The organism is Halobacillus salinus (genome assembly GCF_004684905.1).
GTDB lineage: Bacteria > Bacillota > Bacilli > Bacillales > Halobacillaceae > Halobacillus > Halobacillus salinus.
In genome coordinates this window covers 57,672-114,015 of sequence record NZ_SRJC01000008.1, presented here as the reverse complement: position 1 = coordinate 114,015, position 56,344 = coordinate 57,672, and the positions used below count along the sequence as shown (strand labels likewise).

Annotated in this window: 64 protein-coding genes and 2 riboswitches (1 of these 66 running past the window's edge); of the genes, 23 read left to right on the top strand and 41 right to left on the bottom strand. The window is 44.0% G+C overall.

Annotated features, from left to right (window positions below; translation table 11 throughout):
- Window positions 1-85, top strand: partial view of a hypothetical protein gene (locus E4663_RS19875; protein ID WP_158290540.1) — the 3' portion only. Its footprint begins 74 nt before the window's first position; only the last 85 of its 159 coding nucleotides appear in the window; its start codon lies off the left edge, out of view; the stop codon is at window positions 83-85.
- A gap of 100 nt (window positions 86-185) precedes the next feature.
- On the opposite strand, the gene E4663_RS18375 is transcribed toward E4663_RS19875, so the two are convergent.
- On the bottom strand, window positions 186-1,052 hold the full coding sequence (locus E4663_RS18375; RefSeq protein WP_135328726.1) for a hypothetical protein: 867 nt from the start codon (window positions 1,050-1,052) through the stop codon (window positions 186-188).
- The gene (locus E4663_RS18370; RefSeq protein WP_135328725.1) at window positions 1,045-1,596 is read right to left on the bottom strand and encodes a sigma-70 family RNA polymerase sigma factor; all 552 of its coding nucleotides are present in this window, start codon (window positions 1,594-1,596) and stop codon (window positions 1,045-1,047) included. Before E4663_RS18370 ends, E4663_RS18375 begins: the two co-directional genes overlap by 8 nt.
- 228 nt (window positions 1,597-1,824) lie before the next feature.
- On the opposite strand from E4663_RS18370, the gene E4663_RS18365 reads away from it, so the two are divergent.
- The 5 genes from E4663_RS18365 to E4663_RS18345 all read left to right on the top strand — a co-directional run bounded on the left by E4663_RS18365 (window position 1,825) and on the right by E4663_RS18345 (window position 6,342).
- Window positions 1,825-2,370: an RNA polymerase sigma factor gene (locus E4663_RS18365; protein WP_135328724.1), complete on the top strand. Its 546-nt coding sequence runs from the start codon at window positions 1,825-1,827 to the stop codon at window positions 2,368-2,370.
- Between the two features lies 1 nt (window position 2,371).
- Entirely contained in the window at window positions 2,372-3,124 is a 753-nt protein-coding gene (locus E4663_RS18360; RefSeq protein ID WP_135328723.1) for a hypothetical protein, read from the top strand.
- Window positions 3,118-4,002 (top strand): ABC transporter ATP-binding protein, encoded by an 885-nt coding sequence (locus E4663_RS18355; RefSeq protein WP_135328722.1) that lies wholly within the window; start codon window positions 3,118-3,120, stop codon window positions 4,000-4,002. Before E4663_RS18360 ends, E4663_RS18355 begins: the two co-directional genes overlap by 7 nt.
- Before the next feature lie 97 nt (window positions 4,003-4,099).
- On the top strand, window positions 4,100-5,206 hold the full coding sequence (locus E4663_RS18350; protein WP_135328721.1) for an ABC transporter permease family protein: 1,107 nt from the start codon (window positions 4,100-4,102) through the stop codon (window positions 5,204-5,206).
- An 11-nt stretch (window positions 5,207-5,217) separates the two neighbouring features.
- The gene (locus E4663_RS18345; protein ID WP_135328720.1) at window positions 5,218-6,342 is read left to right on the top strand and encodes a YlbF family regulator; all 1,125 of its coding nucleotides are present in this window, start codon (window positions 5,218-5,220) and stop codon (window positions 6,340-6,342) included.
- A gap of 141 nt (window positions 6,343-6,483) precedes the next feature.
- Here the strand turns inward: E4663_RS18345 and E4663_RS18340 are convergent, their stop codons facing one another.
- The 4 genes from E4663_RS18340 to E4663_RS18325 all read right to left on the bottom strand — a co-directional run bounded on the left by E4663_RS18340 (window position 6,484) and on the right by E4663_RS18325 (window position 8,164).
- Window positions 6,484-6,633 carry a sporulation histidine kinase inhibitor Sda gene (locus E4663_RS18340; RefSeq protein ID WP_135328719.1) on the bottom strand — a complete coding sequence of 50 codons (150 nt, stop codon included), beginning with the start codon at window positions 6,631-6,633 and terminating at the stop codon, window positions 6,484-6,486.
- Between the two features lie 278 nt (window positions 6,634-6,911).
- Window positions 6,912-7,508 carry a hypothetical protein gene (locus tag E4663_RS18335; protein ID WP_135328718.1) on the bottom strand — a complete coding sequence of 199 codons (597 nt, stop codon included), beginning with the start codon at window positions 7,506-7,508 and terminating at the stop codon, window positions 6,912-6,914.
- A 14-nt stretch (window positions 7,509-7,522) separates the two neighbouring features.
- Window positions 7,523-7,780 (bottom strand): hypothetical protein, encoded by a 258-nt coding sequence (locus E4663_RS18330; protein ID WP_135328717.1) that lies wholly within the window; start codon window positions 7,778-7,780, stop codon window positions 7,523-7,525.
- A gap of 105 nt (window positions 7,781-7,885) precedes the next feature.
- The gene (locus E4663_RS18325) at window positions 7,886-8,164 is read right to left on the bottom strand and encodes a hypothetical protein (RefSeq protein ID WP_206663502.1); all 279 of its coding nucleotides are present in this window, start codon (window positions 8,162-8,164) and stop codon (window positions 7,886-7,888) included.
- Between the two features lie 238 nt (window positions 8,165-8,402).
- Between E4663_RS18325 and E4663_RS18320 the strand changes: the two genes are divergently transcribed.
- Both E4663_RS18320 and E4663_RS18315 read left to right on the top strand, forming a co-directional pair.
- Entirely contained in the window at window positions 8,403-9,314 is a 912-nt protein-coding gene (locus E4663_RS18320) for an ABC transporter ATP-binding protein (protein ID WP_135328715.1), read from the top strand.
- Window positions 9,311-10,093: an ABC transporter permease gene (locus E4663_RS18315; RefSeq protein WP_135328714.1), complete on the top strand. Its 783-nt coding sequence runs from the start codon at window positions 9,311-9,313 to the stop codon at window positions 10,091-10,093. The genes E4663_RS18320 and E4663_RS18315 overlap by 4 nt, the downstream gene beginning before the upstream one ends.
- Before the next feature lie 119 nt (window positions 10,094-10,212).
- Here the strand turns inward: E4663_RS18315 and E4663_RS18310 are convergent, their stop codons facing one another.
- The gene (locus E4663_RS18310) at window positions 10,213-11,175 is read right to left on the bottom strand and encodes a helix-turn-helix transcriptional regulator (protein ID WP_158290539.1); all 963 of its coding nucleotides are present in this window, start codon (window positions 11,173-11,175) and stop codon (window positions 10,213-10,215) included.
- An 89-nt stretch (window positions 11,176-11,264) separates the two neighbouring features.
- Between E4663_RS18310 and E4663_RS18305 the strand changes: the two genes are divergently transcribed.
- A complete protein-coding gene (locus tag E4663_RS18305) occupies window positions 11,265-12,131 on the top strand; it encodes an SDR family oxidoreductase (protein ID WP_135328712.1) in 867 nt (288 codons plus the stop codon).
- A 65-nt stretch (window positions 12,132-12,196) separates the two neighbouring features.
- On the opposite strand, the gene E4663_RS18300 is transcribed toward E4663_RS18305, so the two are convergent.
- Both E4663_RS18300 and E4663_RS18295 read right to left on the bottom strand, forming a co-directional pair.
- Window positions 12,197-13,135, bottom strand: coding sequence for a nucleoside hydrolase (locus tag E4663_RS18300; RefSeq protein WP_135328711.1), 939 nt, complete (start codon window positions 13,133-13,135; stop codon window positions 12,197-12,199).
- A 77-nt stretch (window positions 13,136-13,212) separates the two neighbouring features.
- A riboswitch (purine riboswitch) is annotated at window positions 13,213-13,314 on the bottom strand.
- Between the two features lie 42 nt (window positions 13,315-13,356).
- Window positions 13,357-13,788 (bottom strand): MarR family winged helix-turn-helix transcriptional regulator, encoded by a 432-nt coding sequence (locus E4663_RS18295; RefSeq protein WP_135328710.1) that lies wholly within the window; start codon window positions 13,786-13,788, stop codon window positions 13,357-13,359.
- 137 nt (window positions 13,789-13,925) lie between these two features.
- Between E4663_RS18295 and E4663_RS18290 the strand changes: the two genes are divergently transcribed.
- On the top strand, window positions 13,926-15,152 hold the full coding sequence (locus tag E4663_RS18290; RefSeq protein WP_135328709.1) for an MFS transporter: 1,227 nt from the start codon (window positions 13,926-13,928) through the stop codon (window positions 15,150-15,152).
- Between the two features lie 229 nt (window positions 15,153-15,381).
- Here the strand turns inward: E4663_RS18290 and E4663_RS19870 are convergent, their stop codons facing one another.
- From E4663_RS19870 to E4663_RS18275, 4 genes are read right to left on the bottom strand one after another with little or no spacing between them, the layout of a single operon-like run.
- Window positions 15,382-15,555 (bottom strand): hypothetical protein, encoded by a 174-nt coding sequence (locus tag E4663_RS19870; protein ID WP_158290538.1) that lies wholly within the window; start codon window positions 15,553-15,555, stop codon window positions 15,382-15,384.
- 23 nt (window positions 15,556-15,578) lie between these two features.
- On the bottom strand, window positions 15,579-15,890 hold the full coding sequence (locus E4663_RS18285; RefSeq protein ID WP_135328708.1) for a hypothetical protein: 312 nt from the start codon (window positions 15,888-15,890) through the stop codon (window positions 15,579-15,581).
- The gene (locus E4663_RS18280; protein ID WP_135328707.1) at window positions 15,878-16,969 is read right to left on the bottom strand and encodes an anti-sigma factor; all 1,092 of its coding nucleotides are present in this window, start codon (window positions 16,967-16,969) and stop codon (window positions 15,878-15,880) included. The genes E4663_RS18285 and E4663_RS18280 overlap by 13 nt, the downstream gene beginning before the upstream one ends.
- Window positions 16,962-17,459: a sigma-70 family RNA polymerase sigma factor gene (locus E4663_RS18275; RefSeq protein ID WP_135328706.1), complete on the bottom strand. Its 498-nt coding sequence runs from the start codon at window positions 17,457-17,459 to the stop codon at window positions 16,962-16,964. The genes E4663_RS18280 and E4663_RS18275 overlap by 8 nt, the downstream gene beginning before the upstream one ends.
- A gap of 260 nt (window positions 17,460-17,719) precedes the next feature.
- Here E4663_RS18275 and E4663_RS18270 point away from each other — a divergent pair, with 260 nt between their 5' ends.
- Together E4663_RS18270 and E4663_RS18265 are read left to right on the top strand one after the other, a co-directional pair.
- Window positions 17,720-17,956, top strand: coding sequence for a helix-turn-helix transcriptional regulator (locus tag E4663_RS18270; RefSeq protein ID WP_135328705.1), 237 nt, complete (start codon window positions 17,720-17,722; stop codon window positions 17,954-17,956).
- Window positions 17,949-18,299, top strand: coding sequence for a DUF2178 domain-containing protein (locus tag E4663_RS18265; protein WP_135328704.1), 351 nt, complete (start codon window positions 17,949-17,951; stop codon window positions 18,297-18,299). Before E4663_RS18270 ends, E4663_RS18265 begins: the two co-directional genes overlap by 8 nt.
- 66 nt (window positions 18,300-18,365) lie before the next feature.
- On the opposite strand, the gene E4663_RS18260 is transcribed toward E4663_RS18265, so the two are convergent.
- On the bottom strand, window positions 18,366-18,656 hold the full coding sequence (locus E4663_RS18260) for a hypothetical protein (protein WP_135328703.1): 291 nt from the start codon (window positions 18,654-18,656) through the stop codon (window positions 18,366-18,368).
- A gap of 145 nt (window positions 18,657-18,801) precedes the next feature.
- On the opposite strand from E4663_RS18260, the gene E4663_RS18255 reads away from it, so the two are divergent.
- On the top strand, window positions 18,802-19,146 hold the full coding sequence (locus tag E4663_RS18255; protein WP_135328702.1) for a hypothetical protein: 345 nt from the start codon (window positions 18,802-18,804) through the stop codon (window positions 19,144-19,146).
- Between the two features lie 47 nt (window positions 19,147-19,193).
- On the opposite strand, the gene E4663_RS18250 is transcribed toward E4663_RS18255, so the two are convergent.
- The gene (locus E4663_RS18250) at window positions 19,194-19,655 is read right to left on the bottom strand and encodes a nucleoside deaminase (protein WP_135328701.1); all 462 of its coding nucleotides are present in this window, start codon (window positions 19,653-19,655) and stop codon (window positions 19,194-19,196) included.
- Window positions 19,656-19,823: 168 nt separating this feature from the next.
- Window positions 19,824-19,928, top strand: a riboswitch (SAM riboswitch).
- Window positions 19,929-20,047: 119 nt separating this feature from the next.
- Between E4663_RS18250 and E4663_RS18245 the strand changes: the two genes are divergently transcribed.
- Window positions 20,048-21,097: a homocysteine S-methyltransferase family protein gene (locus tag E4663_RS18245; protein WP_135328700.1), complete on the top strand. Its 1,050-nt coding sequence runs from the start codon at window positions 20,048-20,050 to the stop codon at window positions 21,095-21,097.
- A gap of 41 nt (window positions 21,098-21,138) precedes the next feature.
- Here the strand turns inward: E4663_RS18245 and E4663_RS18240 are convergent, their stop codons facing one another.
- Window positions 21,139-21,489 carry a DUF3221 domain-containing protein gene (locus tag E4663_RS18240; RefSeq protein ID WP_135328699.1) on the bottom strand — a complete coding sequence of 117 codons (351 nt, stop codon included), beginning with the start codon at window positions 21,487-21,489 and terminating at the stop codon, window positions 21,139-21,141.
- Window positions 21,490-21,601: 112 nt separating this feature from the next.
- Between E4663_RS18240 and E4663_RS18235 the strand changes: the two genes are divergently transcribed.
- A complete protein-coding gene (locus E4663_RS18235; protein WP_158290537.1) occupies window positions 21,602-21,973 on the top strand; it encodes a DUF948 domain-containing protein in 372 nt (123 codons plus the stop codon).
- Window positions 21,974-22,046: 73 nt separating this feature from the next.
- Here the strand turns inward: E4663_RS18235 and E4663_RS18230 are convergent, their stop codons facing one another.
- On the bottom strand, window positions 22,047-22,418 hold the full coding sequence (locus E4663_RS18230) for a VOC family protein (RefSeq protein ID WP_135328697.1): 372 nt from the start codon (window positions 22,416-22,418) through the stop codon (window positions 22,047-22,049).
- A gap of 240 nt (window positions 22,419-22,658) precedes the next feature.
- On the opposite strand from E4663_RS18230, the gene E4663_RS18225 reads away from it, so the two are divergent.
- From E4663_RS18225 to E4663_RS18215, 3 genes are read left to right on the top strand one after another with little or no spacing between them, the layout of a single operon-like run.
- On the top strand, window positions 22,659-23,039 hold the full coding sequence (locus tag E4663_RS18225; protein ID WP_079478696.1) for a GntR family transcriptional regulator: 381 nt from the start codon (window positions 22,659-22,661) through the stop codon (window positions 23,037-23,039).
- Entirely contained in the window at window positions 23,032-23,907 is an 876-nt protein-coding gene (locus tag E4663_RS18220) for an ATP-binding cassette domain-containing protein (protein ID WP_135328696.1), read from the top strand. The genes E4663_RS18225 and E4663_RS18220 overlap by 8 nt, the downstream gene beginning before the upstream one ends.
- Window positions 23,904-24,515: a hypothetical protein gene (locus tag E4663_RS18215; RefSeq protein WP_135328695.1), complete on the top strand. Its 612-nt coding sequence runs from the start codon at window positions 23,904-23,906 to the stop codon at window positions 24,513-24,515. Before E4663_RS18220 ends, E4663_RS18215 begins: the two co-directional genes overlap by 4 nt.
- A 60-nt stretch (window positions 24,516-24,575) precedes the next feature.
- Here the strand turns inward: E4663_RS18215 and E4663_RS18210 are convergent, their stop codons facing one another.
- Together E4663_RS18210 and E4663_RS18205 are read right to left on the bottom strand one after the other, a co-directional pair.
- Window positions 24,576-25,034 carry a hypothetical protein gene (locus tag E4663_RS18210; protein WP_135328694.1) on the bottom strand — a complete coding sequence of 153 codons (459 nt, stop codon included), beginning with the start codon at window positions 25,032-25,034 and terminating at the stop codon, window positions 24,576-24,578.
- 19 nt (window positions 25,035-25,053) lie between these two features.
- Complete coding sequence (locus E4663_RS18205; RefSeq protein WP_135328693.1) at window positions 25,054-25,551, bottom strand: hypothetical protein; 498 nt, start codon at window positions 25,549-25,551, stop codon at window positions 25,054-25,056.
- Between the two features lie 513 nt (window positions 25,552-26,064).
- Here E4663_RS18205 and E4663_RS18200 point away from each other — a divergent pair.
- Together E4663_RS18200 and E4663_RS18195 are read left to right on the top strand one after the other, a co-directional pair.
- Complete coding sequence (locus E4663_RS18200; RefSeq protein WP_135328692.1) at window positions 26,065-26,667, top strand: hypothetical protein; 603 nt, start codon at window positions 26,065-26,067, stop codon at window positions 26,665-26,667.
- 94 nt (window positions 26,668-26,761) lie between these two features.
- The gene (locus E4663_RS18195) at window positions 26,762-27,061 is read left to right on the top strand and encodes a hypothetical protein (protein WP_135328691.1); all 300 of its coding nucleotides are present in this window, start codon (window positions 26,762-26,764) and stop codon (window positions 27,059-27,061) included.
- Between the two features lie 44 nt (window positions 27,062-27,105).
- Here E4663_RS18195 and E4663_RS18190 read toward each other — a convergent pair whose 3' ends face one another.
- Complete coding sequence (locus tag E4663_RS18190) at window positions 27,106-27,858, bottom strand: MerR family transcriptional regulator (protein WP_135328690.1); 753 nt, start codon at window positions 27,856-27,858, stop codon at window positions 27,106-27,108.
- Between the two features lie 93 nt (window positions 27,859-27,951).
- On the opposite strand from E4663_RS18190, the gene E4663_RS18185 reads away from it, so the two are divergent.
- On the top strand, window positions 27,952-28,482 hold the full coding sequence (locus E4663_RS18185) for a hypothetical protein (protein WP_135328689.1): 531 nt from the start codon (window positions 27,952-27,954) through the stop codon (window positions 28,480-28,482).
- A gap of 129 nt (window positions 28,483-28,611) precedes the next feature.
- Here the strand turns inward: E4663_RS18185 and E4663_RS18180 are convergent, their stop codons facing one another.
- The 5 genes from E4663_RS18180 to E4663_RS20380 all read right to left on the bottom strand — a co-directional run bounded on the left by E4663_RS18180 (window position 28,612) and on the right by E4663_RS20380 (window position 34,505).
- Entirely contained in the window at window positions 28,612-28,908 is a 297-nt protein-coding gene (locus tag E4663_RS18180) for a YkvS family protein (RefSeq protein ID WP_135328688.1), read from the bottom strand.
- A gap of 256 nt (window positions 28,909-29,164) precedes the next feature.
- Window positions 29,165-30,616, bottom strand: a complete 1,452-nt coding sequence (locus E4663_RS18175) for a UDP-N-acetylmuramoyl-L-alanyl-D-glutamate--2,6-diaminopimelate ligase (protein ID WP_135328687.1) — start codon at window positions 30,614-30,616, stop codon at window positions 29,165-29,167.
- Window positions 30,617-30,885: 269 nt separating this feature from the next.
- Entirely contained in the window at window positions 30,886-32,028 is a 1,143-nt protein-coding gene (spoIIP, locus tag E4663_RS18170; protein ID WP_135328686.1) for a stage II sporulation protein P, read from the bottom strand.
- Between the two features lie 287 nt (window positions 32,029-32,315).
- On the bottom strand, window positions 32,316-33,881 hold the full coding sequence (locus E4663_RS18165) for a BCCT family transporter (RefSeq protein ID WP_135328685.1): 1,566 nt from the start codon (window positions 33,879-33,881) through the stop codon (window positions 32,316-32,318).
- Window positions 33,882-34,151: 270 nt separating this feature from the next.
- Window positions 34,152-34,505, bottom strand: a complete 354-nt coding sequence (locus E4663_RS20380; RefSeq protein ID WP_135328684.1) for a DUF4181 domain-containing protein — start codon at window positions 34,503-34,505, stop codon at window positions 34,152-34,154.
- 270 nt (window positions 34,506-34,775) lie between these two features.
- On the opposite strand from E4663_RS20380, the gene E4663_RS18155 reads away from it, so the two are divergent.
- Window positions 34,776-35,375: a restriction endonuclease gene (locus E4663_RS18155; RefSeq protein WP_135328683.1), complete on the top strand. Its 600-nt coding sequence runs from the start codon at window positions 34,776-34,778 to the stop codon at window positions 35,373-35,375.
- 131 nt (window positions 35,376-35,506) lie between these two features.
- On the opposite strand, the gene E4663_RS18150 is transcribed toward E4663_RS18155, so the two are convergent.
- The 7 genes from E4663_RS18150 to E4663_RS18120 form a co-directional block, all read right to left on the bottom strand.
- Window positions 35,507-37,144 carry a UvrD-helicase domain-containing protein gene (locus tag E4663_RS18150; RefSeq protein ID WP_135328682.1) on the bottom strand — a complete coding sequence of 546 codons (1,638 nt, stop codon included), beginning with the start codon at window positions 37,142-37,144 and terminating at the stop codon, window positions 35,507-35,509.
- On the bottom strand, window positions 37,137-39,359 hold the full coding sequence (locus tag E4663_RS18145; protein ID WP_158290536.1) for an AAA family ATPase: 2,223 nt from the start codon (window positions 39,357-39,359) through the stop codon (window positions 37,137-37,139). The genes E4663_RS18150 and E4663_RS18145 overlap by 8 nt, the downstream gene beginning before the upstream one ends.
- Window positions 39,360-39,741: 382 nt before the next feature.
- Window positions 39,742-40,737 carry a Gfo/Idh/MocA family protein gene (locus E4663_RS18140; protein ID WP_135328680.1) on the bottom strand — a complete coding sequence of 332 codons (996 nt, stop codon included), beginning with the start codon at window positions 40,735-40,737 and terminating at the stop codon, window positions 39,742-39,744.
- A 222-nt stretch (window positions 40,738-40,959) separates the two neighbouring features.
- Window positions 40,960-42,276 (bottom strand): aspartate aminotransferase family protein, encoded by a 1,317-nt coding sequence (locus E4663_RS18135; RefSeq protein WP_135328679.1) that lies wholly within the window; start codon window positions 42,274-42,276, stop codon window positions 40,960-40,962.
- 23 nt (window positions 42,277-42,299) lie between these two features.
- Entirely contained in the window at window positions 42,300-43,688 is a 1,389-nt protein-coding gene (locus tag E4663_RS18130; RefSeq protein ID WP_135328678.1) for a YjiH family protein, read from the bottom strand.
- A 378-nt stretch (window positions 43,689-44,066) separates the two neighbouring features.
- Complete coding sequence (locus tag E4663_RS18125) at window positions 44,067-45,356, bottom strand: alpha/beta fold hydrolase (RefSeq protein ID WP_158290535.1); 1,290 nt, start codon at window positions 45,354-45,356, stop codon at window positions 44,067-44,069.
- A gap of 144 nt (window positions 45,357-45,500) precedes the next feature.
- A complete protein-coding gene (locus tag E4663_RS18120) occupies window positions 45,501-45,701 on the bottom strand; it encodes a hypothetical protein (protein ID WP_135328676.1) in 201 nt (66 codons plus the stop codon).
- A 127-nt stretch (window positions 45,702-45,828) separates the two neighbouring features.
- Between E4663_RS18120 and E4663_RS20100 the strand changes: the two genes are divergently transcribed.
- Complete coding sequence (locus tag E4663_RS20100; RefSeq protein WP_135328675.1) at window positions 45,829-46,062, top strand: hypothetical protein; 234 nt, start codon at window positions 45,829-45,831, stop codon at window positions 46,060-46,062.
- On the opposite strand, the gene rlmD is transcribed toward E4663_RS20100, so the two are convergent.
- The 9 genes from rlmD to pruA form a co-directional block, all read right to left on the bottom strand.
- Window positions 46,052-47,434: a 23S rRNA (uracil(1939)-C(5))-methyltransferase RlmD gene (gene rlmD / locus E4663_RS18110; RefSeq protein WP_135328674.1), complete on the bottom strand. Its 1,383-nt coding sequence runs from the start codon at window positions 47,432-47,434 to the stop codon at window positions 46,052-46,054. The genes E4663_RS20100 and rlmD overlap by 11 nt on opposite strands.
- A gap of 129 nt (window positions 47,435-47,563) precedes the next feature.
- Window positions 47,564-47,827 (bottom strand): hypothetical protein, encoded by a 264-nt coding sequence (locus tag E4663_RS20095; protein ID WP_135328673.1) that lies wholly within the window; start codon window positions 47,825-47,827, stop codon window positions 47,564-47,566.
- Between the two features lie 34 nt (window positions 47,828-47,861).
- Window positions 47,862-48,773, bottom strand: a complete 912-nt coding sequence (locus tag E4663_RS18100; protein WP_079478674.1) for a diacylglycerol kinase — start codon at window positions 48,771-48,773, stop codon at window positions 47,862-47,864.
- Window positions 48,774-48,954: 181 nt separating this feature from the next.
- Complete coding sequence (gene gatB, locus E4663_RS18095; RefSeq protein ID WP_135328672.1) at window positions 48,955-50,385, bottom strand: Asp-tRNA(Asn)/Glu-tRNA(Gln) amidotransferase subunit GatB; 1,431 nt, start codon at window positions 50,383-50,385, stop codon at window positions 48,955-48,957.
- Complete coding sequence (gene gatA / locus E4663_RS18090) at window positions 50,385-51,854, bottom strand: Asp-tRNA(Asn)/Glu-tRNA(Gln) amidotransferase subunit GatA (protein ID WP_135328671.1); 1,470 nt, start codon at window positions 51,852-51,854, stop codon at window positions 50,385-50,387. The genes gatB and gatA overlap by 1 nt, the downstream gene beginning before the upstream one ends.
- 11 nt (window positions 51,855-51,865) lie before the next feature.
- Window positions 51,866-52,156 (bottom strand): Asp-tRNA(Asn)/Glu-tRNA(Gln) amidotransferase subunit GatC, encoded by a 291-nt coding sequence (gatC, locus tag E4663_RS18085; RefSeq protein ID WP_135328670.1) that lies wholly within the window; start codon window positions 52,154-52,156, stop codon window positions 51,866-51,868.
- Between the two features lie 309 nt (window positions 52,157-52,465).
- On the bottom strand, window positions 52,466-53,980 hold the full coding sequence (putP, locus tag E4663_RS18080) for a sodium/proline symporter PutP (RefSeq protein WP_079478670.1): 1,515 nt from the start codon (window positions 53,978-53,980) through the stop codon (window positions 52,466-52,468).
- Window positions 53,981-53,986: 6 nt separating this feature from the next.
- Window positions 53,987-54,112, bottom strand: coding sequence for a hypothetical protein (locus E4663_RS20295; RefSeq protein WP_277752124.1), 126 nt, complete (start codon window positions 54,110-54,112; stop codon window positions 53,987-53,989).
- 427 nt (window positions 54,113-54,539) lie between these two features.
- Window positions 54,540-56,090 carry an L-glutamate gamma-semialdehyde dehydrogenase gene (gene pruA / locus E4663_RS18075; RefSeq protein WP_135328669.1) on the bottom strand — a complete coding sequence of 517 codons (1,551 nt, stop codon included), beginning with the start codon at window positions 56,088-56,090 and terminating at the stop codon, window positions 54,540-54,542.
- Window positions 56,091-56,344 lie beyond the last annotated feature (254 nt).

Here is a 56,344-nt window from a genome sequence, read left to right as displayed (position 1 = left end):
GAGAGAGGTTCTCAACCAACTGAAAGGCGATCAACCAGACCGCATCCGCACCGATGGAAACGGAAAAGTGATCATCGAAGAATAGGAATGGGACGGTTCTCGTGTTTCACCAAACACGAGAACCGTCCCCAACTTAAACCCAGCTCAAGCCCAATTCAAATCCAGCTTAAATTCAACTCGAAGCCTCAATCCGCCTGACCTAGCTCAAACTCCATCCGGTCAATGTTATTCGATCCCTGCACATACCATTGATACGCCTTCTCCCAGTTTTCCCGCTCAAATTGATGCGCCTGCTCAAAGTAGCCGATTGTTTCATCAAGCCACGCAGCTAAGTCCTCGTACCCTTCCTCAGAAAGCTGCTTTTCAAATGGTTCCAAGATTACTAACTGAGTTTCGATTCCACGCTGCAGATGTGCCCAGCCTTCTCCGTTCACTACACTCTCGCGGTTTTGCTTCGACAAGTCTTCGAGCGGTTCCATCCGGAATGCCGTATTGTATCCTTCCACCGTCCACTTGTGTTGGCTGCTAGAGTCGATTTCCGACCTCAATAGCCCCAAAACTTGCGTTCCATAAGGGACAATTTCTTTTATATCCTTATAATCATATGTCCCTGTCAAGGAATGAGAGTCTTCATCAAACACTAGTCCATTCCCATAAGCCACTACCGGAAAATCCGGATGGTACATGATACCTAACTTCTCTTTCGCCTCTTCATCGGTCAAACGCCCTTCCGTTGGCAGTTCGTAATCGGTCAGCGTCACAGCGAACTGTTCATAGTCGCTGTCGGAAAAAGCAGACTCCTTCATCACGACTTCATTCTCGACAACCTTCTCGTGTGACCCACCTGATGCCGTGTTGAACTCCGCTTGGGTCAAGACAAAACTGAGGACGAGCACAATGCAAAGCGACGCCCCGACCATGATCGGACGAAAGATGTTCTTCTTTTTCTTTTCTTCCATTCCATCTACAATCTTGTTTCGTATATTCCGTTTCACTTCATCACTATAATAGCTGTCCAATGCTTTTCGGGATCTCTTCAACCGCTCATCCATGGTCCAGCCCCTCCTTTTGGAGAATTTCTTTCAATATCGCCCGGCCTCTCGTCAGCCTCGTTTTCACCGTGTTCTCATTGAGCCCAAGCGCATCCTTGATTTCGTCTATCTTCAAATCTTGAAAGTAATAGAAATAGATGACCTCGCGATACTTCTGCTTCATCGAAAGTACAGCCTCGAGCACCTCGTCCTTCTTTTCTTGCTCGACGACTTCGGTTTCGACACTTGCGCCCTTCAGCTTGTTCTCGAACTTCTCAATAGAGAGCTTCAGCGTATGGAAACTTTTCTTTTTGATGTAATCTTTCGCCGTGTTCACCGTGATTTTCAGAACCCACGTCTTCGGTGACGCGTCCTCACGGAACTTGTGCAGGTGCCGGTAGCACTTGAGGAAAACATCCTGCGTAATGTCCTCCGCTAGCCCCTGATCTTTCACATAGGAGTACGCAAGTAAATAAACCTGTTTGGAGTAGTTGTTCATGAATTCATGTATGAGTTGGTCTTTGTCTATTTCTTCGTTCGTTGCGGGAAGTGATTCAAATTCCATACGCGGCCCCCTTTCTACCTTCCATTACCCTTACAGACTAAAGGTTCTGTCAAAATGTTTCATTTTTCTCAAAAATAAGACCTATTGATAGCGAGGAGCATATCCAAAAGTGTCTATTCTGACTTGCACCGGTAAAGTCCAATGCGACTCAAAAATTTTTTTGAAAATATAAAACTATCCACTTACCTTTAACGACTATATAGTCAGAACAGTAAATAAGGAGCAGCTATGAACAAGGAAAAACGCTTAATCAGAGACATACAGAAACAAGCAAATAAGAAAAGCGCCGATGAGTTGATCCAATCTTATTACAGGGAAATGTTCGCCTATGCATTCAAGCAGCTATATGAGAAAGAACTTGCAAAAGATATTACACAAGAGATTTTCATAAGTATGTTGAAGAGCATACACCGCTTTGACGGACGCGCTTCTTTCAGGACTTGGTTATACCAGATTGCTAAATCCCGCATTGTGGATTATTACAGATCCAAGCATTACAAACAAAAAAATCAAGGTATTCCCTTGCAAGAAGAAATCCTGATGGAACCGAGTAGTTTCACAGCTAACTTGGAAACCCGGGAGGAAGCACAACGAGCGTTAGATGTTCTGAGCACTTTTGAAAAGGAGACAGAGATGATTGTAAGAATGAAGCTACTTGGGGAGCGCACTTTCGAGGATATTAGTGTTGAGATTGATCAAAATGAATCGACAGTCAAATCGAAGTATTACCGAGCTATAGGAAAACTCAGAGAACAATTGAAGGAGGAGCTTTGAATTGGAGAGAGACCGCATTCCTTACCCGAACCAAAAAGAGATGAAATATCAAATTGATAGGATTATAGAAGAAGGATTACCCTCAAAGAAAAGTTCTTTTTCCAGCTTTTTTACCATCATAAAGGAAGTAGGGTGGAAACATGTATTTCGTGACTCAGCAGAAATCTTGTTTACGCTCATCACGGCTATCATGATCATACTTGGTTCCCTTACCTTGACTAGCAGCTGGATACCTTGGGATGAGTGGAATATCTATGCCGTTTCGTTCACCTTATCTCCAGTCTTATATGGTGTCCTAGTTTATTTTTTCTTTATCCAGAAACAAAATCATCCGACATTCGAAGTGGAGATGGTCTGTAAGTATGACGTAACGACCTTAGCAGCATTGCGTATGTTTGTATTCAGTCTACTGGCCATGATTATGGATGGATTCGTTCTTATATTGCTGTCTTTGCAATCTGACTTTAACGTCTTGTTTGCTTTGTTATTGTGCTTCACCTCTCTATTCATTTGCTCGGCAACGTTCCTATCCATTTATCATTTAAGCAGACAAAGCTTCCAGCCAATCACCGTAATCGTTGGATGGGTAGTGTTAAACGTTGTACTCTACAGCTTAGCAGGAGAGACGTATGGAACGCTTATTCAAACAATTCCATATTCTATCTATCTTTTGATTACAATCATTTCTGCCTATTTGTATGTTAAACAACTGTCGAAATTCTTACATCAGTCGAGAGGAGTCGCACAATGTTAGAAGTTCATAACGTAACAAAGAAATACAAATCATTTACTGCTTTAGAAGACATTAACCTCCAATTTGATCATGGCATTTACGGGCTACTCGCTCCTAATGGCGCTGGCAAAACCACCTTGATGAAGATGCTTGTAACACTGACTTTTCCTACTGATGGCGAGATCACCTATCAAGGAGAAGACATCATCAACTTAGGAGAAGATTACCGTGATATTCTTGGGTACCTTCCACAAGATTTCGGATATTATAAATCCTACACGGCAGAAAAGTATTTACTGTACGTTGCTGCTCTAAAAGGACTCAATAAACAGAAAGCAAAACAAAGAATTAGAGAACTGCTTGAAATCGTTGGCCTTCCAAATGTAGCGAAGAAAAAACTCAAAACTTTCTCAGGGGGCATGCTTCAACGTATCGGTATTTGCCAAGCTCTGTTGAATGACCCAAAAGTCGTAATTCTTGATGAGCCTACCGCCGGACTCGACCCGAAAGAACGGGCTAGGTTCAAGCGGTTACTTTCAACTTTAGCTCGTGACAGAATCATCTTACTATCCACCCACATCGTGTCAGATGTTGAGTCTATTGCTAATGAAATAATCATGATTAAGGACAATCGAATACTCTACAGCATGCCTCAGCAAGAACTGAACAAGCTGTTGGAGGAAAGACTGTTTGAAACAACGCTACCATTTTCAGAATTAGAAAAATTCCGAGCCACTCATTCTGTCTTATCAGAAAAACAAGAGAAGAACAAAATGACAGTTCGGTTCGTAGCAACTGAAACCGGACCATGGAATAAAGTGGAGCCAACGTTGGAAGATGTCTTCCTGTATGTATTTGAAGAAGAAACCGAATCATCTGAGGAAATAAAGTATGGTTAAGCATGAGCTATTTAAATCTTTTCGTTCTCCCACTTTGTATGGTTTGATACTATTTTTCCTTCTAATAAATATACTGGTTATTTCAACTCATGCACACGTGAGGCAGGAACTTTCCTTTGTCCCTGACTTAATCGAACAATACGGAAATAAGGCAACCGAGAGCGTACTTTCCAATATCGAGCAGGATAGCTTGGAGACAGTAAACTCGTCCACCAAAAGGGACTTCGAGTCACTTAGCGAAGTGATGGAAGCAGAACAAGAAATTCCAACCTCAACCTTAGAGTACTTTAAGCAACTGCAAAACTATATGGAGATTGGAAATGGCGCAGACACCTATTATAAAAGTATTGATTTTAAATCCATCGGATCCTCTGCTGTAAATATGTACGGACTTAATGGTGGAGCTGAAGATGTCCTGAATCAACAATACAAAAAGGCCGAGCAAAGAAAAAAAGAACTTGTAGGTAACCAAGAACACCTTTCCTTCTTTTTCAACGGGTTCAAGTTTGAGATGCACACCCTTTTATTCAAAGACTTAGGGAGATTTTTGTTATTTGAAGCGATGGTACTGACGGTTCTTATTTCTGCTTATATAACCACTTTCGAGTTCGAAAATCGTACGGATAGTACTCTATTTTCAACGAAGAGAGGACGAAAATTAATGAAAGATAAATGGATTGCTGCTTGTATCTCAAGTTTCACCTTTTCTTCGTTACTATTCACGATCTCTCTCGCAATTTACTTCCTGATGTACGATTATAGAGGTGTTTTCTTCTCTTCCTTCAGTAATATCTTTATGGCCGAGACGGAATTGCCCTATATTACGTGGTGGAACCTTACCTTTCTTGAATATCTATTTTTCTTCATTGGGACCGGACTGTTGCTTCAGACACTGTTCTCATCGCTCACTTACCTTTTGTCTATTAAATGGAGGAATAGTTATTACAGCTATATCGCCTTCGCAATCTTATTCGGGGCTTTCACATTGTTGGCAGGACTAATTCCAGGGAACACGCCGCTTTTCTTTGCAGGACAGTTCACCCCGTTCACTATGATGATGAACCCACAGACTTGGTTTACGATAAATAACCCACTGACGGTGTTCCCTTTTTATGAAGCCGCAACGATCACCACATGGGGAACTGCTCTCACATTTCTATGCTACACAAGCTATCGAAGATTTCTTCGGCAATCGCTTATATAAGGAGGGGTATAGTGACGATTTTCTGGCATGAAATGAAGAAAATATGGAATCCAAAGGTGTTATCTGGAATTGTATTGATAAGTCTATTGTTTTATCAATTATTTCTATCCTTCCATTTTGAAAACTTTCCTAATGGAAGACCTGCACTCGACCATTACCAAATCAGCATAGAACTTATTGAAGATTTCGGACCGTCACTGAATGAATCCGAATACACTCAAGTTCAAGAATGGTATTCGGAAACAATTCAAGAGGCTAAAGAATACCTCAGGACTAACGAAACAGCTAATCAATTGAACATCAGCTCTTACCAATCACTACAAAGAGAATTGTCAAACACAGAACGCGGAACAGAAGAATATAAAAAAGTAAATCAATTATATACTGAAATATATTTCGAGGATGAAGTAAATGCTTTTTGGAAGATACAAGCTTACGATAACCTCATGAACGATTACGATGACAAAGAAGCCTTGTCGGAACAGACGGGAATAGAATCGAACTTTGAATCCATTCTCCCATCGGTTATTTACGACAACTTCCAAACCCTGATTTTATATACAGGTGTACTGGTTTTAATCGCTGTGGTTATCCTTTTAGGTCGAGTTCATCTCCCGGATCAAAGAAAGAACATGCTCCCAGTTCAATACGTGACCAAGAAAGGAAGGTCACTCTTTCAAGGAAAACTATTTGCATCTCTTGTCACCACACTAGTTGTTACAACTACCTACCTTGGAGCATTCTTTGTGCTTTACTCTCGAAATGGTATCGGTATGTTCTTGGAGAGTTCTCTCTATTCGTTCCAGCTAAGCCGCACCGTGTTGTTCTGGTATGACCTCACTTTCGGGCAATACATAGGAATCACCATCGCAATCATTTATGGAGCAGCTCTTTGTGGTGCATTATCGACACTTATTTTTTCTCGTTTAGCATCTCATTACACCGCACTTTTGGGAACACTAATTCCAATTGCAACCGGAATGGTCTTAGTTCTCGCTACGTTCCTGCTTTTCAGACTTTTCAGCATGGAATATCCTCTTTGGACTTATTGGGTGGGGATTATTCTTTTACCTACTTCCTGCCTTTCCTTTTATCTTTGGAGAAGTAGGAAAGAATCAACAGTTGATATTATTTAAAAAAACGTTGCCGGATACTCATCTATAGAGATCTCCGGCAACGTTTTTAATTACTTCAAATATGAACGGGTAACATTTTTATACAATAAGTATGTATGTTTTAACTTTAAACTTTTTGAACTCCTCTATTGCTTAAATTAATTACTCGTCTTCAAACGGAACTTCCTTAAGAATAGGTAGTTTCCTAACCTCCATCTCCGTCTCAATCAATGTAATAAAATCCGGATCCAACTTCTCTTTCACTGCCTTCTGGTACGCTGTAAGTAGTGCTTCGTTAGACAGCTTTTTCATTTACCCCACGCCCTAACCTAGTAACTTTTACCCACTAACCAAGAATAGCATAGTTTATGATTATTACCAAAATAAACCAAAATATTAACAATCCAGTACGTAAAAAAGAAAAAGTCAGCATCAGATGCTGACCATCTAAGAAACATCAAATCCTATAAAAACGTTGTCTTCTGAACGTTACTAAAACATTGTAGGTATATTATCGGCATATTCTGCCATAACTTGAACGAACTCGATGATCCTTTCCGGCTCGTAATCATGCTCACACTATCAGGGCTTCAATCAAAGGTAATGATTTTCGTAATTTCTTCCCCTAACGGTTCTCCCGCTTCCGATATAGGAGGAGCAATAGTCAGCTGCACTTCTTCCACACTCTTCACTTCCGTTTCTTCCAGCACGAAGGTCATCTGGGCAGGGCGATCTTCCATCTCAAGCGCGAGCGGGTAAATGGCAGAACTGAGTAAAGCCGATGGCTCATCGACCTTTTCGTTACCGACTTTTATAGAGAAATGTTCATTAGCAAATTCTAAGTCCGTTTGTTCCGCATTCGTCCTCATCATGAGCACCACTAACTCCACCTCTTTCCCGTATCGTTCCCGCGGTAACCCTTCATTCAGTGTACCTTCCTGAAGATACACACCCTTCATTTCAATAGACAGAGGTCCCAGCTCGTATGTACCGAGATCTTTATTTTCCTTGATTGTCTCAAAACTACCTAGGCTAAACGAATTGCTGTTACCGTCATCACTCTCTTCCGCTTCTTGAGAAACAGCCTCTTGGTTCTCCATCCCTTCTTCAGCATCTTGACTTGCATCGCAACCAAAGATACCGACGACTAGGAAACATCCAAGGACCGCCAATTTAATCCACTTCACAACAAATCCTCCTTTTAAATAAGACCAACCATCGGCTCCAATGCTAGTCCTAATACGATAATCACTGCCGCTATACCAATAGGTACTTTCCTTCCATTCAGTTTCGTCATTTCGAAAACAGCAAATAGAGCTCCCACAATCACAAGTGGCAGCACATAGACAAAAATTGCGCTCAGACTTGATAGAACCGATCCAGGGATCGCCTCGACGAATATCGTCATCAGACCTATCGATAGGATTGTGAGTGGAATTCTCAAATTCACTTGTTTCATTTTATCTCTCCTAACAAAATCTTCTATTATCATCCTAACACACCCCCGTTCTCCTTTTTCCAAGAAAAAATGCCCGACCGACATAGGGACAGGCACTGAATAAATCTAGTAATCTTCTTCTCTATTGTGAAGATTGTAGAGCAAAATGTTGAAGCAGACGAATACCGCGCCTGTAGCGATCACATTAAACAATTGTAGCAAGTTCGGAATAGATTGCATGAAACTCACCAGTACAGATAGAGTACCTCCGAAACCAAATGGCAACACCCAACCGACACCTAAACTCAGAGTACCTTTCACAAGCTTAGAGAGTCTATTTTCTTCTGTGTTGTAAATGAACCCTAAGGATATCAGGACGTTCATAACAATTTGCATCATTAACATTCCTGAGAAGATCATGACACTCCCTCCTTTCCAGTCGTATGCCATAAGACCTTATGTATAAATTATTTCTATGTAGTTCGACTCCTAGTGAACCTCTCAAGTAAAGGATCTTCACCATTTTCATCTTCTCACCCTACCATAAAACCCCTTCCCTTCTCCAAATCCCTTCTGATAAATTTTGAAACTTTTCCCTTAATCCATCCGTACTAAAATTAGAGAAACAAAAGGAGCTGATTTTGTGTCATCTAAACCACTTATCGTCCGGAACTTGACGAAGTCCTTCAAGAGAAAGACGATCATCGACGACCTGTCCTTCGAATTGGACAAAGGAAAAATCTACGGTTTCCTTGGGCCGAACGGAGCCGGGAAAACGACGACGATCCGTATGCTCGTCAGCCTTCTGCACGCAGACAAAGGCGACATCATCGTGAACGGATATGATTTAAAAAAAGATCGCAGCAATGCGCTTGCCCGGATTGGAGCCGTTGTCGAGAATCCAGAGATGTACAATTTGATGTCGGGGATGGAGAACTTGCGTCACTTCGCCCGCATGCATAAACCGAAGATTTCACAGGAGCGTATCGACGAACTCGTCGAGTTTGTGGAACTAAAAGGTGCCATCAACGATAAGGTGAAAACGTACTCGCTCGGGATGAAGCAGCGCCTCGGAATCGCGCAGGCCCTCCTTCACAAACCGAACGTACTCATTCTCGATGAACCGACGAACGGCCTCGACCCGAAAGGAATCCGCCAGCTGCGGGCGTACCTTCGCACGCTTGCAAAAGATGAAGAAGTCACTGTGCTCGTATCGACGCACCTGCTGTCCGAAACGGAAATGATGTGTGATGAAGTGTTGATCATCCAGGACGGGAAGTTCGTCAAACAGTTCTCTGTAGGCGAAGAGTCTTCCGACAAAACTGTAAAAGCCTTGTTCCGTGCCACATCGAACGAAGAGCTGATTCCTGTACTTGAAGAGTTCGGAACCGTTGAACAAGACCACAAGTACATAGTCCTTTCCGGGATTCAGCAGGAACAGATACCAACAATCATTGCGACCGCTTCCGAACGAGGCGTCCTGTTGTATGAAGTCATTTTGAAAGACACATTGGAAGACCAATTCTTAGAACTGACAGGAGGCGAGAGTGCATGAACTCCCTGATAACGAACGAACTGATCAAGACATGGTACCGGAACCGGGTGAAAATGTTCCTGATCGTCATGACGGCTCTATACCTGATTATCGCCTTTTCCCTCCGCTTTTTCATGAACGAAAATGCGATACCGACAGCCGGGTCGTTCCTAATTACTTCCCAAACGATCATCAATGGAACGTTCTTATTATTCTATGGGGTCATCATCACGACCTCGTCGATCACCAGCGAATTTCATAAAGGGACAATCAAGCAGTTGGCCATCCGTCCGATTTCACGCGTGAAGATTCTCGCATCCAAGTTGATCAGTGGATTCATAGCTTTACTCGCATTAATGGTCCTCTACAACATCGTCATCTACCTGGTGTCGGTCTTGTTGTTCGACGCATCCAATGCACCAGAGAATCTATTAGTGACAGCCCTGACCGCTTGTCTGTACAAAATTCCGGTCTACCTGTTCTACCTGGCATTGTCAGTCATCATCGGTACGTTGTTCAAAAGTACCATCATCGCTGTTGTGCTGTTCTTCGTCATTGATTCAGTAGGCGGCATGGTCACGGGACTGATTACGATGCTTGAATGGAACGCAAGCTACTTCATCTATCCGAACTTGATGCTTGAAAGCTATAGCGACAACACACTGATCAATGACCCGAACATGCAGGGGCTCTTCGGCGCAGGAGAAAGCCTGACGTTCTCGCTCATGATCATCCTAGTCTACTCGCTTGTCCTAGGCGCTATCGGATTCTTTAGATTCCAGCGTCAGGATATAGCTTAATTTAAATTGGGGACGGTTCTCGTGTTTGGCAAACACGAGAACCGTCCCCAAACCAAATACCCAAACCAAATACCCAAACCAAATAAAGAACCTTAAGGCCCATTCCTTAAGGTTCTTTTTCATTTATACAACTCGATGATTTCTTCTGCTCTCTCCCTCACTTTATCTTGCAGCGAAACTGGAGAGCAGACCTTCACTTGGTCTCCGAATCCGACGATGAAACCGAGCGCTTCCTCTTCTGAGTTGAACGAAAGCTCAAGCTCCGTCCAGCCGTCCTCCCGCTCTTCCCCTTGATAGGTAGTCCGGACGAAACGCCCTGTGAATTGAATCCGCTGCAGGGCGATAGGAGATGCAACGATCCTCACCGCATACTCCGGAAGGCTTTTCGTGAATTTTTTCTTCGAGGCTTCCCAGTACTCCGCTAATGTGAAATCCTCCGGCCGCTCAAATGGTTCCTCAAGGGACGAACATGCTTTGATCCTGTCCATTCTGTAGCTGCGGAACTGGTCCGCTTCGTTCAGCAAGACCACATACCATGTACTGGATTTAGCAACCAGACCAAGCGGTTTGATGATTGATTCTTTCACGTCTCCATTCGCTTTTTCATACGTGACTTTCACCTTCGTATCGTTCATGACGGCTTCTTTGATAACATCCATCGCCGGGAGGGTTTCACTCGTGGAGCTCTTCCAAGTCCCCATATCGACATGGATCCTCTCCCATAACTTCCCTGCGCTTTCTTTTGTTTCACCAGGAACGGATAAGAGAAGCTTGTCCCGAATTTCGGAAGAAGAAATCCCCATATCCAAATCTTTCATGACCTTATCCGCATGCGGCAGGAAGAGCGCCATCACTTCTTTTTCCTTCAGCCAGCTCAACCGCTGCTTCCAATTATCGACGAGCTTCCATCCGCCAGCCGCCCCTCTTTCTGCATAAACGGGAATGCCTGCTGCGCTCAGCGACTCCATATCCCTGTGTATCGTCCGCTCCGACACTTCCAGTTCCTCGGACAAAGCGCGGGTCGACACCTTTTCCCCGTGCTGCAGGAGCAGTAAGATCTTGATCAACCGGTCAGCTTTCATGAAGAACACCCCTTTTTTCAAAAACATGACAGTACGTGTCATATATCTAATTTATGATAACAATAGATAAAAGGAAAGGATGATGAACGATGGATTTGAAAAATCAAGTTGCCCTTGTGGCAGGAGCGACAAGAGGCGCAGGCCGGGCGATGGCGATCAAGCTCGGAGAAGCAGGTGCCACCGTCTATGTCACCGGACGGACGACACGCGCCCAACAATCACCGATGTCCAGGCATGAAACGATTGAAGAGAGCGCGGAGCTCGTCACGGAGGCGGGCGGAACCGGAATTCCAGTACAAGTCGATCACACCGACGAATCCCAAGTGAAGGACCTCCTCCACCGTATTGAAAAAGAACAAAACGGACAGCTCGATATCCTCATCAACGATATCTGGGGTGGCGACCCCTTAACTGAATGGGGCAAAGACGTGGCCGAACATGATTTGCAAAAAGGACTCCAAATGCAGGAACAAGCCGTTCGCGCTCACATCATCACGTCCCATTACGCTGTGCCTTTAATGAAGAAAAACAAGCGGGGATTGATCATTGAAATTACCGACGGCACCGACTACAACTATCGAGGCAACTTCTACTACAGCCTCGCCAAAGTATCCAACATTCATATGGCAAAAGCGATGGCAGAAGACCTGAAGGAACACTCCATCACCTCGATTGCTTTGACTCCAGGCTTTCTCCGATCTGAAGCGATGCTCGAATATTTCGGAGTTACAGAAGAAAATTGGAAAGAAGGCGTCCAAGTCGATCAACACTTCATCGCATCTGAAACGCCATTCTATATCGGCGAAGCAGTGAAACACTTGGCCATGGATCAAGACGTGCACCGGTTCAACGGTCGGACGTTAAGCACATGGGAGCTCTCCGAAGTGTACGACTACAAAGACGCCGACGGCGCACAACCGCACTGGGGCAACTACTTCAAAGAGCATGTAGAATGAAATTGGGGACGGTTCTCGTGTTTGGCAAACACGAGAACCGTCCCCAACTTAAATCCAACCTAAATTCAACCCTGTCTAGAAAGCTCCGTCACATAGTCAAAGAACGCATCACGATCCACTTCATACACAAGATTCACTTCACGGCCGTCCTCAGATAGCTCCGTTCTTCCCTGACTCACGCCACTATCATGCACGATACTCTTCACCGTTCTTTTCTTCACGAGTTCTTCATTACCTACCGTTGTCGTCGTCAGCACGTCCCACAAGAAGTAAGTCGAGTTCGTCTGGTTGTGAACGAGCGGCGGAACCATTGCATAGCACTGACCGAGGAAATCGATCCCCAAGTCTTCACGCTGTGACGCCCAGTTTTGACGGACATCTAGCGTCAATGGCACCATGTTCGTGCTCTCAAGCGCAACAAGGTCAATGACGATTGAGCTGTCCCAGACACGCTTCGCCGCTTCAGGATCCCAGAAAGCGTTCCATTCCGCTGTTCCGTCGTGCTCCGGTTCTTCGACGTTTCCGACCTCAAGGAACGTACCGCCCATCCAGATCAGCTTTTCGATTTTTTCTTCGATATCCGGCGCTTCATCCAGTGCACGGGCAAGATCCGTCAGCGGTCCGATGAACACAAGTGTCGTCGGCTCGTCCGTTTTCCGCAGCGTCTCAATCAGGTGCTGATGAGCTGGAAGCTCGGCAAGCGGCGCATCAATGCTCCCTTTTTCATTCAAAAGAGGTAGAGCATCCACGTAGAACGCGTGCATACGCCAGTCTTTCGGGAACGCGTTCACGCCGCGCGAGTTCGATGCTGCCACTTCGACCGACTGCCCGTGTCCAAAGCGGTCGATGATCTTACGGCTCGCATATGCTGCCGGCTCCAAATAACAATCGGCAGGAATAACGCCCACTCCCGTCAATTCCACATCATCCATCTGTAATAAAAGGAAAAGCGACACAAGATCGTCGACTCCACCATCATGGTTCAAATATACGTTTTTCTTCATTATCCATTTCCACCCTTCTTATGTTTGCACGAAAAAAAAGACCTCTTTCCCAGAATATAAAAAAGGAAAGAGGTCTCGCCGCGCGATTCTCTCCTTATAGTCCAGCTTTTCTCGGCAGCTGGGTAGAAACGTGTGGGCCATCTTTCCACATATATATAAGGAATGCTGATTTAATTGTCTTCATTTTAGCAGAGGGGGTTTGTGGAGGCAAGAAACTTCGATTATAGATTCAACCGCTCATTCGCCGTCTCATTATACCGCTTGAGCAAGCGACCGAACGTCTCCTGCTCCTCTTCCGTCCACCCCTCGAGCATCTCTTCCAACCGCTCGAAGCGCTCACGCCGGTTCCCTTCCAGTTCCTCGGAACCGAGCTCGGTGATTTTATAAAAATACGAACGCTTGTCATCCGGGTTCGGGAGCTTCTCCACATAGTCCTTCTCCACCAAAGCAGAAGCTTGGCGGCTGACAGTGGAGATATCCAATTGGAGGTTTTCCGCTAACGCTTTGACCCCGGCCGGGCCGTACGTCGATAGCTGTCTCAACAAAATATATGCCGAGCGCTCCATCCGCCCTTCCCTCTGTTCTGTCATGACAATTCTTCGTACAAAATCTGTGATTTGTCGCTCGATCAACTCAACGGATTCGTCACTCATCCTAGACACCTCGATTTACATGCTTGTACGTCCAAGCATAACATATCCACCCACTCGTCTTGACATCGAAAAGAATATAGTTGTATCATACAAGTTATTGATTGTATAATACAACTATTTTAAAGGAGAATGCTACGATGTCTACACAATCGAAACCGGTTCCTCCGATTTCAATCGCAGAAGAGCCTAGTATATTAAAACAGCCGAAAGCCGTATGGGCTGTCTTTTTTGCCTGTATCATCGCCTTCATGGGGCTCGGTCTCGTCGACCCGATCCTCCCGGCGATTGCCACTCAGCTCGATGCAGCACCAAGTGAGGTGACCCTTCTATTCACCAGCTATAATGCCGTAATGGCAGTCGCGATGCTCGTGACCGGCGTGATTACTTCCCGGATCGGCATGAAAAAGACGCTCCTATCCGGTATCGTCATCATCGCCCTATTTTCCGGACTCGGAGGCCTATCGAACGGCATCTGGGAACTCGTCTTCCTGCGCGGAGGCTGGGGACTCGGCAACGCCCTGTTCGTCGCAACCGCACTGACAGCGATCGTCACGCTATCAAACAGCGGGAACGCCAAAGCAATCATTTTATACGAAGCAGCGATCGGACTCGGTATCTCCGTCGGTCCGCTTCTCGGCGGATGGCTCGGCGCGATGTCTTGGAGAGGCCCGTTCCTCGGTGTCGCCACACTAATGGTGATCGCCTTCGTCGGACTCACAACGCTGATGCCGAAAGCACCTGCAAGTACCAATGTGAAAAAGAAGAAGTCGTCGCTCGCCGACCCGTTCCGTGCCTTGAAGCACCGCCCGTTATTCGTCTTAGGCATCACAGCCGCTCTCTATAATTACGGATTCTTCACGTTACTCGCCTTTTCCCCATTCGTCCTGGGGTTAGATGAACACGGTCTCGGCATGGTCTTCCTGGGCTGGGGAATCCTGCTTGCCATCACGTCCGTCTTCGTGGCACCGAAGCTTCAGAAATGGATCGGCACCGTCAAATCGATGGCGCTTATGCTCGTCCTATTCGCGCTGACTCTAGCAGCAATGGGCATCTGGACATCCACCCAGTGGGTCGTCATCGCAGCCGTCGTCTTCGCCGGCGCCCTGCTCGGAAACAACAACACGCTGATCACGACAGCCGTCATGAACGCAACCGAAGTCGAACGCTCGACTGCGTCCGCAGCCTACAGTTTCCTGCGCTTCCTAGGCGGTGCCCTTGCTCCGTTCCTAGCCGGCAAACTTTCCGAAATCTTCAACCCAAGCGTCCCGTTCTACACCGGCGCGGTGGTGGTTCTGTTGTCAGTGGTGTTTGTGATGATGAACCAGAAGCACATCCATCATGTGGATGAAGCGGAGGCTCACTGATTTTGATTTGTGCGCTTTTGTTGGGCGCTTTTGTTGGGCGCTTTTGTTGGGCGCTTTTGTTGGGGACGGTTCTCGCGTTAGCATTTTGAACGTGCATTTCGATCGGGGACGGTTCTGCTGTTTGTAAGACGTAATTTGAAAGCAGCAAACCCGAACTCTAATTAACAATAAAGATAAAACAAGAAGAGGAGCTTGGAAACCAAGCTCCTCTTCTTGTTTTATACAACATTCACCTCTCTGAACGACGACCGTGCGCCCTCCTTAAATAAACAGCCACAGCAGCAAGAACCACAAATCCGACAACATTAATAATTGTAGACACGGATTCATTATCTATAAAAATGTTTACTATAAATGATCCGGCGACTAAGAACAAAACGAACATAAACCATTTATTCCCCAAGATATCCCTCCACTTTCTATCTATTAAGGTTTCGTATACGTCGCAAACTCCACAAACCCGATCACGAGAATACAAACAAACATGAACCCGTACAAACCGAGCGCCCACCACGTGAACGTCCTTCGATGATTCACTTTGATCAAGCTTATCAACCCCGTAAGGACCCCAACCGTCGGAACGACTTGCAAGAACAGATTCGAAAACGGGTCGGGGCCTCCTGAGGTTAATAGAAAAATATTCAAATACGCAAGCGTGAGCAACGCACAAACGAAAGAAACTACACCCAGCCTCGTTTCCCCGAGCTTCACTTTCTTTTTCTTCTTTACCAGTTCCATAGACGCACCTCCCCGATATGGACCTCTCGTATCGCTTCATTATCCCGCAGCTTCAGCAACTCTTTCGTCGGCCCAGTCACTACGCCACCGTAAGCTTTCAGTCCATTCGCTTCCAGGTAGTCAATTCTTTCATCCAGGTCGAGCCACTTCGCGTGGGCAAGCGTCGTCGCTTGGCTTTCGTACTTTTCCAAGAAACGTAGACTGTCCATGAATTGTTCCTCGTTCTGTTCCCTCGAATTGTATGGAGACCAGCCATCCGGGTCAGGTTTGGCAGGATAGCCAATTGGTGGAAGATAGCCGCCTTCTGAACTTTCCCCCTTCGCTTCGAGCCCCGTATCAATCGCATACCATACCCATTCCGCATCCACTTCCTCCAGCACACTGCGCATATCATCAGGCGAATACGTATCCTCAAGCGAGATGAATACTTCCGCAACCGTTCCTTCCGGCAGTTTATCCAGCTCGATGAACGGGTTCATTTCATGGTTCGAAATCGCTGCATCTGGGTGAAAAAGTTGTTGCGTCTCCGGTCTCGGGATATCCTTTGGTGGATTCTCGATGATGTAGTTACGCTTCGGAGATTCTGCTTCCGAGAAGTTGTAGGAAACCTCCCAATCTCCTAATGAGATATCGTTTCTCCCGACGCGCTTATAGACATCCATATCCACATCGAAGGTGAACAAACCGAATGTCCGCTCAACATCCATCTCCTCCAAGCTGACGTTCGGCTCGGTCACATATACCGTCTGGATCGCGACTTGGATGAGGTCCTCCGCCTTCTGCCCCCACCCATAATAAAGATAGCTTGCCATCATCAAGACCGGCACAATCAAGAGAATAATCATCGTTACAAAAGCGGTCATTGAAAAACGCGCATTACGGATGCTGTTCTTGATGATTCTACCTGCTTTATCCGACGATATCTCTTCCTTCTCCTCTTTAGCAGGCTGCAATTCCTCCGCCATGACCTCTTGATAAGCATCCAGCTTCTCAAGCTCCTTCTCCACCTCTTCCGCTTCCTGTTCGGAAAGGTTGCCATCATAGTAATCTTTCAACCTCTGCTTCCAATCTTCATTCATCCCCGTCACTCCCTTTCTTGTAAAGCTGCTTCAATTTAGCCCTTCCACGGAAAATGTGGGACTTCAATGTATTCTCATTCAGCGACAGCGCAGCCGCCGCCTGTTGGTAGGTGTAGCCCTTCAAATCGCATAAAAGAATCGCCAGTTTCTGAACTTCCTTCAGCTGATCGAGTCTAGTATAGAGCTCTTCTTTGTCGATTTTTTTCTGGACTTCCTCTTCGGCGGACGCGCCCGTCTTTATGTTTAAAAAATATCCCGGCTCTTCGATGTCCATCTTCTTGTTCCGCCTCACGTAGTCGATGAACGTGTGATAAGCGATTTTCAAAAGCCATGATTTCATCGCTTTCGGAGGACTTTTCTCCAAAGCCCCGTAGGCCTTCATGAACGTATCCTGCGTCAGATCCTCCGCCAAACTCTGATCCCTTGAAAGAGAAAGAAGATAACGATAGACATCGTTTATGTACAGCTTATAAAGTTGATTGATATCCAAAGCATCTCCCCCTCCTCTCTAATCAACGGATAAGCAAATGGAAAAGTTGCAGGCTGAAGAGAAATAAATTCCATTTTTTGATCGTGCAGTTTTTGGGTTGGGGACGGTTCTCGTGTTTGGTTAACACGAGAACCGTCCCCAACTCAAGCGCTCAAATCAAAGCAATCCACCCTTTTTTAAAAATATTATGTACTTTTGTATAAGTTTACTTTACTTTATGTAAAAAGTTGGTTTATAATTATTTCCAAGAGGTGAGGAGCATGAAGAAAGATTTTGGTGATTCGATATCAAATAAGGTGTACGAATATCGTGTTCTTGCCAGAATGTCACAGCAAGAATTAGCAAAGCAAGTCGGGGTCTCCAAGCAAACCATCTTCGTAATGGAAAAAGGGAACTATGTTCCAAGTATGTTATTGGCGTTTCGTATCGCAGATTTCTTTGATGTGGATGTAAACGACGTTTTTACTTATTCGAAAGGTGATGACCAAAATGAATGATAAGCTACTACCGAAAATTCATAACGCCATTTTTTCTCCCTTAAGATCCTGGGCAGAACAATCATCGGGGAATTGGAACATTCTCCTCGGAATCGGGTTCTTGCTTCTCATTGTGAGTATTATTTTTGCTTATGTATTTTACAAGAAAATCGGGACGGAAGACGAGCGGACCAATACAATCTTCTTGAAGAGCAGTTTCTTCATGCTCCTTACCGTTATCTTTTGTGACATGGTCTTCCCGAAAGAATATATGTGGAACATCTTCTTCTTGTTCAAATACGGATTCGCCATCCTAGCTGGCGGCCTATTCATGGCTATCCAATATAGAAGAGATTTCACTTAATTCAAATGGGGACGGTTCTGGCGTTTGAAATTCAAACACCAGAACCGTCCCCAATTTAAATCCACATCAAAAACCACCCATACTCAACCCAAGGACATTAAGAAAGGCATACCAGCCAAGCGTTCCAACACTAAGGAAGAGCACAACCAAAGACAACACTGGAACAGAACCGGCCTCGCCCCGCTTCCCTTTCAAAAAGACAATCAATGAAAAAATGAAACTCGAAACTAACAAGATCCCGAACAACACATTATAAGTCCCTACTCTTATCCCCAACCACGTGTCCAATCCAAAAAGGGAGAGGGAGATATAGAGCAGATTGACTATTAATGCGATTACTAAGAAGAATGCTCTCATCTAAAATCTCCTTCTGTTTCTTATATCTACTAATTCCACACTACCATAAGTTTCTATTTTAATGGAAGTATCTGTATGATTGTAGCGGTAGCGTTAACCATGTTAGAGTGAATTTATACATAACAAGTTCGAGGAGGAGAACCAATTGAAGAAGTGGATCATGTTCTTCCTTATTGCGGTTTTAGTTGTTATTTGGATAGATAAAATCCATATGGAAGATGGCACATATATAAAAGGAGACATAACAGAAATCAACAAAGAAACCGGTGATATGGAAATCGATATCGTTGTATGGTCGACCACTGGCGATCCAGATTCCCCAGCCAATAATTTCGGATTCAACGGTACACCGACGTCCCAAACTGTACGAGTCTCTCATCCGGAAAACTATGACGAGGGGCAAAAAATAGACCTCAGAGTCAACAAAGACTATGAGGAAGCTGTCTGGGATCTAGATCGATTGAAGTTTGAAGTAGTAAACGTTAGTTGAAAAACTAAAAAACCCCAGGCAAAGGGATTGCCTGGGGTTACGTATTATCATTCACCGAATGTGTATCCATCAAAAACTTTCAAACCTTCTTCATTCAGTACCGGCCCTGCCACCGTAGGCTGCATCGGGCTTTTGCCGAATACCTCTTCACAGGAGATCATGATGTTGTCCCCTGCGATCTCCGCTAATTGATCGTGTTCCACGCTGTAGACCAATTTTCCAAGGTTGGACCAAACCATCGCACCGGAGCACATCACGCAAGGTTCGCAGCTCGTGTACAAGGTATATTCCTGCAAATCGAACAGCTGGTTCTCGGAACAGAAGTCCCGGATCAGCCCGATTTCCGCATGATACGTAGGGTCTGAGTGGGTATGAACTTTGTTCTCGGCGATCTTGACGATCTCATCGCCTTTCACCAGGATTGCACCGAAGGGTTCGTTCCCTTCCGCTCTCGCTTTTGATGCCTGCTCGATTGCTATTTTCATGAAATATTCATCGTTGTATGTCATAGAAGCACTCCATTTCTTTTTCTTTTATTATAAAAGATTCACCCCCATCTTACACGGATACCGCTTACATTGTAAAAAAGGATATTTTTTCTGAAAATTGCATTGATTCTCACTTCAATTTCCTGTATTGTAAATCGCAAGCGAAATAGTTAACCAATCATATAACAAAACTTATCCAGAGAGGTGTAGGGACTGGCCCTTTGATACCTCAGCAACCAGCCATCGGCACGGTGCTAAATCCAGAAGGCAGTAGTGATGCCTTGAAGATAAGGAGATTCTTTATACATAAAGGACTTCCTTATTCGAGGAGGTCCTTTATTTTTTTCCGAAGAAAGTCAGCGTCCTCTCCAGGGGGATTTGCTTTCACATACAAAATAGAAAGGTTGATGAACATGAAACGATCATTGGAACAACGTTTGCAGGATGGACCCGTCATTTGTGGAGAAGGATACTTATTCGAACTGGAGCGCCGCGGCTATTTGCAGGCTGGCTCCTTCGTACCAGAAGTCGCGCTCGATAACCCGCAGGCACTGAAGCAGACATATCGCGATTATATGCTCGCAGGCTCCGACGTCGTCCTCGCCTTCACGTATAACGGCCACCGAGAGAAAATGAGGATCATCGGCAAAGAGGAACTGCTCGAGCCGCTCAACCGCCAGGCTATCCGCCTCGCCAAAGAAGTAGCCGCGGAGCACCCGGAAGAAGAAGCACTCGTAGCTGGGAACATCTCCAACACGAACCTGTTCAATCCGGACGACCCGGAATCGATTGAAAAAACGAGAAGCATGTTCGCCGAGATGATTAGCTGGTGCAAGGAAGAAGGCGTCGACTTCGTGAACGGCGAAACCTTCTATTACTACGAAGAAGCGCTGATCGCACTCGAAGAAATCCAGAAACAAGACCTCCCTGCCGTCATCACATTCGGCCTGATGGGCGAAAACATCCTGCGCGACGGCTATGAAGTCGAAGAAGCGTGCCGTCTGTTAAAAGAAAAAGGCGCACTCGTCGTCGGAATGAACTGCTTCCGCGGACCAGCAACGATGCAGCCATATGTAGAAAAAATCCGTAACACGGTCGACGGTTATGTCGGTGCCCTGCCGATCCCGTACCGCACGACGGAAGAACACCCGACCTTCTTCAACCTGCCAGACGGAGGCTGTTCCTGCTGCATCCCGACTGAAACAACGTTCCCGACGTCGCTCGACCCGCTCTACACGAACCGTTACGAGCTTGCCGAGTGGGCGAAAGAAGCGCACAGCATCGGCGTCAACTACCTCGGCCTCTGCTGCGGAGCGTCTCCATCTATGCTCCGTGAAGTGGCAGAAACCGTCGGACGTACTGCCGTGAACTCGACGTATTCACCTGATATGGAGAAGCACTTCCTGTTCGGTAAAGACGATTCGCTCCAGGATCACATCACGGAATATAAGACGAAAGCTTAAGTTAAAAAAAGCCCCTTTAGAATCTAAAGGGGCTTTAACCATTAATCTACAAACTCCACATCGTCCGCAGTAGTTTGAGGTGGATAAGACTCCGCCATTCCAGAAGAACTATAACGTACAACCACTCTGTGCTTCAGCTCAGCCTGTTCATACTCTTCTTCACTGACAGTAAACGTTATAGCATCATCCCCTCCTCTATCTGCTAGTTGGAACATATTTTCCTCTGAAGAATCAGTGATAGAACTTTTTTCTATACCAGAAACCACTGTGATCGAGAAGTTATCATTGCCTTTTTGCTTAGCTACTATAAACCCTTCATGTTTTTCGGAAAATGGACTACATCCCAAAACAAAAACGATGAGAAGGAACATAACGAATAGACCTCTCTTCAATAAGAAACTCCTCTCTTTATTAAAATATCGCCCTGCAAACTTCTAGCAGTAGTGGAGGAATGTCCGAGCCATCTCCCCCATAGAATGAGAGAGAAGAAGGGAGATGGTCTCCATGATCGAATGGAGTGTTACCATTGCAGCAATCGCGTTCGTCGCGCTCGTCGTCTTTTTGATTCTGACCTTACGGAAACTGATGGGAACATTGGCCGAAACAAAAGAAACACTCTCAGACGCTCGCAAATCCGTGAACACCATTACAGATGAAGCAGAAGAGCTGATACACGAAGCGAACGAAATCTCCGCTGATGTAAAAGGAAAAATGGAGGCAGTCGATCCTTTGATCGAGTCCGTCCATGACGTCGGGGACATGCTGCACGACGTAACCAGTTCCATCAAAAACAGAGCTGCCCTGAAGGATAGCAGGAAAACCGTCCACACCCAGGAAACAGACGAAAACAAGCCGCTCCGAATCAAATTGAAGTAAAAAATAACGTTGCCAGCCCCACGAACCATGGGGCCAGGCAACGTTTTTACTTTCGAAATCGTCGTATGTACGCTTACCGGTGTTGATCGATCAAGATCGGGTTGCCATCCGGGTCTTCCAACGTAATATGCTCAGGCCCCTCCGTCATTTCATCCGCTTCCTTGATCAGCTCTACACCCCTATGCTTCAGCTCTTTTTGCAAATCACGAACATCCGTGAAGCTATCCAGCTCCTCCGCTCTATTGTTCCATCCAGGATTGAACGTCAGCACATTTTTCTCAAACATGTCCTGAAAGAGCCCGATCACCTTATCTCCATTTTTCATAACGACCCAGTTCTGATCCACGTTTCCGCCAGTCGCTTCGAACCCCAGTTTCTCATAAAAGTCTTTCGATCGATGGATGTCTTTCACACTCAAACTGATGGAAAATGCGCCTAATTCCATGTCATCTCCTCCTTAAGTCTACTTACATAACAACTTCTACTTTTCTACTGTAATACCTTCTTCCAGGACCCTTTTACTCTGAAACAAGACCGAACTGCCATGCCGTAACTGTAATAGTGGACGGAGCACTGTCATGGCGGGCAAACTACGTTAAAAATAATGCTTGCTATTTCCCTCCTCAGGTCTTATACTCTTATATAACACCAGTAAACGATAAGACCATAAGTGAAAGGAGAAATCATGAAATCAGCTCTCGACAACAACCGCCCCATTTACCTTCAAATCAAAGAGTCGATCGAAGAGGATATTCTCAACGGACTCTTAAAGCCTGAAGACCAGATCCCGTCCAACAGTCAACTAGTAAAGCACTTCAACATCAACCCTGTTACCGTACTGAAAGGAATAAATCTTCTAGTGGATGAAGAAATCATTTATAAAAAAAGGGGCGTCGGCATGTTCGTCAGTCCCGATGCTCCCGAGAAACTCAAGAAACGCTTTTCCAAAACATTTCTCAAAGAACAAATCGAACCACTGATCGCGATAGCAAAACCACTCGGCCTCAGCCAACAAGAGGTCCAAGAGATGATTGATCGTGCATGGAAAGGAGAAGAAAATGATTAATTTTGAAAATGTGTCCCTCCAATACGGAAAGAACGCTGCCCTCAGCAACGTAAGTGTCCAACTTCCGGAAGAAGGAATTTGCGGGGTGCTAGGCAGAAACGGCGCAGGAAAAACATCCTTTTTATCCTTGCTCTGTGCCTACCGCAGACCAACCTCCGGTACCGTGACCATCTCCGGGGAAGACCCATACGAGAACGCGAACATCATGCCGAAGATTTCCTTTGTACATGATAGTAAGAGTGAAGTCGAGAATGAAATCAAAGTGAAAGATAAGATTAAAATAGCTGCAGCACTACGCCCCAACTGGGATGCTGCCTATGCTGAGAAATTGATAAAGCTGTTTGACATCCCCGTGAAAAAGAAAGTCGGTGCCCTCAGTCACGGCATGCGCTCGGCAGTAAATGTGATGATAGGATTAGCAAGCCAGGCACCGATCACTGTCTATGACGAAGCGTACCTCGGAATGGATGCCGCCATGCGCAAGTTGTTCATCAACGAACTTTTAGAAGATTATATGGAGCGTCCGAAGCTCATCTTATTTTCCACCCATTTTGTCAATGAGATGGAAGGGCTCTTCAGCGAAGCGATTATCATTAATAAGGGGCAGGTACTCGTCCACGATGAAAGTGATGCCCTGCGCCAAAGAGGCACGACGGTTATCGGTTTCATAGAAGATGTCGACCATTTCATAGACAATCGCGAAGTCTTGTCTGAGCGTACCTTGGGACGACAGAAAGAAGCCGTATTATTCGGAGAGCTGTCAGAAAAGGAACGTCAGGCTGCCAAAGAAAACGGCCTTGAACTCTCCCAGCCGTCCCTTCAAGATTTATTCATCTACATGACAGAAGAAGGAGGACGCGATTCATGACCAAAAGAGCATTGAAAATCCTACTCCCTATCCAAGCTAAGTCGACAGGCTGGTTCATAGGAATCTATGCCTTGATCGTGACGATCTTAATCACTATATTTACGGCGACAAACACCGAGGAAACCCTCTCCTTCTGGATGTCGGATTCCATCAGATACACGATCAACATCTACCTACTGATCATGGGAATTGTGTATCCCCTAACATCAACGAAACTGTATGTATCGCAAGGTCTCACCAGAAAACAATTCTTCTGGGCCTACACAGGGGCCATGAGTATCATCTCCCTGTTCCTGCTGATTCCGATTATAGTTTCCTTCAGCTACTTCGGAAATAGTGTCTCCCTGCTCACCGTCCTGACAGAGTACTTGTATATGCCGCTCTATTTCTTGACAGGTTGGATTTGTGCCGTCGGTTTTCAATTGAAAAAATGGTACACCTCGATACTAGGCTTGATCAGTGCCCTCGCTATATTTAATGGAATAACGATTGTAACGGAAGCCTTCAACCTATCAGAATCGGCCGTATTTGCACTAGTAGTCGCCCTACTTGCTGCAGTGTTACTGATTCTGCCACGTGTCATCTCTCGAATTCCGTTGAAAAGTTAAAATAGAAAAAGAACGTGCCAGTGTGAAACCTTTGTCGAGTGAGGGTTCACGCTGGCACGTTCAACTTTTTGCAGTTCTTTTAATTAGCAATACCAAACCGGCCGAGTCTATGGTAGAATTCGCTGGATCATACAGCACCCCATCAATCTTCTCACTGATGTCATACCAGACCATCAAATCTTCCGGATAATCTAGTTCCCTGACGATATGAAACATTTCGTACGCAAGCTCATAGACTTCAGATGGCTGCTCCCTCTTCCCGATCTCCTCCGCCAGCACCCTCATATACGCCCTCGCACACACTTCATATCCAGGAGAGGTATCAATCTCAAGTTCACGACAACTCTTGTGAAAATAACCCTCCACTTCGAACAAGTTACTCGCCTTGTCGAAAGAAGCCAAAATACCAAGCGAAGGAGAGCTGAACCCCTTTTCCAACATGGAGTACGCCCACATCACATAATCCTCTGCAGTAACCATCTCTTTTTCTATTTTGTAAAATAACACAGCCGTTTCCACTTCTGTCTGCCTCCACTCTTTACTCTCCTATAGCACGATACAATTCATTATAGGTTGAGTACTCGATATCAGTAACCTTCCCATCCTGATTGGTCTCCAGATCCGCTTCCATATTGACCGTTCCACTCTCATCCTCCTTCGAATACGACACCTCTACCGTAGCTTCATACATCCCCTCGTCTGGTTCCACCTTGTCAATCGTCATACTTCCAGTCTCGAGCGTATATCCATTTTCATACGCACGCTCGACCAAATCATAGAACGCATAAGACGAAAGAAAATCCTCACTCACATGCATCGCTACATTCTCCTCCTTATACTGGCGAAGAGCCGCTTCCTCCTCCCCGTCATAGACCTCCTTCAACTCTTCCGACGGCCCGTTCAACTCCTCCTTAAGGACAAAACGGACGTTAAAGAACGCATCCTCATCGGTACGTCCATCGTCCCTATCAAAGAATACTTCATTTGTGACAAACCCTAAAATAAAGAAACACACGATTGGCATAATATATTTCATGATAAATCCTCCAACACCTAACTTTCTCTCTCTCTGTTTTACGAGAAATCCCAAGCACACGTTTCAATAAATTTCCTCTTGTATACTCGCCACACCTTCCACCATTACCATTGAAATTTATGGAAAATGAGGTTATCATAGGCAGGTCATGTTCTAGAATTCAACTAGGAGGAGAGAAAATGAACTCAAATAAAGCCCCTTTAATAATTTATTGGACGATCGTTGCAGCAGGTTTACTTTCGTTATTCCTCCCATTAATAATAGAATACGGTATCGTAGTTACCCTGATCATTTCCTTTATCTGTAGTATTTTCAGTTGGGGATTTGCCATGATTATAGGAGGTAGAAAACTAATATACGGGAGTGTAATACTACTCTTAAGTCCATATATCATGTTGTTTTCGTTGAAATTATTCTCTTGATTAATTAGTAGAAAAAACACGCCTCTTACTCTGTAGAAAATAAGTGAGTAAGAAATTCCAAACAAGCGAGGTTTTTATTTTGAACAACATTATGAAATATTTCGTATTTGTCTCCTTCTTTTCATTACTGTTCTTAGCCATCGGCTGCTCTAATTCAAGCTCTTCCGAAGAAACGAAAACCACTTCCGGATCGTCAACGGAAGAAACCCAAGAAACAAACGATGGAAGTAAGAGTGAACAAAATATACGAGGCGCTATAGAGGCTACATTCAACGGACCGGATGAAAAGTTGAAAGAAGCATTAAACGGGATGAAGAACACGGATATTGAAAACGAAGAGTACAAAAAGCACCTTAATCATTATGCGGAACACTTTGAACAACATTATAAACCCTATGTAACGGAGAAGTTCTATGAAGCTTCCTTTATAAACAGCCCTGATGCAGATTATTTCATAAAAGCCGCGTACCCAGATGGTCAGTTGAAAACAGAAGGTATAACAATCGATGAGAAAGACGACTATTATACTTTTTCGGTCAAGGTTTCCTATACAGAAACCACAAGTGATGAAAGTAAAACGATAGAAGTTAGAGGCAATGCACAAACGATTGAAGAAGAAAAAGTTAATAGTATCCACTACATCAATTCCGATGAACTCTATCAGGTAATAAAAGAAATAGGTTCAACCTCCTGAAAACCTACCCAATCTGCTATCATAGGATAGGAAGAAAACATTCTACTATGAAGTCAGACCAATAGAATTCCCGCTCCCAAAGGAGGTATGCAGCATGGACCGTAGCCACGATGAAGAAGTGATCCGCAAATATCAGGAAGGCGAGAAAATGATGATTCTGCTTTTCGCCCAGTGGTGCATCAACCACGACCTGGATCCTGTAGCCGTTTATAAAGAAGCCTATCCGTATCAAAAAGAGAACGAAGAACTGGCGGACGCGCTGGAGCTGACTGTTCCGAAGAAGGAATCGGACCATATTGATGGGGAGACGATGCTTGAGGTGTTGTCGATGTATGGAAATGATGATTTAGGGTTTGTTGTGTCGGAATATATTAGCTCTAAGAAGTTGAAGTAGAATTAAGAGGCTAGCAACGGAACACGCCGTTGCTAGCCACTTCTTTATGTTTCGCTAACTTGATGTGATGAAGGGAGATGCTCGAACGCTTCCTCAAGAAACGTGAGGACATCAGCTGAAACGGGATAAAGGCCGAGTTCTTGGGACGTTTCTTCTGACTTCCGTGCAGTCCAGAATTTATCTAGGAGCTCCGGATCGTCCCCGAACATTCCTCGTGACAAAGCTAAGCAGTCTTCCGCAATCAGGCGACCGTCAATCGAATCCGGGAGAATACCCCGCTCGATACATAACCGGATCCGTTCGATCAGACGGATCCACTTCGTTGCATCCGCTTCTTCCATTTTCGGAAGCTCGCGTGTCAGAAGCGCCTGCTCTTCTTCGTTGAAATGATCATCCCACCTGTTTTTAAGAGCCCTACGTTTGTTTTCCCTTACGAGTGGAAGCAGCGCATCCCAGCGAATCGTCCCTTCTAGCCGGACAGAGTTTTTCAATCCTTCGTTCTGCCTCAGGGACTGTTCCAAGTCGGCGATTTCTGCCTTCAGTTTCTTTTCGTTGAGGAGAAGGATTTCTGCAATCGTCTTTTCCCTGAGAATCTCCTTGATATCTTCCAAACCCATATTGAGTGACTTCAGAAGCAAGACTTTCTCCAGTTCCATGACCTCTTCCTCCGAATAGAGCCGTTTGCCGGAGGAGTTCTTAGCAGCAGGCGAGACCAACCCGATTTGATCATAATAGCGAACAGCACGCACCGTGATATCCAAGTGCTTCGCAAGCTCACCCGTCGTATGTAAGCCCATTTCTGATCGACCTCCTAAATAAAGCTTGCAGGTGACGTAACGTCATCCATTAACATGAGAATACCATAATGCAGAAACAGAGGAGAGGTATTTTTGAATATTATCGGTTGGTTGATTATTTTCAGTGAAATAGGATTTTGGATCGTCATCCTGCTCGGGCTGATGTTCCGTTACGTCTTTCGCAAGGAGAAAATAGGATTGTTCCTCCTTGCCTTAACACCAGTGATCGATTTATTGCTCCTCATCGCGACCAGCGTCGACCTATATCGCGGAGCGACAGCCACCACCATCCATGCCGTGGCCGCTCTCTACATCGGTGTATCCATCGCCTTCGGGAAAAGCATGATCGCTTGGGCAGATGAACGCTTCCAATATTACGTGACCAATACCGGCCCGAAGCCAAAGAAACGGAAAGGAAAGGAATATGCCCAACACTATTTCAAAAGCTTCCTCCAGCATATCCTTGCCTACTCGATCGGCGCCGCCCTCCTGTGGCTGATGATCCTACTCATCAATGACGCAGAGCGGACAGACGCCCTATTCAATTTCTGGCGGATCTGGTCGATCGCGCTCGGAGCGGACTTCCTCTACGCAGTAAGCCTCTTCGTGTGGCCGAAGAAATAGGAGCTTAGGCGTTTAACTTAGGGGCGTTAACTTGGGGACGGTTCTGGTGTTTGGCTTTACCTATCAAACACCAGAACCGTCCCCAACTAAAAAAAGAGCATCGCACTCGATAAAGTGCGATGCTCCTTCTTATATATTTCTATTACTGCTGCGTTGTTTAATTTTGTAGTTTTTATGAGCGACAACCGTTTTTTCATGCTCTAAATTGAGCTCATCAAAATTCTCCATAATAGTCATGTCGCAAACAACAGAGTTTTGTAAACTAGAAGAAGTTACGATAGCTTCCAGCTGTTGACCGTCTTTTTCGAAGATAATAATATCTCCTTCGGTCGCTTTTTCCTCTTCTTTTACTTTCTCTCCTTCTTCTGCTTGCTTCTTCTTGAACGCAGCATCAACTAAACCTTTACTCAACTTTTCATCTGCCATAAGAACTTCCCCTTTCTAATGAATGTAATCCGGTTCACTTTCCATTATATCAAGATTCAGGCAGGGGTTACCATTAACTATACCCTTATTTGACCACGTTCATTCTTCCTAGAGAACATGGGGGCAGGGAATCTGTCCCACCGCCTTCGAATATTCCACACAAAAGTGCCTGCCTCTTAAGAAAAGATACAGGCACTTTGAGGTTAACCTTATCAGTTAGCTGAACAAATGACCAAACGCGAGAACCGTCCCCAACTCAAATCCCGCCCAAATACAACACGGCTTCTTTATCATTATGGACAGGATGATGATAGTCTTGCTGGTATTTCTCGAGTCCTTTTCCTGTGATGAGGATACAATCGCCTTTTTCTGCAGTCTTTATAGCTTCTGCTATGGCCAACGTCCGGTCTGTGATCACCTTTGCCTTTTCGTTCCCATACGTTTCTTGAAGACGGATGAGGCTTTCCTCCATTTCACTCGGTGATACAGAGTTGAGGTCATCAAAGGTAAGGATATATCGGTCGCTCAATTCAGATGAGATGGATATCATCTCGCCTCTTTTCGATGGATCTCGGTCCCCTCTGAATCCGAATAGATGGATAAGATCTCCTTCACACAGTTCCCTCGCTGCGTTCAAGCTATGGAATAGAGCGTCTGGCGTGTGAGCATAGTCAACAATGCACGTAACTCCACTCTCTAATTCAATCCTGTTGAATCTACCTTCCACTCCATCAAAACTTTCAATCGATTCGACGGCACCTCTTGAATCTACTCCGATTTGTCTTGCTGTTCCGTAAGCCATCGCGATGTTGTACATGTTGTGTAGGCCGTATAACTTCGGTTCGATCGAGACTCTTTCATGTTTTTCCGTTAAAAGTAGTTGCCGTGGAGTCGATGTATATTCAGCTATTCTCACATCACTCGCCGCATTCTCCCCGATTGATACGGTGGAAACAGCCTGGCTCTCGAGCTGGCTTGCCAACTGCTCGCCCCAGTAATCGTCCGTGTTAATGACTGCCTGTCCCTCTGCTTTCAACATGTCGAACAGCTTCCTCTTCGCTTCGAAATAGTCTTCCATGGAATCGTGATAATCCAAATGATCATGGGAAAGGTTGGTGAATAAGGCGTAATCAAACGTAATTCCTTCAACTCGATATTGTGTCAAAGCATGAGAAGACACTTCCATGACCACCACATCGTCATCGCTCTTAGACAAGAGTCTGTTAATCTCGAGTAAATTAGGTGTCGTATTGGCTGTTGCAAAAGACTCTCCATTTACAATGTTCTTCGTGCTACCGAACAAAGCGCAGGAATAGCCATTGCCTTCTAAAATATGCCTCAGAAGAAAACTCGTCGTCGTTTTGCCGTTCGTTCCGGTAATGCCGATCAGGGTCTTGTTATGCGTAGGATAATCATAGAAATGATCACTTATTAACCCCAGCGCTTTCCGGCTGTTATCCACTTGTATATATGGAACTTTCAAGCCTGTAATCGGCTTTTCCCCGACCACAGCACAAGCCCCATTTTCAATCGCATGTTCAATATAGTTGTGACCATCCTGGTGATAGCCTTTAATCGCAACAAATATATAGCCTTCCTGGACATCCTGTGATCTGTAGGACAACCCTTTTACGATAGTGTCCGGAAAATCACCAAGCGTCCCTTCCTGCTCGAAATCTAAGATGTTAGCTAACTCAATCAGTTCCATTTTTCTAAAATCACGACCTTTGACTATTTATCAATCTATTAAATGTTTTAAAAATCAGAATATATCAGATATAACTATATACGGACTTCTTCCTTAAAGGGTGTTACGTGTTCCCTTCATCTTAATATAGTCACGCATTAAATGTAATGAAAAAATAAGGAGAAAGTGTGCAGAAAGGTTATTCAGCACTATGGTCCTGTAGCATATGTTTGGTTTCAACTACTATCCCATAATGCTGTATCTTTCTTTCCCAGTAGAAATGTCTTTCATTAATCTGCATTCACTTTTTCGGCATCTCCTCTATAGTAGCTCTCAAATACTTCAGCAAATGCATCCACGGAATTATAAAGCTCTGTCATATTATTATCAACGCCACCAAACTCTAAAAGCAATGCCCTTTCCGTCAGATCTTGATTATATACCCCGTTGCCTTCAGCTTTCGTTTTGACAAATACTCCACGACTCAAACCTGGATAACTTCGCTCCAAATCATTATGAAGCTTTGTAGCAATCTCCAAATTCTTCTCATAATTCTTGTTCTCTTTTCCTACTACGAAAAAGAGTCGAGCATAGTTTGTGCCGTTAATCGTTTTTGTAGTAACTTCACCTGGCTGAGAATCTCTGTGAATATCGATCAAGTAGGTCAACTTATCATTCTGCGCAATCGCTTCTTGCACCAACTCTCTCGAATATTCATAGGAATGCGTGTAATTCCAATCCTTTTCCTTCAACCCTTTCGTTACGTCTAACTGATTATGACTTACCCCTATTCCTCTACTCTCTAATTCGTTCATCAATTTTTCTCCTACCGCAATGACATTGACCTCTTCATTCGTGCTGGAAGCATCGGTAGAGTCATTACTCTTAATCAGGGGCTTGAACGCTTCCCAACTATGCGAATGATAGATATACACCACTTTATCCTCTACATCTTCTGTTTCTTTATGGGGGTTTTCCTCATGTGCCTTATCCAATTCTTCCTGTACAATTTCGTGATCTCTCAACTGACCCTCAGACGGTGGTGGAGATTCCCTTGGAAGGTTGCTTATATCCGTCCCCTCACCAGCTATGATAATTTCTGTATGATATCTTTCTAAACCTGGTATTTCCCTTCCTAACAAGCTACGAAAATCGCCAACCTTCACATTAGTGGCTATTTCCATCCAATCCATTTTCACCTTATCTTCACTACTCAAAGCCCGAAGAGAACGGATCTCTTGCTGCATCAGCAACAAGTAAACATTTTCAGGGAGAATAGTCGAAATAGATTGCAGTGTCGGAGAATAGATATGCTTCTTCACTTCACCACTAGTTAGCATGGACACAACCAAGAAGCTGCACAATATAGTAACGAACGAAATCTTTAGAACAGTAAACAAAGGTCCTCTATATTTGCGATCCGTGTTGGCCATTCCCCAACCGCCCCTCAACAGAATATATACTCTATTAACACTATGCTCAGGGCGGATAACTAGAATCTCATCTTTCTAATAGATTCGAACAAAACCAAAGATTTATGCCTATCATCTCACTGGAAAAACATTTCATTTCGGGCCTGGTTTTCATTTCGGTTCCTTCTGGCACTTTGGAAATTCACTTCGGGACGGTTCTCGTGTTTGAGCTTGCATCCAAACACGAGAACCGTCCCCAACTCAAATCAAAAAAAGCACGCCCTATATCAGGACGTGCTTCCAATCTATTAAGATACCTTCTTATCTTTCGTCTTACTCTCCGTTACAAGATTCTGCTCGATCGCCATCCGCTTCGCTACCTTAGGCGCGAGCCACACAGGCGGCAGCAGAAGGAGAGAAACCGGAACAGCGGTCACAACGATGAAGTTTTGTAACGTCTGGATGCTGCTCTCTCCTATTCCGATCAACGTCGCCGCGATCGCACCGAATAGAAGCGCCCAGAAAACGCGGAGCCACTTCGGCGGATGCACATGCCCCGTGATCGTGACGGCTACAGAGTACGACATCGAATCGGCGGTCGTCGCAACGAATACAATCGTCACGAGAAGGAAGCCTGTCGCCATGACCATGCCGAACGGAACTTGCTCCATGATCGCCATCACTGCAGCCGGCATGCCTGTCTCATTCAGAGCAGTCGAAATCGCGCCAGGGCTTTCCAACTCATAAAATAAGCCCGTTCCGCCAACAACGGCAAACCAGAAGTTACTGACGATCGGCGCAATGATCGCGACAGCAAGGATCAGCTCTCGGATCGTGCGACCTCTCGAAATACGGCTGATGAACATCGCCATCGCCGGGCCGAATCCTAAGAACCATCCCCAGAAGAAGACCGTCCAATACCCGAGCCAGCCGCTATCTCCACGATAAAGACTCATCCGTAAGAAGTTTTGAATCTGAAAAGCTTCCGCACCAAGGAACGAATCGATGATGAACATCGTCGGTCCAAGGATCAGCATGCCGATCATAAGCACAACAGCCAACCCGACATTCAAGCGACTCAAGAGCTGAATCCCTTTATCGACACCGGATGATGCCGAAATCGCAGCAATCGTTACTAAGAAAATGATCACAATCGCCTGCGTCACAATGGTATCCGGCACGCTGAATAAGTACTCCAGCGCATAACCGACCTGCAGCCCCAAGAAGCCAATCGGCCCGATCGTCCCCGCTGCTACCGCAATTACCGAAACGATATCAGCCGCGGCACCCAGCGCATTATTTTTATGAAAAATTTTCTCTCCAACCATCGGATACAGCATCGTTCTCGGTTTCAACGGATAGCCTTTATGATAGTGCGCATACATCAGCACAATCGTCGCAACCGTTCCAAGACACGCCCAAGCTGTAAATCCCCAGTGGAAGAAACTCTGCGCAAGACCAGGAACAACCGCCTGCGCCGGCGTCATCCCATCTTCCGCAAACAATGGCGGCGTAGACAAGAAGTGATAAATCGGCTCTCCCGCTGCCCAGAAGACCCCACCACTCGCTAACAACGTACATAAAATCATCGAAACCCAACGGAACCATCCATTCTCCGGCTGGTCCATCTTGCCGAGCTTCACATTCCCATATTTAGAAAGGGCAAGCCCTACACCTACAATAAACGTAGCTAAAAGTAACAACTGCCAAAAGGCACCAAAAAACACGACCGAAAAGTCAAATGAGCTTGAGATCCATTCTCCCATCAGCGTTTTGTTAAACAGAGACATAATTAGAAATAAAACGAGAAAGCCTCCGCTAATGGAAAAGGTAATCCAATTAATTCTCATTCTACTACTTGATTCGTCGTTCATTATTTTCCCCCTAGGTATGATCGAGTATATGAAAAACGCATGTCGAAACATGTCGTCTATTTTTCACACATAGTCGTTAAGTATATAGAGGTTCGTACATCTAGTCAACAGGCTTCTTTATGAGCGATTCGAAGGATTCTCTAGTTTTTGGAGGGTGAGTAGTAGAGGAGGCCACAAGTATGGTTTCTCACGAAAATACGAAAGATTTTCGTCGACGTCAGAGAGTTCATATAACCAGAAACACGTGGCAGATAGAAGGTAACCCCTTCCCTAAAATGACCATTTAATAAATACAAAAATGGATACTACAATCAATATGTAAATAATTAAATTATTTATTGATAAGATATATTCCTTGCTCTCTCTCTCAAATTTCCACTCAATGAATATACGAATAATCGTAATTAAGGACAGGCAGGAAAAGACAACATATATAGAACTTAGACCACTAGGAATGACAAATATGATACCGAGTGTAGCTATGATAATAAACACTTCTATGACCTTTTGAGCTTCATTCACGTAATTCGACTTCTTTTCCTTTATATTGAACCTTTTCGTTAACCAGCGATTTGACGAAATATTATAGGCTACTGCGAGCACAAAAATTATCAAACTCTTCATAACTTGTTTCTCCTTAATTAAAAATGATCGCCTCACCACTTAATTCCATTAAAAAAGCTGCTATATAGTTGGATGTATGAGAGGACGGGTTCAGTTTTACCTGGGATGGTGGTTCATGATGTGGTGGATAGGATAGGAGTTATCATGACTTGTTACATTAATAGATTTGTTCTTTCTGTATTGAATACCTTTAATTTATTTTGTCTTGTTGAATAACTAGATTGGAAAGTGACTATTACTGTAATAATCATTCATAAGGAGGCTCTAGCTATGATATATTTTGAGATAGCTCTAGGGGTGCTGTTGGTTATTGCGGCTGTACATTTTAAAATGACAAAGAGAAAGAATAACTATCAAACAACCTTACTCTTAAGACAATTGGATTCTAACGAAGAGATGAAGAAAACACTGGCAATGGGATTATACCTCAGATTTAGAAAAGAAAACCTTGATGAGACTACTAAACTTTCCTCATTGTACCTTAGACAAGAACCCATCTCTTTTGAGCATTTCACTGCTGACCTTATACAAAAAGCCAGAGGAGGTTCTACATGGGTTACTCCCCCTTCCCATGACTTCGGAGTCGATTTTGAACATACAATTGACGGAAACATATTCTTAGGACAGGCCAAATGTCAACGAGACGATCTTGGTTACGAACCCATAGCTTTGGTCCATTCCAACATGGTCAAAAAAGGTGCTCAGTCAGGTTATGTAATTACTCCAGGCTCCTTCACTCCTGCAGCAAGGAAATATGTTAAGGGGCTAAACATTGAATTAATTGATGGATTAAAGCTTGTAGACCTTTGGATTGTTGGGCTAGATAATGTTGAGCAAGAAATCAAAGATTTCATTCCTGCAGTTGATTAAACTGCAGGAAATGAAATCTATTTCACGGGGAAGGTCAATATTTACAAGAACGTTCCCCCACTTCTTATACTTAGGTAATACAACAATCAAATAAATTAATTGTAGTAAACAACCCCCTATGAAACATACACTCACACTATTTCGCAAACATCTTCAAATAAAAACTCAAATCGTTCTTTTACCTTTTCCTTTCCACCTTTAGGCACATAATAAATAATTTTAAGTTCTTCCATTGCTCGACTACAAGCAACATAGAAAATGTTTTGTGTTCTTGTTAATGTCGTATCTTTTCCTTCTTTATATTTTTTTAAGTCATTTTCCGTAGGTTGCTGAATACCTAACAGTCTTGAAAAATTATAAAGGTTCCACTTTTGTTCATTGTCACTTAATATTACACTAACTCTTGGGTACTCTAAACCTTTTGAACTGTGTTGAGTACCTATACCTAAACTGTTAACATATTCAAAATACTTAATAAATTCAACCCATTTTATTGACTTAAGACCCTCTACAAATTCATCAGTAGAATCTCTTAAATATCTAAAATCAAAAGTAGTACCTATATTATCTAAGATATTACCCAATGTACTTTGAGTATCTTTAAGTGTTTGGCATAGTAAGATGAAGTCTTTCTGTAAAACTTTTAAATCGACATTATCCCCTGTTTGGAATGCTATGTTATATTCACGCAAATAAAACATTAAGTCAATCGGAGATCGATCCTCTATTATATCTTGATAAAGAGGAACAAGAATTCCCTCAATCTCCTTTAGTTCCCCTAAATCTCCATCTAGAAATGAGTTTTTCTTTTTGCTAAAACTTGATACATAATTATGCAAATCTTGGAACCCTTCTCTTTTTGCCGCCATTTTATGTTCTAAAACTAATACATGACTGCCATGAACAATATCGCTTTCGTGCTTTTCTTCATCAAGAGTTAACACATGGATTTCAACATTTTTTTTTGTTTCTTCTTTTACAGCAAGTTGACTAAATGCTGAGTCAGAAAAGCTTCTATTTTCCTTTGATAAGTCAATATCTAAAGCTCTTACTCTATTGATAAATTTTACAATTTCAGGAGAAGACCTCCAATTCCATTCTTTCGTGATAATATCAAAGTTATGCTCTTCTACGAGCTCATTTAAGTTTTGATGACTATGAAGGTAAATTCTTTGCATCATATCTCCAAATAACCCCAAAATAATATTGTGTTCTTTATAGAGATCAAAAAAAGCATCAATTATTTTAGTTTGAGTATCTTGGCACTCATCAATTAAGATAAATGGATATTGATTAGAAATAATTTGGCAAAACTTCTCTTTAGAATTTAACATTCTAATAAATTTTTCTACGACTTCATGATGATGCAAGTTATATTCATCAGCTAAGTCATTGAGAACAGAATAAGTAACTTTTTCAATACTTTCTTCATCTAATGATTCAATTAGATCAAATTGTAAATGTTTTAAATTTTCCCATGCAAAGCTATGAATTGTTGATATTTGAAAGATTGAATCATCCATTAACCTATTCTTAATCTCTAATGTAGCGGCATCTGTAAAAGTAATAACCGCAATTTTCCGCCCATCTTTTTTAAAGTCATAACCATAGACTTTCTTCATATCTTCTAGAGTCTCTACTAATGATTTAGTTTTTCCAGCCCCTGCTCCTGCTTGGACAAAGAAACTATTACCCCTCTTAACGCTTTGAGCAATTTCGTTTCGTACTCTGTTATGTTGTATCATAGCTTCTTCCTTAAACTTATACATTAGTATCACCACTTAGGTTATCATTTAGCCACTGTAATCCATCATCAATATACCGTGGTAAGGACAAGTTGCTTATCGCAGTTTCTCCGTCCGAATTTACTAAGTAATAGATCAAATCTAAAGCAAAATCTGATTTTTGGTTATTCGCAATTGCTTTAAATAATTTCTCTGCATATTCATTTGGTGATTCACTGTCGAATATTTCCTTGAACTTTCTTAACAGACCCCTTCCTTGAACATCAAATTCTTCTCTAAAGTCTATTTCTTTTAAAAATTCCTCATTTTCTAGAGCGAAAGCATCTTCAAAAGTACGTGCATAAATCGAATTCGTTTCATCTCCATAATTTTTATGTTGATAACACAAGTTAATATTTTCATCTATCTTTTGTTCAACAAGTTCGTTTAACAAACACTCTATTGTGATCTCCTCTTTTGATTTAAAAAATTTATTGATCGAACTATTTGTCGTAATAAGCTTATCTATAAGATTTGGATCAATATGTTCTTTTTGGGTATTTCCCTTCCTGTAACTATCAATATCTGTTATCACAAGTGTAGGAAGGCCTAACTCCTTTAATAATGGATAAAATAGGTGTGCATATGCACCATTGACTTCCATTACTGCTATGTACTTATTTTTTAAATTTTTATAGTAGTCTTTAAATTTAATGAAATGTGGAATTAGCACTTTTTCACTTGAACCCTCTACCATAATGATTCCATCAGCGAAAAAAATATTATGAGAGTGCAATTCAAAATATTTTTTTACGAACCGATCATTTACTTTACTTTTACCTTCTTCGTATAATAATAAATTATCTAGGCGAAGAATATTTGTTTTCTTATCTAAGACTTTAAAATAATGTAATTGTTCAAAATTAACCGAATCTACAATATGATTTGAGTGTGTACTTATAATTATCTGAAAGTCCTCTTCACTAAATATGTTCTTAACTTGGTCAATAAAGACTTCTTGGACCGGAGAATGTAAATGAACTTCCGGCTCTTCTATTAAAACAAAGTGCAATTGGCTTTCGCCTTTTTGTCTTCGAACTCTTCTATCCTCATTAAATTGATGTAACTTCAGAAAAATATATAACAAATTCCGATACCCTAACCCATTATAGCTTTCAGGCAAAGGTTTATCCCATTCTGAAGTGTGTATCATAATATCAGCATTACTTTTTATAGAATTCAATAGCTCTAACTTAGGGTTAACAGTTATCGAGGGTTGATTTATATTTGGATAGCCCCACTCTTTGAATTTCTCTTCAACTTCACCAAAACTTTCTTGATAAAATTCTTTGAGTTGCTCCTCAGTGGCTTTATTCCCTTTCAACAAGTCATAATCCAGGTCAAAATAATCCATTTCATTCGTTCCTGCTTCAGTTCTGTAATCATGTGCAAAAGATGTGAAAAGGCTTGAAATTGGCGACTCTTTCTCCATTACTTTTTGGGAACTATCAGCAGTTTTCCCTTTAGAGTCAACATCGCTTAAATACCTACCTGCTATAATGGTATCTACTTGAATAAGTGAGTAAATATTTTGAAGAGATATGTTGGTTTTTCTCCCAAATTCATACTCAATATCATCTTCTACTGGATTTGCAACATAAGCTTTTAACGAAAAGAAGCGGCTCAAATTATTATCTAACTCCAGGAAATCCCTAATAGTTCTTTTCCAGTAGTGCCCCGCAACTTCCTCAACTACACCAGTATCTGACTCTTCTTCGTTTAAATCTTTCCACGATTGAACAGTTTCTTCAATTTTTAATTGATATTCTTTATATTCTGAAAGGAGCTCCTCAATATTATTAGGCTCAAACCTAATATAAAACGCAACTTTATTATTTTGGTGCTCTAATGTACTTAAGAAATTCTTTACTAAATGAATTTCAGATTGTTTATATTCAATAATTGCTTTAAAGCCGGGGAATATATTGTACAATTCTTTTTTCTTATCATGGACGTTTTCATCATTCTTACTTATTAACTCCTCTACTAGATGATGCATTTCATCCCATTTATTAATTTGGAAATCATACAAGTGAATTTCCCGGTAAGGTGATAGAAACTTTCCCATTGCATTTAAGAGAGTTGTTTTCCCACTGTTGTTTGAACCAATCAACAACTCTACTTTTTCACTTTCATGAAATTGAAGTCTTGAATTGCCGAACCTTTTGAAATTATTTATTTCGATACTATTTACTTTCAAATTTGATTGACTCCTTCTTATTGTTTTGGAAACTGAAACTTCAACTTAACTTCAACCTTAGTTCTTATTGATAAGTAAGAAAAAAGTCTTATTCTGCAATGTTCTTGATGTAAATTAAAAATCCTCCATTGTTTTTTCAATAAAAAATAAATAAGCACGTGATTATATACAACTCAATTTTAGCTGCTATAATCATATGCTCACAAAAAATAAATTTGTTCCCTTCTCCACTCAACATGTGGAGGAGCATATCCGTCTGCCGAACCCCAAATGTCTCTTACCTCCCTCAAGTACACGCAAATCAAGGGCCAGAAACGATAGCCTAGAAGATGCTCCCACCGTGTAAACACTTAAGAATAGTGGAATTCAAGCACCAAAATAATTAGCACCTTTTATTATCCGCTGGATACACAACCCCAATTCGCTTTCTAGCCGCTTCAATAACCTTAGCAGTAGTTAGAGAATTCTCAAAAGAATTAATAGAAGACATCGTTTTTCCTTCCTTAATCAAACTGATAAATTCCTCCGTTTCATAATACATCTCATGGTGATCAAGCTCGGCGCTGATCACTTCCGTTGAACCATCACGATACACAACTTTCATATCATTAAAAGAAGAGATCCCACCTTCAATGATGATGCTACCTTCTTCCCCTTGAATTTCTGAGTGAATGTAGGAGTTTTGAATCTTGGAGTGAGTAAGGATCCCCTCCATGCCCTCATATTGAGCAATAAGACTTCCTCCGCCGTCTACTCCAGAATCCAACATAATTCCTGATGCCTTAATGTCTTCTGGCTCACCGAATAGTACAACCATTGGGTAGATACAATAGACTCCGAGATCCATTAACGAGCCATTAGAAAATTCAGGGTTGAACGCATTCAATACGGTTCCCTCTCGATAAGCGTCATAACGAGATGAATATTTTGAGAAATTGGCGTGATAGCGACGGACTTTTCCGATTTTGTTCAAGTTATCTTGAAGTAGTTTAAAGTTAGGAGAAAGAGTCGATTTCATCGCTTCCATCAACAGCACATTATTTTCTTTGGCCGCTTCGATCATAGCTTCCGTTTCTCTTGTGTTGGAAGCCAGTGGCTTCTCACACAGAACATGCTTACCATGATTCATCATTAATATGGACTGTTCACTATGTAGTGAGTTTGGACTTGCTATGTACACCGCATCCACTACATCGCTTTTTGCCATTTCCTCTAAACTTGTAAAAGTGTGTTCTGCACCAAATTTAGCTGCAAAGGTTTTTGCCTTTTCTTCCGTGCGTGAATAAACCGCGGATAAGGTGAAGTCCTCCAAGTCTTTCACTGCATCTAAGAATCGTTCTGTAATCCAATTCGTACCTACTATACCGAACTTAATCATTTGAAAAACTCCTTTAGTGAAAAGAGAGATTAATCATGGTAACCTGCTCTTTTTTTATGTAATGGGCTTGTGCTTTCTAATAAGTACCTGTCTCTATAACTTTAACATTTTATAGTATTTCGTGGACACTACCATCACCGTTAATTACCTTTATCCTAATAAAAAAAGAGCAGGAGAATTCCCCTGCTCTTTCATCATACATCCTCTACTACTATAACGACTTTATGTCCCGACACTAATCTCCTGCTCGTATTCCGTCAAAGCCTTATCGAGCATTTGTAATCCTTCTTCAATCTGTTCCTGCGTCACCGTCAACGGTGGGATCATGCGGATGATTTCTGTTTGATTTCCACCAAAGTAGAATAGGACGCCATTTTCCAGTGCTTTATCTAGGATTTTGAACAGGCCATCACTATTGGGCTCGCCTGTTGTCGGATCCACGATTTCAATCCCGATCATTAGTCCGATCGATCTCACACGTCCAATGACTTCATGCTTTTCTTTTATTTCCTGCAACCTTTTTGTAGCGTAAGCACCTTGCTCCTTCGCATTCTCCAGCAGATTCTCTTCTTCCATCACATCTAAGACGGCGAGGGCTGCGGAGCAAGCGATCGGGTTCCCGCCGAACGTTGTGGCATGGCTTCCTAGCGGCCACTGTTTCATTAAAGCTTGTGGTGCGACTGTCGCACTTAGCGGCATGCCGTTCGCAATCCCCTTTGCAATCGCCATGATGTCAGGTGTTACTCCAAACGTCTGAGAGGCAAACCATTCCCCAGTACGGCCGAATCCTGTCTGGACTTCGTCGAATATAAGTAAAATATTATAACGGTCGCATAGTTCACGAACCTTTTCTAACCATTTCTTAGGTGGAACGACGTAGCCGCCTTCTCCCAAGACAGGCTCTACGATAACAGCAGCTACCTCTTCAGGCGTTACCTGATGATTGAAGAGGCGCTTGAAATCTTTTTCTAACTCCGCGACTACGTAGTCTTCTGAATCCATGCCAGGAGGGCATTCATCCTCTTGTGCAAAAGGAACTTGATACGAACCAGTAGGCTGTAAAAACTGGCGGTACTTACTCTTGGAGCTTGTCACACTTAGCGCTCCCATGGAACGTCCGTGGAACCCTCCGATAAACGACACGATATAAGGTCGTTGCGTCACGTGTTTCGCTAATTTAATAGCACCTTCCACCGCTTCCGCACCACTGTTTCCGAAGAAGAAACAATCTAGATCGCCAGGGAGTTTTTCAGCTAAACGGTCCGCAAGCTCCAAGATCGATTCATACATGATCACTCCGGATGGACCATGAGCCAAGGAATCCGCTCCATCTTTAATGGCTTGGACAACTTTCGGATGACGATGCCCCACATTGGTCGTGGCGATACCAGAAGTGAAATCTAAATACGTCTTCCCGTCCACTCCATAATAGTAACAACCTTCCTCTTTTTCTACCGGTAGATTCGGGTGGTCCTTCGCCATACTTGGTGCTAACCGTTGCGACATTTTATCTATGAGATGACTCCATTCTTGTGCCATATTGAATACCTCCATTGACTAGTTTAAAAGAATAATAGATGAGCTAGTAACGCTGCTACAGGCAGTGTTATGATTGTACGTTGTAAAAAGATAACGAATAACTCCAGTAGCGTAATCGGAATTTTTGATTTGATCAGCAAAACGCCGATCTCCGACATGTAAATCAATTGAGTGAGTGAAAGGACGCCGATGACGAAACGCGTCAACTCGGATTCGATGGCACTACCGACTACAGCAGGAAGGAACATGTCCGCAAATCCGACCAGCATAGCTGGAGCTGCAGCTTGTGCTTCAGGAATCTGTAGAAGATTCAATATCGGAATGAAAGGATAAGAAAGAAACGTGAAAATCGGTGTGAATTCTGCAATAATCAAGGCGAGTGTTCCTAGCGCCATCACGAGAGGAAGTAACCCTACCCAGATATCCGCGACACTATAGAGACCCTTCTGAACAACACTCCGAGCACTCTTAACACTATCCGCTTTCTCGACCGCTTTTTCAACACCCCAACGGAAACTTGATACACCTGTTGGCACTTCTTCATCAATTTGCTTTCCGACCGGTTCATGATACGTATTCTTTTTCTTCGAAAGTGGTGGAATACGCGGACATACAATCGCAGCTACGACTCCGCAAACCACAACGGTAAAGTAAAACTGGACGAACATATGATCAATGGATAAGAACTTTGCAATGACTAGGCTGAACGCAATCGATGCAATCGAAAAGTTCGTTGCTACAACAGCCGACTCTCGCTTGGAATAATAACCTGCCTCATATTGCTGGGTCGTAAGCAGAACGCCGACCGTTCCACTCCCCATCCACGATGCCATCGCATCAATCGAAGAACGACCCGGAAGTTTGAATAAAGGATGCATAACCTTACGAACGACAGTCCCGATGAAATCCATCAATCCAAACTCTAGTAATAAAGGCATGAACAAACTAGCAAATAAAAACCAAACCATTAATACAGGAATAAGGTCAAATAATACCACTCCACCCGTCAGGTCTGACGAGATGAATGAAGGCCCAATACCCGCTAACGTGAAGAGTGCAAACAATGCACCGATGCAACGTAATACAATCCAAAAGACGCCAACATCGAATAAATTCGATAGAACAGGATTTGCTTTTATTTTAGGAGACTTAATCCCTTTCATGACGAGACTACCTATTGCGGATAAGCCTAACACACTAGTCATGAACGCAGGAATGTAATCTGCAATAGCCCCTTGAAGCCCCTCAGCTAACACCCCTAAACCAATCGTGACCTTCCCATCAACAGATATCGGAACTAGGAAAAGCAAGACCCCGAATAAAGAGGGTAGAATAAACTTCACTAATTGAATAGGTGTAAACGTGCTCTTTTCTTGTACTTGATTGATTGCTTTTGAATTACCGTATCCCATAACAGAATTCCCCCATGAATAAGAATGTATATTAATTAGATTATTGCGCTAAATAATGCATGTTGAAATGATAATGATACATATTAATGCATGAAAATTCAATGGGATGTATCAAGTTTTTTCGATTTTTACGTAAAAAAGTGCCTTCCTCTTCCCTTTTGTCTTTTTATTATGACAAAATCAGGGAAGTGGCAGGCACTTCTTCTGTTAGCTATTTCTTTCTCAAGCAGCGTCACACAATCAACATGGGTTGTATGCTAATGATAGATAAATTACAAGAGCTAAAGATGTATTGGTGTTCACTTTAACAACCATCTATCTATTCAATAAAAAGGTGGTTGTTTACACTATACTATTAATGACATGATCCTTTTAACTCTATCTCCTGAACTTATCCTTGTATTTTTTTCCGAATTTATTAAGAATATTTTGTATTTTTTCATCAACGTTAATTGGTTTAAAAGCTTCATCCTTTTTAACTCCATTTACTCCTTGATTGTCCAATATAATTTTAGAGATTTCATTTTTATTGTTATCCTTAACTATTAATGTTTGCGTAATTCCATAGCTTACAACACGTTCAATAACATCCTCAGGACTATTTACAGATTCGCTTTTTCTGATTGAAAACTTCTTTTTCCGACTTACACCCGGGCCTAAAACTATAAGTTCTTCCCCTAAATCAAGTGATATACAGTTAGAACCTCTTTTTAGAAGTATTTCCCAAACCGTAACTGTTTTTGAGGAGGTGTTATGTAAAACTAATTCGAGATCCAACTTATCCCCTAAATTATTGCCTATATACAGATTAAAATTTTGTTCATAATGTGTTATTGTAACATCCAAAGTTGAATCTTCATCTTGAATTTCTAATGAGCTGCCAAAATTCCTCTCACAAACATTTAGCACATGATCACGTAGCTGTACATAAACAGAGGATTCATACCCCTCAGTAACATCTAGTATCCCACCATGAGTACCAGAAAGAGGAACCCCCGAAGTCCATTTCCTCCCAGATATATAGGGTATCGCACTGTTATGTTCTACAATTTCATCATCTATTCCATAGCAAAACTTAAAGTCTATGTCATGGATCTCAGGGCTATCCAAGTGTGTCTGCCACAGCCTTATGGTTTCATCAAGGAAATCATCATTCGCTCTCAATTGTTTAATTTGGTCATGATTTTGTACACGTTTAAATAATTTATAAAATTGGGATAAAGGAGCTCCATTAAATGGTGTTGCTAGGCTCAGATAACCATTTACTCTGGTTGGATTCCTATTTTCAATTTCTTGGAGTAAGTAATGAATTCCTATAAGTCCACCCATACTATGACCCACTAAAATGATATTTTCATATTGGCGAGTATGCCTTAGGTCAAGCTCACGTTTTAATTCACGAGCCAGAATTTCTATTTTAGTAACTTTATCTTCACTAATAGTTATCTCACGGTTGCCTAATTGAAGTGTACCTGATATTTTTAAAAAACCACTGATTAAATGTGATGTATCGTACGAAACAATCCCCAAATCTACACCTACAAGTTCTTGGTCGTTTAATATTAGATTTTCCCAGTCATTTTTCCAAGTTTCTGGTGCACCTAGACCATGAATTAAGACAACTAATGATTTATTGTCCTTCTGGCTACCTCTCTTTTTTATATTCATTTTAAGTGACATAAGTTCTTAATCTCCATCCTTATAAATAATAATGAGCGTGCCTGACCGCCGCTGCGTTAATACTTTATCGAAGTGAGGGTCAGGCACCAATTGATTTCTACATAGGTTCAAAAAACAAGGAATTTTCCCACCTTATCCTTCATTCAACCATCGCCTCTTCTGAGCTAATCCGTGTAATGGAGCGTCTTGAAAACATACAGCACTTAGCTCCCCTCTTACAAACCTCTTGTTTGTACTACCTACTAGTTTCTTTTCGCTTAATATTTTTATCAAAACATCAAGAGCTTTCAAACCTCCATTCCCTCTTTTTAAATGAGTAACATGCCCACTCATATCGCCTCTTAACCAAATACGCTTCCTCCATAAAAAAATCTTAAAAAACGAAAAGCTAACTTTATTATTGAGCGTACTGATGGGAAATTGACTGAAGAAGATTTTGAGGTAATCAATGAAATAACAAATGAAGAACTTTTGGTTCTTTCAAGAAGGGAGAGCGGAACTGGAAGAATCCTTAGCCTCTCAACATGACGAAACAGTACTTGAGAAATTGACAGAACAAGTAGAACACCTTGTAAAACTAAACGAATTAACTCCTGAGTTTTTGCACAGATTAACCACTCGCATAGAAAAAAAAGCAGACGGAAGCCCGAGAATATTCTACAAATTCTCGAGCAACCCTCTGCTTACTTTTTAACCCTTTCAATCAACGCACAGCACTCTACGTGACTCGTCTGAGGGAACATATCCACCGGCTGAACCTCCTGCGTCTCATATCCCCCATCCTCCAGCACACGCAAATCACGCGCCAGCGTCGAAGGATTACAAGAGACATACACAATCCGCTCCGGCTCCATATCAAGCATCGCTTTCAACAGTTCCTCATCACAGCCTTTACGCGGTGGATCGACGACGATTACGTCAGGACGCAAGCCTTGGTTACGCCACCATGGCATCAGCTCTTCTGCTTGTCCAACGTAGAACTCGGCGTTGTCCATATTGTTCAGACGTGCGTTTTTCTTCGCATCGGTGACGGCTTCTGGTACAATCTCGACGCCGTAAACTTTCTTAGCCTTCTGCGCTAGGAAAAGGGAGATTGTTCCGATACCGCAGTAAGCGTCAATAACAGTCTCGCCGCCTCTCAGATCTGCGTACTGTAGCGCTTGATCATAAAGGGCTTTCGTCTGGGTCGGGTTGACCTGATAGAACGACAGCGGGGAGATCATGAACTTGATATCACCGATCGTGTCGTAGATGTATTCGTCGCCGTAGATGACGTTCGTCTGTTTTCCGAGAATGACGTTCGTCTTGGCGCTGTTGACGTTATGGACGATTGATTTCACGTTCGGGAAGGCGTCGCGGATCTCGTCGATCAGCTTGTCCTGGTGTGGAAGCTTCTTCGTTTTTGTGACGATTACGACCATGATATCCTTCGTATTCTGGCCTGTGCGGACCATGATATGGCGTAGCGTCCCACGATGCGTATGCTCGTCGTAGGCTGATATGCCAAGCTTCGACGCGATACGGCGGACGGTCTCGACCATACGATCGTTCATTTCGTCCTGGATCAGACACGTATCCATATCGATGATGTTGTGGCTCCGTTTTTGATAGAAACCAGTCTTCAGTTCGCCGTCTTCCTTTTGACCGACAGGGATCTGAACTTTGTTCCGGTAGCGCCACGGATCGTCCATGCCGATCGTCGGGTGAACGGGCACATGTTCAAGGTGGCCGATCTTCTTCATATTGTCTTTCACTTGCTTCTGCTTCATGTCGAGCTGCATCTGGTAGCTCATGTGCTGCAGTTGGCAACCGCCGCATTTATAGTAGACGTCACACGGAGGCTCGACGCGGTCGTCGCTCTCCTGCTTCACGTTCAAGAGCTTGCCGAAGCCGAAGTTCTTCTTCACTTTAATGACCTTCACCTCTGCCTCTTCACCAGGCAGACCGTGAGGCACGAACAACGGGTACCCGTCGACCTTCCCAACGCCATTCCCCTCATGCGTCAAGTCTTCGAACCTGAGCGTGACTGTCTCATTCTTCTGTACAGGTGGCTTTACTTTCGCCATCATTCATCCGTCCTTTGTTTCGTAGTTGTCCTCTATTTTATCACAATCGCCTCGCAGATGTTCCGATACCGCCTGAGCGATAACAATCGGCAAGTGCGCGATATATTCCCAAGTTTGATCGATAAACGCTCATACATGATGGATAGCCTTTCTGACTTGATCGATTACTAGACCAATTTGATTGATATCACCACTCCATTTGGAGATAGCAGCATGGTATTCATCTGTGAGGTGGGTTAGTGTAGTCTGTTTCGATGAAGGGGGGATGGGAAACGTGGAGACTCCTGTGGGATCGGAGAACAGACCGAGACCCCACAGGGCGTCAGCCCGAGGAGGCTCGGCGATCGCCCACGGAAAGCGTAACGTTTCCCATCCCCCCTTCCCTCTCATCAAAAAGAAAAAGCGCTACCTAAGCAGCGCTTCATCCTTACTTACAATGCCCATCCTTAAACTTATCCTCCGGAAGGAAAAAGTCCAAATGGCGATATAAATTGACAAATTCCCCGGGCAATAATCCACCAAATTCCCCGTCCACATTCAACTGCATCTTCTCATCCGTCTTCACCTTCACCCGACTCGCCGTCAGATGCTTGAACTTCGGATGATCCAAGTGGTTGCCTTGTGCGGCAAGCGTCGCCAAACGAACGAATTCCGCGATGTTCATTTTCTCAATGATCATCAAGTCGAACAGTCCGTCATCCATACGAGCTGCAGGCGCAAGCTTCTCAAGTCCCCCAACAGAGTTCGTGTTGGAGACGAGGAACAGCATGATATCGCCTTCGAACCATTTGCCGTCGTATTCGATTTCGACGCGGGTCGGACGAATCTGCGGCAATAGCTCGATGCCTTTCAAGTAGTAGGCGAGCTGGCCGAGCATCGTTTTCAGTTTGCTCGGTACTTCATAGGAAATCTCAGTGATTTTCCCTCCACCGGCGATGTTCATGAAGTAGTGCTCATTGACGCGGCCGATATCCAGTGGCTGAGTATAGCCTTCCAGAATGACATCGACTGCTTTATGGATGTTTCTTGGTATGCATAAGGCGCGGGCGAAATCGTTGGTCGTGCCGACTGGGATGACGCCGACTTTCGGCTTGTGGGCCTGTTCGGCGAGACCGTTGATGACTTCGTTGATCGTGCCGTCCCCTCCGGCTGCTACGACGACGTCGAATTTGCGCTCGATCGCGTATTGGGCAGCTTCGGTCGCGTCCCCTGCGCAGGTCGTTGCGTGGGCGGACGTTTCGTAGCCTTTTTGCTCGAAGCGTTGTAATATATCGGGTAATACTTTTCTTATTACTTCTCTGCCAGAGGTCGGGTTATAAATAATCCGGGCAGTTTGCATAGGTTTGACCCCCTCATCCAGGCGTGGTTCTGTTTCCATCATACCTCTTTTTTCTAGGCTTGGACACCATTACAACATTATATGTAAGATTAAGGATTACATACATGCCGCAATTCTCGCCTTCATTAGAAAACACGCCCTTATGTAAAGGTGCGTGCTTTCCGAAAAAGTTCTCTCTATCTTAGCGCTTCTCCATTTCAGCAAGGATGATCTTGTTGACCATTGGCGGGTTCGCCTGTCCTTTGGTCTCTTTCATCACTTGGCCGACTAGGAAGCCGAGCGCTTTATCTTTACCGTTCTTGTAGTCTTCGATCGACTGCTGGTTGTTATCGAGGATCGTCGTGATGATCTCCGTCAGCTGGCCTTCGTCAGAGATTTGGACAAGTCCTTTGTCTTTGACAATCTTCTCTGGGTCGCCGCCGTTTTCAACTAGCTCGGAGAAGACTTTCTTCGCGATCTTGGAAGAGATCGTGCCGTCTTCGATCAGCTTGATCATCTTCGCTAGCGATGTTGGCGTAAGTTCAAGCTCGTGAAGCTCTTTGTAATTCTTGTTCATGTACGCAGATACTTCACCCATCAACCAGTTGGACGCCTGCTTGATGTCGCCGCCTGCTGCGATCGTCTCTTCGAAGAAGTCGGATAGTTCTTTGTTATTTGTAAGAACCATTGCGTCGTACTCCGGAAGTTCCAGTTCTTCGATGTAACGCTTCTTACGCGCGTCCGGAAGCTCTGGGATCTGCTGGCGAATACGCTCTTTCCAGTCTTCATCGATGTGAAGCTTGACGAGGTCAGGCTCCGGGAAGTAACGATAGTCGTCGGATCCTTCTTTGACACGCATCAGGATCGTTTCCTTCGTCTGCTCATCGTAACGACGAGTTTCCTGAAGGATCTCACCGCCTGTCAGCAATTCCTTCTTCTGACGCTTCTCTTCGAACTCTAGTCCTTTTTGTACAAAAGAGAACGAGTTCAAGTTCTTCAGTTCCGCTTTCGTACCGAATTCCTCTTGTCCGATCGGGCGAAGGGAAATGTTCGCATCACAGCGAAGGGAACCTTCTTCCATCTTACAATCCGATACGCCAGTGTATTGGATGATGTTCTTCAGCGCCTCAAGATACGCGTATGCTTCTTTCGGCGTACGGATATCCGGCTCGGATACGATCTCGACAAGCGGTGTACCTTGGCGGTTGAAGTCGACTAGAGAGTAGCCGTCATCAGAGTGGGTCAGCTTACCAGCGTCTTCCTCCATGTGAAGGCGCGTAATACCGATACGTTTTTTCTCACCGTCTACTTCAATGTCGATGTAGCCGTTCTCGCCGATCGGCTGGTCGAATTGAGAGATCTGGTAAGCTTTCGGGTTGTCTGGATAGAAGTAGTTCTTACGGTCGAACTTCGTATCCGTCGCGATGTCACAGTTCAGTGCCATAGCGGCTTTCATCGCGAAGTTGACTGCCTCTTCGTTCAAGACAGGCAGGACACCCGGGTACCCGAGGTCGATCGGGTTGACGTTCGTGTTCGGCTCATCCCCGAACATGTTTGGAGACGGGCTGAAGATTTTCGATTCGGTTTTCAGTTCGACGTGGACTTCAAGTCCGATAATCGTTTCAAAGTTCATTATGCGTTCGCACCTCCAAGGGACGGGCGTTGTGTATGGAAATCAGTCGCTTGTTCGTAGGCATGAGCCGCACGGTACACGGTTGATTCGTCAAAGTGTTTTCCGATGATCTGAAGGCCGATTGGCAGTCCTTTATCTGAGAATCCGCATGGAATGGAGATTCCCGGTACGCCTGCTAAGTTGACTGGGATCGTCAAGATGTCGTTTGCGTACATCGTCATGGGATCGTCCGTCTTGTCCCCTACTTTGAAGGCAGGTGTCGGAGTCGTCGGTCCAACGATGACGTCGTAGTCTTCGAACACTTTTTCAAAATCGTTCTTGATCAATGTACGTACTTGTTGTGCTTTCTTGTAGTACGCATCGTAGTAGCCGGAGCTAAGGGCGAATGTACCAAGCATGATACGGCGCTTCACTTCTTCACCGAAGCCTTCTGCGCGGGAACGCTTGAACATCTCAAGCATCGACTCTACATCATCGGCACGCTTACCGTAGCGCACGCCGTCGAAGCGGGCAAGGTTCGCAGATGCTTCTGATGAAGAAAGCAAGTAGTACGTAGATAGGGCGTATTTCGAGTGTGGAAGGGATACTTCTTCCCACGTCGCACCTAGCTCTTCGTATTTCTTAAGGGCAGCTTGTACCGCTTCTTTCACTTCCGGGTTGACCCCTTCGCTCAAGTATTCTTTCGGTACTGCAATCTTAAGACCCTTCACGTCGTTCGTAAGGGCATCTGTGTATTTCGGTACTTCTACGTCTGCAGAAGTGGAATCCATCTTGTCATGGCCTGCAATTGTCTCTAGTAAAAAGGCGTTGTCCTCTACCGTGTTGGTGATCGGGCCGATTTGGTCTAGAGAAGAGGCGAATGCGATCAGACCGAAACGGGATACGCGGCCGTATGTCGGCTTAAGGCCTACGACGCCACAGTATGCTGCCGGCTGACGGATCGATCCACCTGTGTCGGAACCAAGGGAATATGGTACTTCGCCTGCTGCAACAGCGGCAGCGGAACCACCACTGGATCCACCTGGAACGTAATCGGTGTTCCACGGGTTGCGGGCAGAAGCGTAGCTGGAGTTCTCATTGGAAGAACCCATCGCGAATTCGTCCATGTTCAATTTCCCGATTGTGATCGACTTCGCATCATTCAACTTGCCTACGACGGTCGCATCATAAAGCGGGTCCTCGAAGTTTTTCAAAAACTGGCTTCCGGCTGTCGTGCGGAGCCCTTTTGTCATGATGTTGTCTTTGACACCGATCGGCAGGCCGAATAGTTTCGCGTCTGCGTCCGGGTTCTCATCAAGCTCAGCTGCTTTCGCTTTCGCTTGCTCTTCGTTCAGGGTGATGAAGGCTTGGACTTCATCGTCGACTTCGTGGATTCGTTTGTACGATTCTTCCACTAGATCTGTTACGGTGATTTCTTTCTTATGTAGCTTCTCTTGAAGCTCACGTAAAGAATGTTCGAATAAGCTCATCGTCTAACCTCCTATTCCAATACCGATGGGACTTTGAATTGTCCGTCTTGGTGGTCTGGTGCGTTCTTCATCGCGTCTTCTTTCTCGATCCATTTCTTCGGTTCGTCCTTACGCATGACGTTCTTCAAATCAAGGACGTGCGTAGTCGGCTCGACGCCTGTTGTATCGAGTTCATTCAACTGCTCGGCATACGTGATGATGTCATCAAGCTGTTTCGTGAATGTATCTGCTTCTTCTTCGGTGATTGCAAGGCGCGCCAAGTTCGCGACGTGCTTCACTTCTTCTTTACTGATTCTGGACATACTTAGACCTCCATTCGATCTCACATAATATATGATCATACCAAACATCTGTATCTGATTTCAATGTCGTTCGCTGTACACTCTTGTTATTTTAACACAGGTGGGGGAGGGTTGTCTTATGGGGAGGAGTTATTCGGGGGTCAGGCAGCGTCATTGTAGAATCCGACAACGTTAATGAAGGATTCGGCACAGATATTCAACCATTCGACGCTACTATGAAGGAATCACCCCGCCTTAAAAAGGAAAACTCATCTGAGGAAATTAAAAAAAGAACCCCCGGCGAACCGGAGATCCTTTGAAAAGCGCTTATTACATAGTACGTGCTTTGTCGAATTCTTCTTCGATATCTTTCGGCGGGTTGCCTGCAGCAGATACAGCAATAGCTGCGATCAATGCTAATAGGAAACCAGGTACCATTTCGTAAAGATCGAAGATACCGCCTGATAGGAAGTCACCCCATACAACAACAGTGACTGCACCGACGATGATACCAGCAAGTGCACCGTTACGAGTGATGCCTTTCCAGAATAGAGACAAGATGATGATCGGACCGAATGCGGCACCGAATCCTGCCCAAGCGTAAGATACAAGATCAAGTACGCTGCTGTCTGGGTTACCGGCGATCAGTACAGCAATCAATGCAATCGCTGCAACGGCGAAACGACCTACCCATACAAGTTCACGCTCAGAAGCGTTCTTACGGAAAATCGCTTTGTAGAAGTCCTCTGCTAGGGCAGAAGAAGATACAAGCAATTGAGAGTCAATTGTACTCATAATTGCAGATAGGATCGCTGCAAGCAGGATACCTGCAATTACTGGGTGGAACAAGATTTGAGAGAAGGTAATGAAGATCTTCTCTGAGTCAGCAAGCATTTGGACGCCTGCGTCACTTGTGATTACTTCAGCATTGAAGCTTCCAAGTGTGTTGATGTCTTGAGTCGCGATGAATGCAAGACCGAATAGACCTGTGAAGATGGCACCGTAAAGACCTAGAACCATCCAGCCGATTCCGATGAAACGGGCTTTCGGTACGTCTTTAGGAGAACGAAGTGCCATGAAACGAACCAAGATGTGCGGCTGACCGAAGTAACCAAGACCCCATGCTAGTGAGGAGATGATAGCAAGTCCACCTACACCTTGTACCATGTTCAAGTATGTTGGATCGATTTGACCGACAGCGTCGACTGCATCGCTCCAGCCACCAAGTTCCATGACAGCTACGACTGGCACAGCAATCAAGGCGAAGAACATTAGAATACCTTGTACGAAGTCTGTCCAACTTACGGCAAGGAATCCGCCTAGGAACGTATAAGAAATAGTTACGATGGCACCAATCCAAAGCGCCTGAGTATAGGTAAGTTCAAAAGAAGCTTCGAATAGCTTCGCGCCGGCAACCATACCGGATGATGTATAGAAGGTGAAGAATAATAGGATTACAAATGCAGAAATAACACGTAAAACGTGGGAGTGGTCACGGAAGCGGTTCTCAAGATAGTCTGGCACTGTAATCGAGTCATTTGCGACTTCAGTGAACACACGAAGACGACGTGCTATGAATTGCCAGTTAAGATATGCACCAATAGCTAGACCTACACCAATCCAAGCTCCTGACAATCCACCTGCGTAAATTGCACCTGGTAAGCCTAGTAGCAACCAACCACTCATGTCGGATGCACCGGCAGATAGTGCGGCAACTCCTGGTCCTAAACGACGACCACCTAATACATAGTCGGATAAATCACTTGTTAAACGGTATGCGGCAAAACCGATTCCGAGCATACCAATTAGATAAACTATAAACGTTATTAACGTAGCAGTACTCATGTTTTGTTATTCGCTCCTTTCAGTGAATAGTGTGATGATTGATAGAATGAGTAAAATTGGCATCGGGACAAACAACCAAAACCAAGTCGCGCCCGCGATCGATGCTGTTGTAGCTGTTGCTAAGTCAAACACTTTGCCACCTCCTATCGCAAAATATGCAGTAGTATGCACTTCAATCGACCTGTGTATAAAGTGTGACAATAGCCGAAAAAGCCAAACACAGGTACAACTATATCATACTATTTTTGTTAGAACATTTCAAAAATTTAATCATTTCTTTAATAATGTATCTTTATACGCGAAACTGACATATTTATTCACATATAGACCAAAAATACTATAAAGATTCATGAAATTTTTTTGAAAAGTTTCTCCCACTTACCAAATTTTCGGATAAATCGCCTTTCTTCACCCACTAGTAGTATTCCTATTTTCCGCCCAACCATTCTCCTATGTATAGCATAAGTATCAAATTTCCCGGAATGATTCGACAGTAAACGTCTTTTTTCTGTTTCGGGGTAAAAAAAGAAAGGCAGGTCGCACCTACCCTTCTATGATTTTATAGCATTTCAGAAGTCGTTTTCCCTTGCATGTGGTGGACCAGATAGTCTGGGCCGCCTGCTTTGGAGTCGGTTCCGGACATGTTGAATCCACCGAACGGATGGTAGCCGACGATCGCCGCCGTACATCCGCGGTTGAAGTACAAGTTCCCGACGTGGAAATCTTCCCTGGCTTTTTCAATATGGGAGCGGTTGTTAGTGATGACCGCACCAGTCAAACCGTAGTCGGTGTTGTTGGCGATTTCGATAGCATGATCGAAGTTCTTCGCCTTTGTGAATCCAACAACCGGTCCGAAGATCTCTTCCTGCATGATGCGGGAGTCCGGCGCAAGGTCAGCGAAGACAGTCGGCTCAACGAACCAGCCTTTGCTGTCATCCCCTTTTCCACCTGCCATCAGCTTGCCTTCTTCTTTTCCGATAGAAATGTAATCCAAGATCTTATCATACGCACCCTGGTCTATGACCGGCCCCATATAATTCGAGTTGTCGGTCGGATCGCCGTAGTTGACTTCCTCTTTCGTCTTCTGCACAACGCGGTCGAGAAGCTCGTCATAAACGTCTTCATGCGCAACGACGCGGGAGCAGGCGGAACACTTTTGACCGGAAAAGCCGAATGCGGAATACGTGATCGCATCTGCTGCAAGCTCGAGATCTGAGTCTTTGTCGACGACGATCGTGTCCTTACCGCCCATCTCGATGATGGTGCGCTTCAGCCACTGCTGGCCTTCGTGCACTTTGCCAGCGCGTTCGAAAATGCGCGTTCCGACTTCACGTGATCCTGTGAAGCTGATGAAACGGGTGCGCGGATGGTCGACAAGGTAGTCCCCTACTTCTTTACCGCTTCCCGGTACATAGTTGATGACACCAGGAGGCATGCCCGCTTCTTCGAGCACTTCCATCATCTTATACGCGATGACCGGAGTCGCACTCGCCGGCTTAAGTAAAACGGTGTTCCCAGATACCATCGCAGCGACGGTTGTCCCAGCCATGATTGCAAACAGGAAATTCCATGGCGAAATGACGACGCCGACACCTAGCGGGATGTAATGGAATCGGTTGTTCTCGATCGGACGGGAGTTGATCTCAACGCCCTCATCGATGCGCAGCATCTGGCGACCGTAGAATTCCATGAAGTCGATCGCTTCTGCTGTGTCCGCGTCCGCTTCCTTCCATGGCTTACCGCCTTCTTTGATCAAGTGCGCCGTGAACTCGTGCTTACGGCGACGTATGATCGCAGCGGCACGGAACAGGATGTCCGCACGGAACGACGCTTTCGTCTTGCGCCACCAGTCGAACGTCTCGTCCGCTATCTTATGTGCTTTTTCTGCCAAGTCCTGGTTCGCTTTCGAGACGTGGCCGATCACTTCTTTTTTATTGGCTGGGTTTACGACTTCGATCTTGTCATCGGTCATGATGCGCTCGCCGCCGATGATGAGCGGATACTCTTTACCTAAATCGGCTTCGACCTGCTTGATCGCCGCTTCGAGTGCTTTCTTATTTTCTTCCACGCTAAAATCTGTAAAAGGTTCGTGCTTGTAGGGTACTACCATGTCTTAAAACCTCCTGAATTAATTGTTAGAAAATTAATACTTTAAGCGTTTCTACTGATTAGTGTAACGTACCTAATGGGGAGGTTCAACTGAAATACCCGGGTGAGGGAGGATGTCGTTCATCTAGGCGGGGATTACGGGATGATACTTGAATTCTCTTCTGATTGGGGGATGATGTCGAATTTTGGATGTTGGTTTGGAAAGTGACTTATCGCGTGGGGATAGTGACGTAACGCCGGTGCAAAGTGCCCTAA

Coding starts and splice junctions, on each gene's coding strand:
- gatA (WP_135328671.1), bottom strand. CDS start 51,854: ATGAGCTTATTCGAACATTCTTTACGTGAGCTTCAAGAGAAGCTACAT.
- E4663_RS18365 (WP_135328724.1), top strand. CDS start 1,825: ATGAACAAGGAAAAACGCTTAATCAGAGACATACAGAAACAAGCAAAT.
- gatC (WP_135328670.1), bottom strand. CDS start 52,156: ATGTCCAGAATCAGTAAAGAAGAAGTGAAGCACGTCGCGAACTTGGCG.
- E4663_RS18330 (WP_135328717.1), bottom strand. CDS start 7,780: ATGAAACAAGTGAATTTGAGAATTCCACTCACAATCCTATCGATAGGT.
- E4663_RS18245 (WP_135328700.1), top strand. CDS start 20,048: ATGAAACGATCATTGGAACAACGTTTGCAGGATGGACCCGTCATTTGT.
- E4663_RS18270 (WP_135328705.1), top strand. CDS start 17,720: ATGAAGAAAGATTTTGGTGATTCGATATCAAATAAGGTGTACGAATAT.
- E4663_RS18340 (WP_135328719.1), bottom strand. CDS start 6,633: ATGAAAAAGCTGTCTAACGAAGCACTACTTACAGCGTACCAGAAGGCA.
- E4663_RS18265 (WP_135328704.1), top strand. CDS start 17,949: ATGAATGATAAGCTACTACCGAAAATTCATAACGCCATTTTTTCTCCC.
- E4663_RS20380 (WP_135328684.1), bottom strand. CDS start 34,505: ATGAAGAGTTTGATAATTTTTGTGCTCGCAGTAGCCTATAATATTTCG.
- E4663_RS18215 (WP_135328695.1), top strand. CDS start 23,904: ATGACCAAAAGAGCATTGAAAATCCTACTCCCTATCCAAGCTAAGTCG.
- E4663_RS18200 (WP_135328692.1), top strand. CDS start 26,065: ATGAAATATTTCGTATTTGTCTCCTTCTTTTCATTACTGTTCTTAGCC.
- E4663_RS18230 (WP_135328697.1), bottom strand. CDS start 22,418: ATGGAATTAGGCGCATTTTCCATCAGTTTGAGTGTGAAAGACATCCAT.
- E4663_RS18220 (WP_135328696.1), top strand. CDS start 23,032: ATGATTAATTTTGAAAATGTGTCCCTCCAATACGGAAAGAACGCTGCC.
- spoIIP (WP_135328686.1), bottom strand. CDS start 32,028: ATGGCCAACACGGATCGCAAATATAGAGGACCTTTGTTTACTGTTCTA.
- E4663_RS18155 (WP_135328683.1), top strand. CDS start 34,776: ATGATATATTTTGAGATAGCTCTAGGGGTGCTGTTGGTTATTGCGGCT.
- gatB (WP_135328672.1), bottom strand. CDS start 50,385: ATGAACTTTGAAACGATTATCGGACTTGAAGTCCACGTCGAACTGAAA.
- E4663_RS18130 (WP_135328678.1), bottom strand. CDS start 43,688: ATGGGATACGGTAATTCAAAAGCAATCAATCAAGTACAAGAAAAGAGC.
- E4663_RS18225 (WP_079478696.1), top strand. CDS start 22,659: ATGAAATCAGCTCTCGACAACAACCGCCCCATTTACCTTCAAATCAAA.
- E4663_RS18180 (WP_135328688.1), bottom strand. CDS start 28,908: ATGGCAGATGAAAAGTTGAGTAAAGGTTTAGTTGATGCTGCGTTCAAG.
- E4663_RS18100 (WP_079478674.1), bottom strand. CDS start 48,773: ATGCAAACTGCCCGGATTATTTATAACCCGACCTCTGGCAGAGAAGTA.
- E4663_RS18355 (WP_135328722.1), top strand. CDS start 3,118: ATGTTAGAAGTTCATAACGTAACAAAGAAATACAAATCATTTACTGCT.
- E4663_RS18370 (WP_135328725.1), bottom strand. CDS start 1,596: ATGGAATTTGAATCACTTCCCGCAACGAACGAAGAAATAGACAAAGAC.
- E4663_RS18150 (WP_135328682.1), bottom strand. CDS start 37,144: ATGTATAAGTTTAAGGAAGAAGCTATGATACAACATAACAGAGTACGA.
- pruA (WP_135328669.1), bottom strand. CDS start 56,090: ATGGTAGTACCCTACAAGCACGAACCTTTTACAGATTTTAGCGTGGAA.
- E4663_RS18125 (WP_158290535.1), bottom strand. CDS start 45,356: ATGAATATAAAAAAGAGAGGTAGCCAGAAGGACAATAAATCATTAGTT.
- E4663_RS18375 (WP_135328726.1), bottom strand. CDS start 1,052: ATGGATGAGCGGTTGAAGAGATCCCGAAAAGCATTGGACAGCTATTAT.
- E4663_RS18175 (WP_135328687.1), bottom strand. CDS start 30,616: ATGGAACTGATTGAGTTAGCTAACATCTTAGATTTCGAGCAGGAAGGG.
- E4663_RS18140 (WP_135328680.1), bottom strand. CDS start 40,737: ATGATTAAGTTCGGTATAGTAGGTACGAATTGGATTACAGAACGATTC.
- E4663_RS18305 (WP_135328712.1), top strand. CDS start 11,265: ATGGATTTGAAAAATCAAGTTGCCCTTGTGGCAGGAGCGACAAGAGGC.
- E4663_RS18135 (WP_135328679.1), bottom strand. CDS start 42,276: ATGGCACAAGAATGGAGTCATCTCATAGATAAAATGTCGCAACGGTTA.
- E4663_RS18295 (WP_135328710.1), bottom strand. CDS start 13,788: ATGAGTGACGAATCCGTTGAGTTGATCGAGCGACAAATCACAGATTTT.
- E4663_RS18300 (WP_135328711.1), bottom strand. CDS start 13,135: ATGAAGAAAAACGTATATTTGAACCATGATGGTGGAGTCGACGATCTT.
- E4663_RS18290 (WP_135328709.1), top strand. CDS start 13,926: ATGTCTACACAATCGAAACCGGTTCCTCCGATTTCAATCGCAGAAGAG.
- E4663_RS18250 (WP_135328701.1), bottom strand. CDS start 19,655: ATGACATACAACGATGAATATTTCATGAAAATAGCAATCGAGCAGGCA.
- rlmD (WP_135328674.1), bottom strand. CDS start 47,434: ATGGCGAAAGTAAAGCCACCTGTACAGAAGAATGAGACAGTCACGCTC.
- E4663_RS18165 (WP_135328685.1), bottom strand. CDS start 33,881: ATGAACGACGAATCAAGTAGTAGAATGAGAATTAATTGGATTACCTTT.
- E4663_RS18280 (WP_135328707.1), bottom strand. CDS start 16,969: ATGAATGAAGATTGGAAGCAGAGGTTGAAAGATTACTATGATGGCAAC.
- E4663_RS18235 (WP_158290537.1), top strand. CDS start 21,602: ATGATCGAATGGAGTGTTACCATTGCAGCAATCGCGTTCGTCGCGCTC.
- E4663_RS20100 (WP_135328675.1), top strand. CDS start 45,829: ATGAAGAACTTTTGGTTCTTTCAAGAAGGGAGAGCGGAACTGGAAGAA.
- E4663_RS18260 (WP_135328703.1), bottom strand. CDS start 18,656: ATGAGAGCATTCTTCTTAGTAATCGCATTAATAGTCAATCTGCTCTAT.
- E4663_RS18315 (WP_135328714.1), top strand. CDS start 9,311: ATGAACTCCCTGATAACGAACGAACTGATCAAGACATGGTACCGGAAC.
- E4663_RS18195 (WP_135328691.1), top strand. CDS start 26,762: ATGGACCGTAGCCACGATGAAGAAGTGATCCGCAAATATCAGGAAGGC.
- E4663_RS18190 (WP_135328690.1), bottom strand. CDS start 27,858: ATGGGCTTACATACGACGGGTGAGCTTGCGAAGCACTTGGATATCACG.
- E4663_RS18325 (WP_206663502.1), bottom strand. CDS start 8,164: ATGTTAATGATGCAAATTGTTATGAACGTCCTGATATCCTTAGGGTTC.
- E4663_RS18285 (WP_135328708.1), bottom strand. CDS start 15,890: ATGGAACTGGTAAAGAAGAAAAAGAAAGTGAAGCTCGGGGAAACGAGG.
- E4663_RS18205 (WP_135328693.1), bottom strand. CDS start 25,551: ATGAAATATATTATGCCAATCGTGTGTTTCTTTATTTTAGGGTTTGTC.
- E4663_RS18120 (WP_135328676.1), bottom strand. CDS start 45,701: ATGAGTGGGCATGTTACTCATTTAAAAAGAGGGAATGGAGGTTTGAAA.
- putP (WP_079478670.1), bottom strand. CDS start 53,980: ATGAGTACTGCTACGTTAATAACGTTTATAGTTTATCTAATTGGTATG.
- E4663_RS18310 (WP_158290539.1), bottom strand. CDS start 11,175: ATGAAAGCTGACCGGTTGATCAAGATCTTACTGCTCCTGCAGCACGGG.